We start from the raw sequence: 57671 nt of genomic DNA on the forward strand, positions 1-57671 counted from the left end.
CGATGTGGTTTTCCTTGATCAGGAAGGCGTCGTACAGGCCGATGCGGTGGTTGTGGCAGCCGCCGCAGGTGATCGCGTACTTCTGCGCCAGGCGCAGGCCGGGCAGGGTCTTGCGGGTGTCCAGCAGCTTGACGCCGGTGCCTTCCACCAGGTCCGCATAGTGGCGCGCGCGGGTGGCGGTGCCGGAGAGCAGCTGGAAGAAGTTCAAGGCGCTGCGCTCGCCGCTGAGCAGGGCGCGGGCCGGGCCCTGCAGGCTGAACAGCGTCTGGTCGGCGCTGACCCGCTCGCCGTCGCGCACCTGCCATTGCACCTGCACGCGCGGGTCGATCTGCCGGAAGACTTCGTCGACCCAGGCGCAGCCGGCCACGGTGGCGTCCTCGCGGGTGATGACGCAGGCCTGGGCCTCGCGTTCGGCGGGGATCAGCTGCGCGGTGATGTCGCCGCTGCCGATGTCTTCGGCCAGGGCGGCGCGGACGTTGGCCTGGATTTCCCCGGTGAGGTCGGCAAGGGTGAGGTTCGGCATGGCGGGCTCCTGATTCGCGGTGGCGGGATTATACGGGGCGCGGCGGCGGCCGTGTGCATCCGCGGTGGCCGCCGGGAGTCGGACGAACGGTGGCTGTTCTTGTGTGAATTTCATCAAGAATGCCCGTGAAGGCTCTTGGTTGTAATCGGGGGTTCTCTATAATGAATAAGATGATTCTTATTTTTGACGCCATCTGATTGACGTTACGGACAACGCTCCCCCGAACATTGCCGTCGAAGCCCTGGCAGGCCCGTCGGCAGGAGACTTGCGATGCAGAACGACGCGAACGTAGTGCCGCTGAACAAGGCGGCCCAGGGCCAGTCGCCGACTGCTATCCCCGGGCGCCTGCCCGCGGCGCTGGTCAACGTCCGTGACAAGGCTTCGGTCCAGCTGCGCCAGGCCCTGCAGGTGCTGTTCGACAATGCCGACGACACCCTCTTCGAGATGGCCGACCGTGCCACCAGCAACGCCGAGCAGAGCGCCTTCTTCGAGGCCATGCGCGACCTGCGCCTGAAGCGCAAGGGCATCGAGCGCGGCTTCGTGCAGAAGTTCTTCGAGGGCTTCGCCAACCTCAACCAGTACCAGATCGGCAAGGCGCCCCAGCTGGACGCCGTCTCCTTCGACAACCTGTCGCTGGTACAGAACGACGAACTGGAAGAGACCGTGGCGATGGACGCCATGGTCGGCAAGGTGCTCAGCCGCGACGGCCTGGCCCTGGGCCACCTGACCACGCGCCTGAACACCCTGGTCAGCAACAAGGTCGAGGACAAGACCAACCCGCTCGGCCCGCGCCCGCTGTGCGAGGCCTTCCTCGAGGCCTGCCAGGGCCTGGGCGTGGAGATCAAGGTCAAGCTGATCGTCCTCAAGCTGTTCGAGAAGTACGTCCTTTCCGAGCTCGAGCAATTGTATGCCGAGGCCAACGAGATCCTCGTCGCCCACGGTGTGCTGCCCGAGTTGAAGTCCGCCCCCGCGCGCCGCGCGCCCCGTCCCGCCGCCGAGGCCCCGGCCAGTGGCGGCTACGCCGGTGCAGCCGCACAGGGCGCCGCCTCCGCTGCCTATCCGGATGCCGAGAGCCAGGAGGCCTTCGGCGTCCTGCAGGAGCTGATGTCCCAGGTCCGCGGCAGCCTGGCCGCGCGCCGCCAGGTGCCCGCCGACGCGGTGCCGATTTCCAGCAACGACCTGATGCGCCTGCTCTCGCACCTGCAGGACCACCTGCCGGCCCAGGGCATGGACGAGGTGGACGTGCGCCACCACCTGGACCACCTGCTCAACCGCGTCAGCCACAAGAGCGGGCGCTCGCGGGTGGTGGGGCAGGTCGACGAGGACGTCATCAACCTGGTGTCCATGCTCTTCGAGTTCATCCTCGACGACCGCAACCTGCCGGATTCGCTCAAGGCCCTGATCGGCCGCATGCAGATCCCGATGCTCAAGGTCGCGGTGCTGGACAAGACCTTCTTCAGCCGGGGCAACCATCCCGCCCGGCGCCTGCTCAACGAGATCGCCTCGGCGGCGCTCGGCTGGGCGGAACAGACCGACCTGCAGCGCGACAGCCTGTACCAGAAGATCGAGCAGGTGGTGATGCGCCTGCTGAACGACTTCGTCGACGACACGGCGATCTTCGGCGTGCTGCTGGAAGACTTCATCGCCTACACCGGCGACGAGCGCCGCCGCAGCGAACTGCTCGAACAGCGCACCCGCGATGCCGAGGAAGGCCGCGCCCGTGCAGACGCGGCCCGGCGCGAGGTGGCGCTGGTGCTCAACCAGCGGCTGTTCGGCCGTACCCTGCCCGAGGTGGTGGTGCGCCTGCTGCGCGAGGCCTGGAGCAAGGTCCTGCTGCTGACCTGCCTGAAGCACGGCAGCGATTCGCAACCCTGGCGCGACGCCGTGGCGACCATGGACGACCTGATCTGGAGCGTCGAGCCCCACGAGGACCCGGAGTCCCGCACGCGCCTGCTGGAAATGGTCCCGCAACTGCTCAAATCATTGCGCGAGGGCCTGACCAGCGCGGCCTTCGATCCATTCTCCACCGGCGAGTTCTTCAGCCGCCTGGAGAGCCTGCACGTGCAAGCCTTCCAGCGCTTCAAGCAGGCGCAGGAAGCGGCGGCCGACGACGACCTGCTGGATGGCATCCCGCTGCTCGACGAACCCGTCGAGGCGCCCTTGGCGCAGGCCGGCAGCCAGCCGGAGATGGTCGCGGTGGTGGAAGAGATCGTCCTGGCAACGCCTGACGAGGAGCGTGCGCCGGAGCCGGAAGAGTTGCTGGCGGACGACGACGAGTCGCTGCGCAAGGTCGACGAGCTGCGCGTGGGCAGCTGGGTGGAAATCCACGAGGATGCCGAGCACAAGCTGCGCTGCAAGCTGGCCGCGGTGATCAAGCCGACCGGCCGCTACATCTTCGTCAACCGTACCGGCATGAAGGTGCTGGAGAAGACCCGCATGGGCCTGGCCGTGGAATTCCGCCGCAATGCGGTGCGCCTGCTGGACGACGCCCTGCTGTTCGACCGTGCGCTGGAGTCGGTGATCGGCAATCTGCGGCGGTTGAAGAACGCCTGAGCCTTCCTCCCCAGGGAGCACGCTCCGTGCTCCCGGTACCCTCATTTATCGCGGACAAGGCTCCTACGCAGCAGAAGCACCATGCCTCACAACAAACTGTAGGAGCGGGCCCTGCCCGCGATTCGCGCGCAGGGCGCGCTCCTACATGGATGCGGTGTCGGGGCAATCCGTAGGAGCGGATCTCATCCGCGAATCGCGCCGATACCTCCGGTTATCGCGGACAAAGTTGCTCCTACACAGCGGAAACGCCCTGCCTCACAACAAACTGTAGGAGCGGGCCCTGCCCGCGAATCGCGCGCAGGGCGCGCTCCTACATGGATGCGGTGTCGGGGCAACCCGTAGGAGCGGATCTCATCCGCGAATCGCGCCGATACCTCCGGTTATCGCGGACAAAGTCCGCTCCTGCACAGCGGAAACGCCCTGCCTCATAGCAAACTGTAGGAGCGGGCCCTGCCCGCGATTCGCGCGCAGGGCGCGCTCCTACATGGACGCGGTGTTGATGCAACCCCTAGGAGCGGATCTCATCCGCGAATCGCGCCGGCACCTTCGGCTATCGCGGACGGAGTCCGCTCCTACGGGAGTGCCATGCCTCGCGGTGGGCGGTAGAACCGCAAGGCCCCGACATCCCCCACAACAACCCCAATCGTTCTCTTCCGCCGCAAGCTGCTTTAGAGTGGGCCCAATCAAGGAGCCCCTATGCAGTTCGATCCCCGCAGCGGCTGGTGCCAGGGCGTCAGCCACTGTCCTTCGCCCAATTTCAACGCCCGCCCGGAGGGGGAGGTGGTCTCCCTGCTGGTGATCCACAACATCAGCCTGCCGCCGGGGCAGTTCGGTACCGGCAAGGTGCAGTGCTTCTTCCAGAACCGCCTGGATGCCGACGAGCACCCCTATTTCGCCGACATCGCGCAAATGACGGTGTCCGCGCACTTCCTCATCGAGCGCGATGGCAGCGTGTTCCAGTTCGTCTCCTGCAACGACCGCGCCTGGCATGCCGGCGTGTCGCGCTTCGATGGGCGGGAGAACTGCAACGACTTCTCCATCGGCATCGAGCTGGAAGGCACCGACGATGAGCCCTACAGCGATGCGCAATATGCCGCCCTGGCGGCGCTGGGCCGGCAGTTGCTGCGGGCCTACCCGGCCATCACCGCCGAACGCATCCGCGGCCACAGCGACATCGCCCCGGGGCGCAAGACCGACCCGGGCCCGGCTTTCGACTGGCAACGTTTCCTCGCCGCTCTTTCCAAGGAGTCGACATGAGTTTCCTGGTACTGCTGCTGGCCCTGCTGGTAGAGAAGTTCTCCGGCTGGCGCGCGCGCCTGCAGAAGGATGGCGCCTGGCTCGCCTGGCTGGGTATGGTGCAGGGGCTGCCGGCCGTGGCGGCGCGGCCCTGGCTGGCGCTGCTGGTGGCCCTGCTCGGGCCCCTGCTGGTGCTGGCGCTGGTCCTGACGCTGCTGCAGCCGCTGGCCTACGGCCTGCTGGCGCTGCCGGTGCACCTGCTGGTGCTGGTCTGGAGCCTGGGCCGCGGCGACGTGCACCAGGCCATGGGGCCGTTCCGCGACGCCTGGCGGCGCGAGGACCTGCAGGGCGCCTACCACGTCGCCGAGCGCGACCTGGGCGTGCAGGCCGATTCCGATGCCGAGCTGTTCGCCCAGGTCCAGGGCATGCTGGTGTGGCAGGCCTTCCAGGGCTTCTTCGCGGTGATCTTCTGGTATGCCCTGCTGGGCCCGGCGGCGGCCCTGGCCTACCGGCTGCTGTCGCTGACCGAGGTGCACCTGGGCCGTACGTCGGGGCTCGGCGAGCGGGCCGCACTGCTGCGCCATGCCTTCGACTGGCTGCCGGCGCGGGCCCTGGCGCTGAGTTTCGCCTTCGTCGGCAACTTCGCCGCCGTGGCCCGGGTGCTGCTGCACCACCTGCTGGCCTGGGACGTCCCGGCGGCCCGCCTGCTGGCCCAGGCCGCCTGCGTCGGCGAAGACCTGTGCGATGCCACGCCCGGCCCGGCCGGGGTCGCCAGCCTGGATGCGCTCTGGCAGTTGCTGGTGCGGGCGGCGGTCTTCTGGTACGCGGCTTTCGCCCTGTGTGCGCTGTTCCTCTGAGTACCGCACGTCGCCACTGATGGCGTTTTAACCTTAAGTTACAGAACGTCCCGCCGATATCGGGTACACAGGAGCCTGCGCCATGCGCGGGCCCGGCGCCCCGCACCGGCCATCCCACACAAGAACAACAACGGGAACAGGAGACGTCTTACGTGAAGACCGTGCTCTATCCAGCTATCGCACTGATGAACCGCCTGAGCTTCGGCATGAAGTTCAGCCTCATCAGCGTGCTTTTCTTCCTGCCGATGCTGGTGACCAACTTCTACCTGGTGCGCGATTCCTACCGCCAGTTCGTCAGCACCCGCGCCGAGCTGCAGAGCCTGCAGCTGATCGCCTCGGGCATGCAGGTCCGCCGCGACGTCGAGGCCTACAACGACCTCCTGCAGATCAACATCGGCATCGGCCAGAGCCGTGGCACCGGCGACCTGGACAGCCGCATCGCCCAGTTGCAGCAACGCCTGCGCACCGCGGTTGCGGCCCTGCAACCGGTGGCGCGGGACAGCGAGCAGGTGGCAGCCTTCACCGCCAAGCGCGACGAACTGGTCGCCGCCCTCAAGGCCGTGGAGGCCGAGGGCTCGATGCAGAGCAAGGCCGGCATGGCCACGCACCTGCTGAGCAACGTGCAGATCTTCAACAAGCTGCTGGCCGCGCAGTCCGGCCTGAGCCAGGACGACAGCGCCGAAGTGCGGCAGATGGCCGAGCTGATCAGCAGCGTCACCCCGGCGGTCACCGAGACCATCAGCCGCGGCCGCGTGCTGGGCACCGCGGCGCTGGGCCAGGGGTTCCTCAACTCCTCCACCAGCAGCAAGCTCGACGACCTGCTGCAGGACCTGGAGAAGCTCCACGCCGAATATGCCCTGAAGCTGCAGGAAGTGCTGGGCGCCAGCGGCGCGGCGCAGCAGGCGCTGGCCGGCGACGCCGCGGCCAGCCGCGAGACGCTCAAGAGCCTGGGCAAGCTGGTCGAGGACAAGGTGGTGATGGCCGACGCCCTCGACACGCCCTGGGCGCAGTTCTATGAGCAGTTCAGCCAGGGCATGGACAAGACCTACCAGCTCGACGACAAGGTGCTCGGCTACCTCGACGGCCAACTGCAGCAGCGCCTGACCGGCAAGCAGGCGCAGATGGTCCTGCTGGTGGTGGCGCTGCTGGTGGTGTTCCTCGCCATCGTCTACCTCTATGGCGGCTTCTACGTCTCCACCCGCTCCACGCTCAAGAGCCTGGGCGCGATGATGGAGCGCGTCGCCGCCGGCGACATGACGGTCAACTACCAGGCGCAGAGCCGCGACGAACTGGGCGAGCTGGGCCAGGCCTTCAACGAGACGGTGCGCCGGGTGCACGACCTGATCGAGCAGGTCGGCCGCACCGTGGCCGAAGTGGAACGGCAGACCGGCCGCGTGGAAGTGGTCTCGGCGCAGAGCAACCAGGCGGTGGCCGGCCAGCGCGACCAGATCGAGCAGGTGGCCACGGCGATGAACCAGATGGCCGCCACGGCCCAGGAAGTGGCGCGTAGCGCCGCCGCGGCCGTGGGCAGCGCGCAGAGCGTGAACCAGGAGACCGTCAGCGGCCGCGACCTGGTGGAGTCCCAGGTCGGCAGCATCCAGCGCCTGGCCGCGGAGATCGACCAGTCGGTGGAAGTGATCAACCAGCTGGCCGCCGATAGCGCCTCCATCAGCCGCGTGCTGGACGTGATCAAGGGCATCGCCGAGCAGACCAACCTGCTGGCGCTCAACGCCGCCATCGAGGCGGCGCGGGCCGGCGAGCAGGGCAGGGGCTTCGCGGTGGTGGCCGACGAGGTGCGCACTCTGGCCAAGCGCACCCAGCAGTCCACCGAGGAGATCGAGCAGATGATCGCGCGCCTGCAGAACGGCGTGGGCGCGGCGGTCAAGGCCATGGGCAGCAGCCACCAGACCGCCGACGGCACCGTGAGCCAGTCGGCGCAGGTGCAGCAGGCGCTGGACAACATCCTCGGCGCGGTCGGCATGATCGTCGACCAGAACCAGCAGATCGCCGCCGCCGCCGAGCAGCAGACCACGGTGGCCCACGACATCGACCAGAACATCGTGCAGATCAACCAGGCCGGCGAACGCACCGCCCTGGGCGCCAACGAGACCGAGCGCGCCAGCCGCGAGCTGTCCGGGCAGGTGGTGGAGCTGAAGCGGCTGATCGGCGCCTTCAGGGTCTAAGGGGTTTTCGCCAGCAGCCCGGCCCCCGCGCGAGCGCAAGGACGCTTCCCCATCTCGCGGGTGCCGGGTTGTCGGTGAAAAGGATGTTGCCGGGAGCGTAGGGCGCATAACGCCTACGGCGTTATCCGCCGTTTGGCCTCGCCCCTCGGCGGCTCCGGGGTTGACCTTGGCGCTGGCTGTGGCTCCGGTGTATCGGCGGATAACCGCGAACGGTTATGCGCCCTACGTTATGGGTGGGTCTGGTGTAGGGCGCATAACGCCTACGGCGTTATCCGCCGTCTGGCCTTGATTCCCGGCGGCTCCGGGGTTGACCTGGGCGTTGGCTAGGGCCTCGGTGTAACGGCGTACAACCGCGAACGGTTGTACGCCCTACGTCCAGCCAAACACCTCCCTGGCATTCCGCGTACTAGCCTCCGCCAGTTCCTCCGCGCTCACCCCCCGCAACTCCGCCAGCGCCTCGCAGATCGCCGGCAGGTGCGCCGGGCTGTTGCGCTGGCCCGGGAACATCGCCGGGGCCATGTCCGGGGCGTCGGTTTCCAGCACGATCGAATCCAGCGGCAGCTCCGCCACCGTCTTGCGCAGGCGGTTGGCCTGCGGCCAGGTGGGCGCGCCGCCCAGGCCCAGGCGGAAACCCAGCCTGATGTATTCGCGGGCTTCCTCGCGGCTGCCGGCGAAGGCGTGGACAATGCCGCGGCGCGGCGGGCGGAAGCGCTTGAGGGTGGCGATCATCGCGGCGTGGGCGCGGCGCACGTGGAGCAGCACCGGCAGTTCGCAGTCGATGGCGATGCGCAGCTGTTCTTCGAACAGCGCTTGCTGCGCCTCGCGGTCCAGGTCTTCGAGGTAGTAGTCCAGGCCGATCTCGCCCACCGCGCACAGCTTCGGGTGGCCGGCCAGGCGCTGCAGGTGCTCGCGCAGGTCGCGCAGGTGTTCGGGGCGGTGCTGCGCCAGGTAGATCGGGTGCAGGCCCAGGGCGGCGTAGAGCGCGTCGTTCCGCTCGGCCAGTTGCAGCACCCGCTCCCAGTTCTCGCGGAACACCCCCAGCAGCACCTGGCGCTCCACGCCCAGTTCGGCGCAGCGTTGCAGCAGCGCCGGGCGGTCGGCGTCGAAGTCCGGGAAGTCGATGTGGTTGTGGGTGTCGACCAGGCGCATGGCGGTCACCCGGCGCGCAGCTTGAGGGTGCGCGGGATGGGGTGCACGCCGGGCCGGTAGTGCTCCTGCTCCACGGCCTCCAGGGCCAGTTCCAGGGCGCGGGCGGCGATCAGCGCGTGCTGCTGGGAGATGGCGTTGACCTTCAGCGGCACGAAGTCGAGCAACTGGGTGTCGCCGAAGGTGCCCAGGCGCAGGTCGCGCGGCCAGCCGCCGGGCAGCGCCTGGAACACATCGAAGACGCCCTCCAGCAACACGTAGGAGGTGGTGATCAATGCGTCCGGCAGGTAGCCCAGGCGCTGCAGCAGGCCCTCCATCAACTGGCGGCCGCACTCGCGGCTGAAGCTGGCGCCCTGTTCGATGAAGCGCTCGCCGCGAAAGCCCCGCAGGGCCTGTTCGAAACCGGCGCTGCGCTCCTGGCTGATGATCAGCTCCGGCCGCGCCCCGATCAGGGCGACGTGCCGCGGGGCGGGCGCCAGCAGGGTGGCGGTGAGGTGCTGGGCGGCGTCGCGGTCGTCGCTGACCACCGAGCAGAAGCGCTGCGGGTCGAGCTGGCGGTCGATGGCGATCACCGGCACGCCCTTGTCCAGCAGCAGTTGGTGGCTGTCGTCGTCGGCCGGCAGGCAGCTGGCTACCACCAGGGCGTCGCAGCGCCGCGCGCGGAACAGGTTCAGGACCTGGCGTTCGCTCTCCGGCTCGTCGTCGGAGCAGGCGATCAGCAACTGGTAGCCGCGGGCGCGGGCGCCCTGTTCGAGCAGCTTGGCGATGCGGGCGTAGCTGGGGTTCTCCAGGTCCGGGAGGATGAAGCCGAGGGTGCGCGTCTGCCCGCGGCGCAGGCTGGCGGCCTGCTGGTCGGGGTGGTAGCCGTGGGCCTCGATCACCGCGCGCACGCGTTCCACGGTGGCCGCGCTGATGCGCCGCTGCACGGCCTTGCCGTTGATGACGTAGCTGGCCGTGGTCACCGAGACCCCGGCCAGACGGGCGATATCACTGAGTTTCAACGCATACCCCGGCACTGCTGACTGACAACTGGAGGCTTCCAAGGATCACGCATTATCGGGTAACGTGCCAGTCTCAATAGGTGAAACGATTCAGCAAAAACTGTCCCCCTGCCTGCGGCCACCTATGCTGGTCACCAGGGACAGCCTCGCTGTTCACCCCAACAAGCGGATAACCGCCCCGTTCCGGCAGCCCGGCCTTCCTCCCGGGCGGGCCGGTGAGGAGAACGATGTGCTCGAACTGACCGCGCAGCAGGTCCGCATGCAACAGCGGGCCGCGGGCAAGCCGGCCGCCCTTGAACTGCTCTGCCAGGCCCTGGAGGCCGACGGCCTGGTCGAACCGGGCTACCTCGCCGGGCTCGAGGATCGCGAGGCCCAGGGCTCCACCTACCTCGGCCAGGGCATCGCCATCCCCCATGGCACCCCGCAGACCCGCGACTTGGTGCGCCGCACCGGCGTGCGCCTGCTGCACTTCCCCGAAGGCGTGGACTGGGGCGGCGGGCAGATCGTCTACCTGGCCATCGGCATCGCCGCGCGCTCGGACGAGCACCTGAACCTGCTGCAACTGCTGACCCGCGCCCTGGGCGAGGGCGACACCGGCGCGGTGCTGCGCCAGGCGCAGGACGCCGAGCAGTTGCTGAAGGCGTTGCGTGGCGCGCCGCAGCCCCTGGCGCTGGACGCGCAACTGGTGGCCCTGGGGCAGGGCGCCGAGGACTTCGACGAACTGCTGCTGCTCGCCGCGCGCCGGCTGAAGGCCGCCGGCTGCGTGGAAAGCGGCTTCCTCGCCGCGCTGCAGCAGGGCGAGGCGCTGCCGCTGGGCGAAGGCCTGTGGTGGCTGGGCGGCGGGGAAAAGGTCAACCGCCCCGGCCTGGCCTTCGTCACCCCGCAGCGCGAGCTGCAGCATGCCGGCCTGCCCCTGCGCGGGCTGTTCTGCCTGGCCGAGCGCGGCGACGCCGCACGCGCTGCGCTGGAGCGCCTGTGCGACCTGCTGGTGGACGGCCGCGGCAGCGAGCTGGCGCGGGCCGCCTCGGTGCGCGCGGTGCTGGAGGCCCTGGGCGGCGAACTGTCGGTGGACTGGCCGAGCCTGCGCGTGCCCCTGGCCAACCCCCACGGCCTGCACGCGCGGCCCTCGCAGGTGCTGATGCAGATGGCCCGCGACTTCGATGGCGAGATCCGCGTGCGCATCGCCGACAGCGATGCCGCGCCCGTGTCCATCCGCAGCCTGAGCAAGCTGCTCAGCCTGGGCGCGCGGCGCGGCCAGGTGCTGGAGTTCTTCGCCGAACCCGCGATCGCCGAGGCGGCCCTGCCGGCCCTGCGCGAGGCAGTGGAGCAGGGTCTGGGCGAGGAGGTCCTGCCGCTGGCGGAGGCGCCCGTGGAGCCCGAGGCGCCCGCCGTGCCGGAAGCCCCGCAGCCCGAGCCGGCCCGGGGCGAATGGCTGGCCGCCATCGCCGCCGCGCCGGGCATCGCCAGCGGCCCGGCGCACCTGCAGGTGGAGCCGACCTTCCGCTACCCGGCCCGCGGCGAATCCCCCGAGATCGAGGCGCAGCGCCTGGCCGAGGCCAAGGCCGCCGTCGCCACGGAGATCGAGGCCCTGGTGGAGAGCAGCCGGAGCAAAGCGGTACGCGACATCTTCGTCACCCACCAGGCCCTGCTCGACGACCCCGAACTGGGCGCCGAGGTGGCCGTGCGACTGGCCGACGGCGCCAGCGCCGAAGCGGCCTGGCACGCGGTGATCGAACAGGCCGCCAGCCAGCAGGAGGCCCTGGGCGACGCCCTGCTCGCCGAGCGCGCGGCGGACCTGCGCGACCTCGGCCGCCGGGTGCTGGCGCGCCTGTGCGGGGTGAGCCTGCTCGCGGAGCCGGCGCAACCGTACATCCTGGTCATGGACGAGGTCGGCCCCTCCGACGTGGCACGGCTGGACCCCGAACGCGTGGCCGGCATCCTCACCGTACGCGGCGGCGCCACTTCCCACAGCGCCATCATCGCCCGCGCCCTGGGCATTCCCGCCCTGGTCGGCGCCGGCGAAGGGCTGCTGGCGCTGCCGCCGGGCACGCCGCTGCTGCTCGACGGCGAACGCGGCCGCTTCGTGGTGGCGCCCGCGGACGAAGTGCTCGAACAGGCCCTGCGCCAGCGCGAGGAGCGCCTGCGCCACCAGGCCCTGGCCGAGGCGCGCCGCCACGAGCCGGCACGCACCCGCGACGGCCATGGGGTGGAAGTCTGCGCCAACCTCGGCGACAGCGCCGGCGCCGCCCAGGCGGTGGAACTGGGCGCCGAAGGCGTGGGCCTGCTGCGCAGCGAATTCGTCTTCCTCGACAGCCCGCGCGCGCCGGACCTGGCGGCCCAGGAAGCCGAGTACCGCCGCGTGCTCGATGCCCTCGGCGGCCGCCCGCTGGTGGTCCGCACCCTCGACGTGGGCGGCGACAAGCCGCTGCCGTACTGGCCGATCGCGGCCGAGGCCAACCCCTACCTGGGCGTGCGCGGCATCCGCCTGACGCTGCAGCGCCCGCAGATCTTCGAGACGCAGCTGCGCGCCCTGCTGCAGGCCGCCGCCGGCCGGCCGCTGCGGATCATGTTCCCGATGGTCGGCCAGGTCGAGGAGTGGCGCCAGGCGCGCGACCTGGCGCTGGCCCTGCGCGAGGAGTACGACTGCGCCGACCTGCAGCTGGGCATCATGGTCGAGGTGCCCTCGGCGGCGCTGCTGGCGCCGGTGCTGGCGCGCGAGGTGGACTTCTTCAGCGTCGGCACCAACGACCTGACGCAGTATGCCCTGGCCATCGACCGCGGCCACCCGACGCTGTCCGCCCAGGCCGACGGCCTGCACCCGGCGGTGCTGCAACTTATCGACATGACCGTGCGCGCCGCCCATGCCCACGGCAAGTGGGTGGGCGTGTGCGGCGAGCTGGCCGCCGACGCCCAGGCGCTGCCGGTCCTGCTGGGGCTGGCGGTGGACGAGCTGAGCGTGTCCGCGCGCAGCATCCCGCTGGTGAAGCAGGGCGTGCGCGAGCTGGACATGGGCCGGGCCCGCGAACTGGCCAGCGCCGCCCTCGGCCTGGCCTCGGCGGCGGAGGTCCGCGCCCTGGTGGCGCGGGCGCTGGGGGAGGCACGCTGATGGCCCGTATCCTCAGCCTTACCCTGAACCCGGCGCTGGACCTCACCGTGCGCCTGCGCAGCCTGGAACTGGGCGCGGTGAACCGCAGCGAGGCGGTGCTGGCCCAGGCCGCCGGCAAGGGCCTGAACGTGGCACAGGTGCTCGCCGACCTCGGCCACGAACTGAGCGTGGGCGGCTTCCTCGGCGCCGACAATGCCGAAGCCTTCGAGGCGCTGTTCCGCCGCCGCGGCTTCCGCGACGCCTTCGTCCGCGTGCCGGGCGAGACGCGCAGCAACATCAAGCTGGCCGAGCGCGGCGGGCGCATCACCGACCTCAACGGCCCGGGCCTGGAAGTGGACGCTGCTGCCCGGCAGCGCCTGCTCGACGGCCTGGACGAACTGACCGTCGGCCAGGACCTGGTGGTGGTGGCCGGCAGCCTGCCGCGCGGCGTGGAGCCGCAGTGGCTGCGCGAGCTGCTGCTGCGCCTGAAGCACCTGGGCCTGCGGGTGGCCCTGGACAGCAGCGGCGAGGCCCTGCGCCAGGGGCTGGCGGCCGGGCCCTGGCTGGTCAAGCCGAACGCCGAGGAGCTGGCCGAGGCCTGTGGCCCGGCGGGCGAGGGCGGTCTCGATGCCCAGGCCCGCGCCCTGCGCGCCGGCGGCATCGAGCACCTGGTGCTTTCCGAGGGCGCCGAGGGCGTGCGCTGGTACGGCCCGGAGGGGCTGTGGCAGGCGACGCCGCCGAAGGTCGAGGTGGCCAGTACCGTGGGCGCCGGCGATTCGCTGCTGGCGGCGATGGTCGACGGTCTGCTCGCCGGCCGGCCCGCCGAACAGGTGCTGCGCCAGGCCACCGCGGTGGCCGCCCTGGCGGTGACCCAGTTCGACTTCGGCATCGCCGACCGCGAGCGCCTGGCCCGCCTGCAGGCGCAGGTGGCGGTGCGCGCGCTGGATTGATTCGCCCGCCCGGCTGCGTCGGGCGGCGCCATGACAAGAGGTACCACGATGAATCTTGCCCTGATCACTGCCTGCCCCAACGGCCAGGTCACCAGCCTGCTCAGCGCGCGCCTGCTGCGCGCCGCCGCCGAGCGCCTGGGCTGGTCGGTGTGCGTCGAGAGCAACCAACCGCAGCGCCCCGAGGCGCGCCTGAGCGCCGAGCAGATCGCCGCCGCCGACCTGGTGCTGGTGGTCAGCAGCCAGCCGCTGGAGCTTTCCCGCTTCGCCGGCAAGCGCCTGGTCCAGGCCCGCCCGGCCGAAGCCCTGGCGGAACCGGCGGCCTTCCTCCAGCGCGCCGCGGCCGAGGCCCTGCCCTGGCAAGGCACCGCCGAACCGCAAGCCGAGGCCAGGGCGGTGCGGGTGGTGGCGGTGACCGCCTGCCCCACCGGCGTGGCGCACACCTTCATGGCCGCCGAGGCGTTGCAGCAGGCCGCCGAACGCCTGGGCTGGCAGTTGCGGGTGGAAACCCAGGGCTCGGTGGGCGCGCGCAACCCGCTGTCGGCCGAGGACATAGCCGCCGCCGACGTGGTGCTGCTGGCCGCCGACATCGAGGTGAACGCCGAGCGCTTCGTCGGCAAGCGCATCTTCCGCTGCGGCACCGGCGTGGCCCTGAAGCAGCCCGAAGCGACCCTGAAGAAGGCCTTGCAGGAAGGCACTGCGGAAAGCACTGTCGCCGCCGCCGCGTCGAAGCCGGCCAAGGGCGAGGCGCGCGGGCTGTACAAGCACCTGCTGACTGGCGTGTCCTTCATGCTGCCGATGGTGGTGGCCGGCGGCCTGCTGATCGCGCTGTCCTTCGTGTTCGGCATCGAGGCGTTCAAGCAGCCGGGCACCCTGGCCGCGGCGCTGATGCAGATCGGCGGCGAGAGCGCCTTCAAGCTGATGGTGCCGATGCTCGCCGGCTACATCGCCTGGTCCATCGCCGACCGCCCGGGCCTGGCGCCGGGGATGATCGGCGGCCTGCTGGCCAGCAGCCTGGGCGCGGGCTTCCTCGGCGGCATAGTCGCCGGCCTGCTGGCCGGCTATTCGGCGCGGGCGGTCAGCCAGTGGCTGAAGCTGCCGCAGAGCCTGGAGGCGCTCAAGCCGATCCTGCTGATCCCGCTGCTGTGCAGCCTGTTCACCGGGCTGGTGATGATCTACGTGGTGGGCAAGCCGGTGGCCGGGCTGATGGGCGCGCTGACCGACTTCCTCGCCGGCATGGGCACGGCCAACGCCATCCTCCTCGGCCTGCTGCTCGGCGGCATGATGTGCGTGGACCTCGGCGGGCCGATCAACAAGGCCGCCTACGCCTTCTCCGTGGGCCTGCTGGCCTCGCAGAGCTACGCCCCGATGGCGGCGACCATGGCCGCCGGCATGGTCCCGCCGATCGGCATGGGCCTGGCCACCCTCCTGGCCCGGCGCAAGTTCGCCCGGAGCGAGCGCGAGGCCGGCAAGGCGGCGCTGGTGCTGGGCCTGTGCTTCATCTCCGAAGGCGCCATTCCCTTCGCCGCCAGGGACCCGCTGCGGGTGCTGCCGGCCAGCGTGGTGGGCGGCGCGCTGACCGGGGCGCTGTCGATGTACTTCGGCTGCAAGCTGCTGGCGCCCCATGGCGGGCTGTTCGTGTTGCTGATTCCCAATGCGATGAACCACGCGCTGATGTACCTGCTGGCGATCGTCGCGGGGAGCGTGGTGACGGGGGGGCTGTATGCGCTGCTCAAGCGGGATGAGGTGCAGGGGATGGTGGGGGTGCCGGAGCGGGCTGCTGAGTGATTCCGTTGGGCAATGCACCGGTGCCAGTTCCAAGAGCGCCCTCTCCCTAACCCTCTCCCTGAAGGGAGAGGGGACCGTTCGGAGTGCTCGGATATTTCAGAGTCAGCCGGCAGCTCTGCAGTTTCCGGCTAAAACCATGCTCATCTCGGCACGGACAAGCCCCCTCTCCCTTCAGGGAGAGGGCTGGGGAGAGGGGGCGGAGTCAACCTGCTACACCACAGCCCCCGGGAAACACGGTTCGCGAGCAAGCTCGCTCCTACGAAGAGCCGCTCTCAGGCACTGCGCCGCAACGGCTGCTCCTGCGCCGGCACCGGCAGGCGGTGCGAGTCGCCGCGGCCCATGGCGAAGTACTCGAAGCCATAGCGCGCCATCCGCTCCGGATCGTAGAGGTTGCGCCCGTCGAAGATCACCGGCGCCTTCAGTCGGCTGGCCAGCAGTTCGAAGTCCGGCGCCTTGAACTGCTGCCACTCGGTGCAGACCACCAGTGCATCGGCGCCGCCCAGGGCCGCCTCGGGGGTGCCCATCAGCGTCAGGCGCTCGTCGTGGCCGTACAGGCGCTGGGCCTCGGGCATGGCCTCGGGGTCGAAGGCGCGGACCTTGGCCCCGGCCGCCCACAGCGCTTCCATCAGCGCGCGGCTGGGGGCGTCGCGCATGTCGTCGGTGTTGGGTTTGAACGACAAACCCCAGAGGGCGAAGGTGCGGCCCTTGAGGTTGCCGCCGAAGTAGGCGTCGATGCGTTCGAACAGCTTGTGCTTCTGGCGCTGGTTGATGGCCTCCACCGCGCGCAGCAGGTCGCTGGAGCAGTGCGCGTCGTCCGCGCTGTGGATCAGGGCCTGGACGTCCTTGGGGAAGCAGGAGCCGCCGTAGCCGCAGCCGGGGTAGATGAAGTGGTAGCCGATGCGCGGGTCGGCGCCCATGCCTTGGCGCACCGCCTCGATGTCGGCGCCCAGGTGCTCGGCCAGCTCGGCGATCTGGTTGATGAAGCTGATCTTGGTGGCGAGCATGCAGTTGGCGGCGTACTTGGTCAGCTCCGCGCTGCGCAGGTTCATGCACAGGATGCGCTCGTGGTTGCGGTTGAAGGGCTCGTAGATCTCGCGCATCACGTCCAGCACCTCGGCTCGCTCGCAGCCGATGACGATGCGGTCCGGGCGGCGGCAGTCGGCCAGGGCCGAGCCTTCCTTGAGGAATTCCGGGTTGGACACGATATCGAAGTCCAGGCTGCGGCCATGCTGGCTCAACACCTTGTGGACGTGCGCCTTGACCAGGTCGCCGGTGCCCACCGGCACCGTGGATTTCTCGACGATCACCACCGGCGCCTTGCGGTGCAGGGCGATGCCCTCGGCCACCGCGAACACCGCGGCCAGGTCGGCCGAGCCGTCGGCGCGCGGCGGCGTGCCCACGGCGATGAACTGCACCAGGCCGTGGGCCGCAGCGACTTCCACTTCGCTGGTGAAGCGCAGGCGGCCGGCCTCCAGGTTCTCCTTCACCAGCTCGGCCAGGCCGGGTTCGTAGATGCTCACCTGGCCGCGCTGCAGCTTGGCGACCTTGGCCTGGTCGATGTCCATGCAGACCACGTCGTGGCCCACTTCGGCCATGACCGCGGCCTGCACCAGGCCGACGTAGCCGATCCCGAATACACTGATTTTCATGGTGGTGTCCCTAGTGGTTACAGGTGGTTCGAGGGCGCCGGCCCGGCGCTGGAGCCAGCATGCCGCTGCTTCGTTACGGTTCTCTTGCCGCGCGGCGCGTTGATGGCCAGCACGCCGGCGATCACCAGGGCCACGCCCAGGGCGCCGCGGGCGCTCGGTGGCTCGCCGAAGCCGGGCAGCGCGGCCGCGCCCAGGTAGACCAGGGCGTAGCTGATGCTCAGCAGCGAATAGGCGCGGCCCAGGGGCAGGTGGCGCAGGGCGCCCAGCCAGCACAGCAGCGACAGGGCGTAGGCCAGCACGGCGGCGGCGAGCACGCCCAGCAGCGGCAGGGGGTGGCTGCCCGGCGCTTCCAGCCATTGCGCGGGGGCGGGCAGCCGCGCCATGGCCCAGCGCATGCCCAGCTGGGCAGCGCTGACCAGGGCCACGCTGCCCAGGGCCAGGGCGAAGCCGCGGACCCGGCTCATGCCTGCAGCCCCAGCAGCGCCACGCCGCCGACGATCAGGGCGGTGCCCAGCCAGTGGCGCGCATCGACGTGCTCGCCGAACAGCAGGCGCGCGGCCAGGGTGACCAGCACGAAGTTCAGGCTCAGCATCGGGTAGGCCAGGCCCACCGGCAGGCGCTGCAGCACCAGCAGCCAGAGCAGCAGGGCCGCGCCCAGGCAGGCCATGGCCAGCAGCAGCCAGGGCGACAGCAGCTTGCCCGTAAGGCTGAGGCTGCGTTCGCGCCAGCCCTCCACGGCGAGCTTCTGGGCGACCTGGCCGAGGCAGGTGAGCAGGCACACGGCGGCGAGCAGCGCGGCGGTCATGGCGCGGCCTGCGGGATCAGCAGGAAGACCAGATGGTTCTCCCGGTAGCTGGTGGCGTCCCGCGGCATCAGCGCCAGCTCGGCCTCGTCGCCGGGGCTGTTGACGCGCAGGATCACCCCCACCGGGCCCTGGCGGCGCGCCGCGGCGAGCCAGGCGGGGAACTGTTCGAGGCCGATGCGCCGGCCACTGGCGTCGGGGTAGCCGAGGCCGTATTTCAGCTCGCCCTCGGTGTTGAGCAGGAACACCTCGCTGCGCCCGGTGCGCCAGGCCAGCGCCGAGGCGGCGCCCAGGTCGTTGCTCAGCAGGGTGGTGGCCGTGCCCAGCTCGTCCAGGTACTGGGCGATGAACTGGTCGGGCATCTTGCTGTTGACCATGCGCTCGGGCAGCGCCGCCGGCGCCGCGGCCACCAGCAGCCAGGCAGCCAGCGCCGGGGCAGCCCACAGCTGCTGCGGGCGCAGCCACTGCAGGGCGCCGCACAGGGCCCAGAGGGCGCAGACCAGGCCGACCAGCAGCAGGCTCGGCAGTTGCTGGTGGTACAGCGCTTTCTTCGCCTGCAGGAACACCAGCGCGGCCAGGCCGAGCAGGCCCAGCAGCAGGTTCAGCGCGCCGTTCAGGCGCAGCGCCCCTAGGCGTCCGCGCTCCAGGGCGCTGGCCAGGGCATCGGCCATCAGCAGGGCCAGCGGCGCGAAGCAGGGCATGATGTAGGTCGGCAGCTTGCCCTTGGCCAGGCTGAAGAACAGGAAGGGCATCAGGAACCACAGCAGCAGGAATGCCGCATGGGGCTCGCGGCGCGCCTGCCAGCCGCGCTGGAAGGCGGCGGGGACGAGCAGCGTCCAGGGCGCCGCGCAGGCGAACAGCAGCGGCACGAAGAACCAGAACGGCCGCGCATGCTGGGCGTCGCTGCCGGCGAAGCGCTGGATGTGCTCGTGCCAGAAGAAGAAATGCCAGAAGTCCGCTTCGCGCAGGTGCACCGCCAGCACCCAGGGCAGGCTGGCCAGCAGCGCCACCAGCACCGCCAGCGGGCCGAGCAGGAACAGCTCGCGCAGGCGCCGGCGCCACAGCGCATAGGGCAGGGCCACCAGCACCGGCAGCAGGCCGGCGAGGAAGCCCTTGGTCATGAAGCCCATGGCGCAGGCCGCGCCCAGCAGCGCCCAGGCGCCCAGGCGGGCGCGGGGGGCGGCGGCCTCGAAGGCGAACCACAGGGCGAACAGGCTCAGGTTCACCCACAGGGTGAACTGCGGGTCGAGGTTGGCGTAGCCGGCCTGGCCGGCGATCAGCGCGAAGCTGGCGTAGAGCAGCGCGGCGGTCCACGCCCGGCCCGGCTGCGGCCACAGCCGCCGGGCCAGCAGCCAGACCAGCAGGGTGCTGCAGGCGCTGACCAGCACCGAGGCGACGCGCACGCCGAACAGGTTCTCGCCGAACAGCGCCTGGCCCAGGGCCACCAGCCAGTAGCCGGCGATGGGCTTCTCGAAGTAGCGCAGGCCGAGGAAGTGCGGCGCCACCCAGTCGCCGCGCTGCAGCATTTCCTGGGCGGCCTGGGCGTAGCGCGCCTCGTCGGGTATCCACAGGCCGTGCAGGCCCAGCGGCACCAGGAAGAACAACAGCAGGACGGCCGCGGCCAGCAGCCCGTAGCGCCGGCTCATCGCTGCACGCCCAGCCAGCCTTCGCGGCCCGCCAGGCTGCCGCGGCGCAGTTCGCCCAGCGGCAATGTCGCCGGGTCGGCCGGCAGCAACTGGCCGAGGGGGTGGAAGTGGATGCCGCCCTCGCGAGCATGGCCCAGCAACTGGCGGAAGGCATCGGCCATGACGATGCCTTCCACCTCGGCGTGCACGGTGTAGACGTTCAGCGCCTGCGGGCGGAACCGGGTCATGATGAAGTCGTTGAAGGCGCCGGCGAGGACCGCCGTGCCCACCACCTCGTCGAAGGTCGGCAGGTCCACCGGCACCTGCGGGGTGCCCGGGCGGCCGTCGGCCAGGCGCGGGCGGAACGGCGCGCTGCCGCGGCAGTCGCTGTTGTAGCGGAAGCCGAAGGCCTCCTTGGCCTGCACGGTGCGCTCGTCGGCGCGCCAGCCGGCCACCGCCGAGCAGTCCACGCGGCGGCCGAGGATGTCGCTCAGGCTGTCCACGCCCAGGGCGATCTGCCGGTGCAACTGCTCGGCGCTCCAGCGCCCGGCGTTGGCCTGCCAGCCGTGGTGGTCCCAGGCGTGCAGGCCAACCTCGTGGCCGGCCGCCTGGGTGCGCCGCATCAGCGGGCCGAGGTCGCGGCCGATGGGCCGGCCGGGCCAGGCGGTGCCGGCCAGGAGGATGTCCCAGCCATACAGGCTGGCGGCCTTCGAGCGCAGCATCTTGCCCAGGAAGCGCGGCCGCGCCAGGCGCCACAGGTGGCGGCCCATGTTGTCCGGGCCGACGCTGAAGAAGAAGGTCGCCCTGATCCCGGCCTCGTCGAGCATGTCGAGCAGCCGCGGCACGCCGTCGCGGGTGCCGCGGTAGGTGTCGACGTCGATGCGCAGACCGGCCTGCATCAGCTGGCGAGCCTCGGCTTGCCGGCCTGCCGCTGTTCGGCGATGGCCTCGCACAGGAAGAAGTCGAGGGTCTTGGCGATGGTCTCGCGCAGGGGCACGCTCGGCTCCCAGTCCAGCAGGCGGCGGGCGTTGTCGATGCTCGGCTTGCGGTGCGCCACGTCCTGGTAGCCGTCGCCGTAGAAGCTGCGGCTTTCCACCTCGCGGAAGCCGGCGAAGGGCGGGAAGTGCGCGCGCAGCGGGTGGGCCTCGAACTGGCGCAGCAGTTCCTCGCCCAGCTCGCGGATGCTCGCCTCGTTGTCCGGGTTGCCGATGTTGACGATCTGCCCGTCGCAGCGTCCGCCTGCGTTGTCGACGATGCGCGCCAGGGCCTCGATGCCGTCGTCCACGTCGGTGAAGCAGCGCTTCTGCGCGCCGCCGTCGACCAGGCGGATCGGCGTGCCTTCCACCAGGTGCAGGATCAGCTGGGTGATGGCCCGCGAGCTGCCGATGCGCGCCGAGTCCAGGCGGTCCAGGCGCGGGCCCATCCAGTTGAACGGGCGGAACAGGGTGAAGCGCAGGCCCTTCTGGCCGTAGGCCCAGATCACCCGGTCGAGCAGTTGCTTGGACACCGAGTAGATCCAGCGCTGCTTGTTGATCGGGCCCACCACCAGGTTCGAGCTGTCCTCGTCGAAGCTGGCGTCGCTGCACATGCCGTACACCTCGGAGGTGGACGGGAAGATCACCCGCTTGCCGTACTTCACGCAGTAGCGGACCAGCTTGAGGTTCTCCTCGAAGTCCAGCTCGAACACCCGCAGCGGGTTGCGGGTGTATTCGATGGGGGTGGCGATGGCCACCAGCGGCAGCACCACATCGCACTTCTTGATGTGGTACTCGATCCACTCGCTGTGGATGCCGATGTCGCCCTCGACGAAGTGGAAGTCCGGGTTGCTCTTCAGCCGCTCGATGGCGTCGGAGCCGATGTCCAGGCCGTAGACCTCGTAGCCGCCGTCGCGCAGCAGGCGCTCGGAGAGGTGGTTGCCGATGAAGCCGTTGACGCCGAGTATCAGCACCCGCGTCTTGCGCCTGGGCTTGGCCAATGCATGCAGCCGCGAACCCGCCACCAGGCCCATCTCGCGGGCCAGTTGCGGGCCGGCGAGGTAGAGGCCGGCGTCGCCCTGCTGGCCGGCGACTATCTCCAGGCTGTCTTCGCCGCAGGCGATGCGCAGCGGCTCCACGCCCAGCACGGCGCCGGCCGGGCGGCCCTGGTTGCCGGGCACCACCTTCGACTGCCAGACGATCAGCTTGCGCTCGCCCACCGGGGCGAAGGCGCCGGGGTAGGGCTGGGTCACCGCGCGCACCAGGTTGTGCAGCTCGCGGGCCGGGCGGCGCCAGTCGAGCAGGCCGTCGGCAGGTGTGCGGCGGCCGAAGTAGCTGGCCTGGTTCTCGTCCTGCTCGCGTTCGACGAAGTCGCCTTCGCGCAGCGCCGGCAACACCCGGCCGAGCAGCTCGGCGGCGCACTCGCGCAATTTTCCGTGCAGGCTCAGGGCGGTGTCGTCCTCGTCGATGGCGACGCGCTGCTGGGCGACGATGGCGCCAGCGTCGGCGCGCTTGACCATGCGGTGCAGGGTCACGCCGGTCTCGCTCTCGCCATTGACCAGCACCCAGTTGGCCGGGGCGCGGCCACGGTAGCGCGGCAGCAGCGAGCCGTGCAGGTTGAAGGCGCCACGGCTGGCGCAGGCCAGCAGTTCGTCGCCGAGCAGGTGGCGGTAGTAGAACGAGAAGATGTATTGCGGTTGCAGCTCGCGGATGCGCGCGACCCATAGCGGGTGGTTGACGTCCTCCGGGGCGTGCACCGGGATGCCGCGCTGTGCGCACAGCTGCGCCACCGAGCCGAAGAAGCGGTTCTCCCGCGGGTCGTCGGCATGGGTGAAGACCGCGTCGATCTGGTAGCCGGCGGCCAGCAGGGCTTCGATGCCGGCGCAGCCGATGTCGTGGTAGGCGAATACGAGGGTCTTGGCGCTCATTGGGCGAGGGACTCGACGACAGGGGAAGGGGAGATCGACGCGGTGCCGGCGGTGGGCAGGGCGGCACCGCGCGCCACGCGCTCGATGAAGAAGCGCGGGCGGGCGCGCACGTCGTTGTACATGCGGCCCAGGTACTCGCCGAGCAGGCCCATGCCCACCAGTTGCGCGCCGGTGAAGATGAACAGGATGGCGAACAGCACGAACAGGCCGTCGCCGGCCCAGGCCGCGCCGAACAGCAGGCGCAGCACCAGCAGCAGGACGCCGAAGGCCACGCCGGCCACGGCCATGCCGCCGCCGACCAGGCTGAGCAGGCGCAGCGGGCTGGTGGTCATGCAGGTGACCAGGTCGAACATCAGGTTGATCAGGCGCAGGAAGTCGTACTTCGACTCGCCGTGCTCGCGCTCGGCGTGGCCGACGACGATCTCGCTGGTGTGGCGGGCGAAGCCGTTGGCCAGGATCGGGATGAAGGTGCTGCGCTCGCGGCAGGCCAGCATGGCCTTGACGATGCCGCGGCGGTAGGCGCGCAGCATGCAGCCGTAGTCGCTCATGGCCACGCCGGTGGAGCGCTGCACGGCCAGGTTGATCAGCCGCGACGGCCAGCGGCGCAGGGCCGAGTCCCGGCGGTTGCCGCGCACCGTGCCGACCACGTCGTAGCCCAGCGCGGCCTGCTCGACCAGGCGCGGGATTTCCTCCGGCGGGTTCTGCAGGTCGGCGTCGAGGGTGATCACCAGGTCGCCGCGGCACTGCTCGAAGCCGGCCATGATCGCCGCGTGCTGGCCGTAGTTGCGGTTGAGGATGACCGCCAGCACGTGGCTGCCGGGGGCCTCGGCGGCTTCCAGGATGAGCTCGGCGGAACGGTCGCGGCTGCCGTCGTCGACCAGCACCAGCTCGTAGGCGCGGCCGAGCTGGCGGCAGGCCGCCTCGCTGCGGCGCAACAGCTCGGGCAGGCTGGCTTCTTCGTTGTAGACCGGGATGACCACGGAGACGCAGTCGATGGCGTAGGGTTTCACGGGGTTCACCGCAGGAGGGTTTCGCAGGCCCCGACCACGCGCGCCAGGTCGGCCTCGGTCATGTCGGGGAACAGCGGGATGGAACACAGGCGCGCCGAGTTCCATTCGGTGGCGGGCAGGCTGAGGCCGGGGAAGCGCTGGCGGTACCAGCTGTGCAGGTGGGTGCCGATGAAGTGGATGCCGCTGCCGATGCCGCGCTGCTGCAGGGCCTGCATGAAGGCGTCGCGATCGATGCCGCAGGCCTGCTCGTCGATGCGCAGGATGAACAGGTGCCAGGCGTGCCGCTGCGGGTAGCCGGGCACGGCCAGCGGCTGCACCGGCAGGTGCGCCAGGCGCTCCCGGTACTGCTCGGCCAGTTCGGCGCGGCGCGCGTTGAGGGCGTCCAGGCGCTGCAACTGCACCAGCGCGATGGCGGCGTTGATGTCGGTGAGGTTGTACTTGAAGCCCGGCTCGGTCACCTGCGCCTGGGGCTTGCGGCCGTGGCTCAGGCGGTCGTAGGCGTCCACGCCCAGGCCGTGGAACTTCAGGGTGCGCACGCGGTTGGCCAGGGCCTCGTCGTCGCTGACGAACATCCCGCCTTCGGCGCAGGTCATGTTCTTGATCGCGTGGAAGGAGAAGATCGCCGTGCCGCGCGCGCCGACGTGGCGGCCGCGGTAGCGGGTGCCGGCGGCGTGGGCGGCGTCCTCGATCACCGCGATGCCGTGTTTTTCGGCCAGCGCGTAGAGCGGGTCCAGGTCGAAGGCGGCGCCGGCATAGTGCACCGGGACTATCGCTTTCGTGCGCGGGGTGATGGCCGCCTCGATGCGCGCGGCGTCGGTCATCAGGGTGTCGCGGTCGACGTCGACGAACACCGGGGTGGCGCCCAGCAGGCAGATCATGTTGGCGGTGGACACCCAGGTCTGCGACGGGGTGATCACCTCGTCGCCCGGGCCGATGCCCAGGGCCAGCAGGGCGATGTGCATGGCGCCGGTGGCCGAGGCCACGGCCACGGCGTGCCGGCAGCCGACGTAGTCGGCGAAGCGCTGCTCCAGCAGCTGGTTTTTCGGGCCGGTGGTGATCCAGCCGGAGCCGAGCACTTCATTGACGGCCTGGATTTCCTCGGCGCCGATGCTGGGCCGGGAGAAGGGGAGGAAGGGGTTGTCCATGCACTTCACGGGGTGGTGGCGATTGTCTGGGGTCATGCTCGCCGAGCAATCGTTAAGAACCCGTTATGGGCATGTTCGAAAAATGTCGCGGCGCCACCCGCACCCTCGCGGGGCAGGGTGAACGGGACCGCGCGGGCCGCTTCGGGCGCGCCTCCAGGCTCGTCGGTGCCTGCCGCGCCAGGCGCCGGAACGGGGCCTGCAGGGCGCGGCCGCTCTATTCCGGGGCAAATTGAACGATCGCTCGAAATGGCCGGAAAACACTGTTGAACACTCGTTCATTCGTGGTTATGGTGATGCCACGCCCCGCGGCCCGGCAGCATTCCAGCCGCGGGTTCTCCGTCATTCGGGTGAGGTCCGTGCATGCGTTATTCGTCGCTTGTGGACAGGATGGTCGGGCCGGGCGCAGCCGCCTGGGATATCCACTACGCCGCCGTGGCGGCGCAACGCGCCGGGGAGGATGCGATCGTCCTCAGCGTCGGCGATCCGGACTTCGCCACGCCGGCCTTCATCACCGACGCCGCGGTGGCCGCGCTGCAGGCCGGCGATACCCACTACAGCGACGTGGCCGGGCGCCCGGAACTGCGCCAGGCCATCGCAGACCTGTACCGGCGACGCTTCGACCTGCCGCTGGGCGCGGACAACGTCATCGTCCTCGCCGGCGCACAGAACGCCCTGTTCGCCGCCGCCCTGTGCCTGCTGGAGGCCGGTGACGAAGTCATCGTCTTCGACCCGGTCTACGTCACCTACGAAGCCACCCTCAAGGCCACCGGCGCGAAGCTGGTGGCGGTGCCGACCCCCGCCGGCAACGGCTTCCGCCTCGACGCCGCGGCCCTGGAGGCGGCCATCACCCCGCGCACCCGGGCGATCTTCTTCGCCAACCCGAACAACCCCACCGGCGTGGTCATGCGCCCCGACGAGCTGCGCGCCATCGCCGCCGTCGCCGAGCGCCACGACCTCTGGGTGGTGGTGGACGAGGTGTACGAGGCGCTGACCTTCGAGCAGCCGCACCAGAGCTTCGCCGCGCTGCCGGGCATGGCCGCGCGCACCCTGAGCCTGGGCAGCCTGTCCAAGTCCCACGCCATGACCGGCTGGCGCGCCGGCTGGATAGTCGCCGAGCCGACGCTGGTGACGCACATCGAGAACCTGGCGCTGAACATGCTCTACGGTCTGCCCGGCTTCGTGCAGGAGGCCGCGCTGGCAGCGGTGCGGCAGCACGACCAGGTGGCCGCCGGCATGCGCGAGGTCTACCGCCGCCGCCGCGACCTGGTCGTGCAGCGCCTGGCGCGCAGCCCGCGGTTGCAGGTGCTGAGCCCCGAGGCCGGGATGTTCGTGATGGTCGACGTGCGCGGCACCGGCCTGAGCTCCCTGGACTTCGCCTGGCAGCTGTTCCGCGCCCGCGGCGTGTCGGTGCTCGACGCCGCCGCCTTCGGCCCCCAGGCCGACGGATTCGTGCGGCTGTCCTTCACCCAGGCCGACGAGACCCTGGCCGAGGCCTGCGAACGGATTCTCGGCTTCGTCGAGGGCTTGCCTGAACCTGTAGGAGCGGGCCCTGCCCGCGAATCGCGCGCAGGGCGCGCTCCTACACAGAGCGTACCGGCACAGCCCGCCGGCAAGCCGGTGATCGAAGTCCGCGACCTGCACAAGCGCTTCGGCCAGTTCGAGGTGCTCAAGGGCGTGTCGCTGTCGGCCCGCGAGGGCGGCGTGGTGTCGCTGATCGGCGCCAGCGGCTCGGGCAAGAGCACCCTGCTGCGCTGCATCAACATGCTGGAGGTGCCCAACGCCGGCAGCGTCAGCGTCGATGGCGAGACCATCCGCCTCGACCAGGACCGCCACTGCGAGCCGCGGGTGGCCGACCAGAAGCAGCTGACGCGGATCCGCTCGCGGCTGGGCATGGTGTTCCAGAACTTCAACCTGTGGCCGCACCGCACGGTGCTGGAAAACCTGATGGAGGCGCCGACCTTCGTCCTCCACGAGAACAAGGCCGAGGCCCGCGAACGCGCCGAGGCGCTGCTGGCGCGGGTGGGCCTGGCGGAGAAGCGCAACGAATACCCGGCCTTCCTCTCCGGCGGCCAGCAGCAGCGCGTGGCCATCGCCCGCGCCCTGGCGGTGCGGCCGAAGGTGATGCTGTTCGACGAGCCGACCTCGGCGCTGGACCCGGAGCTGGTCGGCGAGGTGCTGCGGGTGATCCGCTCGCTGGCCGAGGAGGGCCGCACCATGATCCTGGTGACCCACGAGATGGCCTTCGCCCGTGACGTCTCCAGCCACGTGGCCTTCCTCCACCAGGGCCTGATCGAGGAGGAGGGCTCCCCCGAGGAGGTCTTCGCGCGGCCGCGCAGCGAGCGCTGCCGGCAGTTCGTCAACGCGCACCAGAATCGCTGAACCGGCCGCGGCGCGGCCACCTGACAAGCTTCTAGCACGACAAACCACAAGAAAGCGGAAGGGGCATCATGAACAGACAGGGTCTTTGCGGTTGGTTGGCGGGTGCGGCATTGCTGGCGGCGGGCATGGCCAGCGCGCAGGCGGAGACATTGCGCTTCGCCCTGGCGGCGGAGCCCTACCCGCCGTTCTCGGTGAAGCAGCCGGACGGCAGCTGGAGCGGCTTCGAGCCGGACCTGATCCACAAGGTCTGCGCGCAGATGCAGGCGCAGTGCGAGATCGACGAAGTGGCCTGGGACGGCATCATCCCGGCGCTGCTGGCGAAGAAGGTCGACGTGATCTTCAACTCCCTGTCCATCACCGAAGAGCGCGAGAAGCAGATCGCCTTCAGCGTGCCCTACTACGACACCCCGGTGGCGGTGGCCGCGCCGGCCGCCAGCGACATAGTCGTCAGCCCCGAGGGGCTGAAGGGCAAGGTGATCGGCGTGCAGATCTCCACCGTCAGCTCCAACTACCTGAAGAAGTACTACGAGAAGATCGCCGACGTGCGCTACTACGACACCCAGGACTCGGTGAACGCCGACCTGGTGGCCGGGCGCATCGACCTGATGATGGCCGACGGCATCGCCGTGAACACCTTCCTCAAGTCGCCCGATGCCCAGGCGGCGGGCATCGTCAGCAAGGGCGAGGTGCCCCACGACCCACTGTTCGGCCGCGGCGTGGGCGCCGGCCTGCGCAAGGACGACACGGCGCTGAAGGCGAAGCTGGACGAGGCCATCGGCAAGCTGCTGGCCAGCGACGACTACAAGGCGCTGTCGGACAAGTACTTCGGCCTGAGCGTCGCGCCCAAGCAGCCGTGATGAACCGGCGCCGCCCGCCAGGCGGCGCCGCGCTTCGAGGACATCGCCATGCAATCCTATCTCGACCTCGTCGGCTTCGGCGCCCAGGGCTGGGGGCCGGCGCTGCTGCGCGGGCTGCTGGTCACCCTGCAGATTTCCTTCGGCGCCTTCCTGGTCGGCATGCTCATCGGCCTGGGTGCCGCCAGCGCCAAGCTCAGCGGCCCGCGCCCGCTGGCCGCCACCGCCCGCGGCTACACCACCCTGTGCCGGGCGGTGCCGGAGCTGCTGCTGATCCTGCTGCTGTACTACGTCGGCTCCATGGGCCTGAACCAGCTGTTCGCCTGGCTCGGCTACGGTGACGTCAAGCTCAATGGCACCGTGGTCGCCATCGCCGTGCTCGGCCTGGTGCAGGGGGCCTACGCCTCGGAAATCTTCCGCGGCGCCATCCAGGCCATCCCCTACGGCCAGATCGAGGCGGCGCGGGCCTACGGCATGCACGGCTTCGGCCTGTTCCGCCGGGTCACCCTGCCGATCATGGCGCCCAACGCCCTGGCCGGCATGGCCAACCTGTGGGTCAATCTGATCAAGGACAGCGCGCTGATCAGCGTGGTGGGCACCAACGAGCTGCTCTACACCGCCAAGCAGGCGGCCGGCTCGACGCGCAGCTACCTGACCTTCTACCTCACCGCGGCGGCGCTGTACTACCTGCTCACGGTGCTCTCCAACCTGTTCTCCGGCTGGCTCGAGCGGCGCTTCCGCCGCTGGATACCGGCGGTGTGAGGGGCGCGCGATGAGCGATCACTGGATATTCACCTATGGCAGCCTGCTGCTGCGCGGCCTGGGCACCACCCTGTCGCTGCTGCTGGTCAGCGCCGTGCTCGGCTTCGCCCTGGCGCTGCTGGTGGCGCTGGCGCGGATGTCGCGCAACCTGTTCGTGGCCAAGGCCAGCCTGGCCTTCACCAGCGTCATCCGCGGCACGCCGCTGCTGGTGCAGATCTACACCTGCTACTACGGCCTGGGCAGCCTGTTCGCCACCTACCCGCCGATCCGCAGCAGCTTCCTCTGGCCCTACCTGCGCGACGGCTACTGGTACATCGTGCTGGCGCTGGTGCTGTCGGTGGGGGCCTACGTCGGCGAGGTGGTGCGCGGTGGCCTCAGGGCCGTGCCGCGCGGCGAGCTGGAAGCCGCCGCGGCCTTCGGCATGCACCGCCGCCTGGTGCTCTACCGCGTGTGGCTGCCGCGGGCCATCCGCCTGCTGCTGCCGACCCTGGCCGGGGAGACGGTGCTGCTGCTGAAGTCCACCGCGCTGGCCTCGACCATCGCCGTGGTCGACCTGCTCGGCGCGGCCAACGTGGTGCGCGCGCAGACCTTCCAGGTGTACCAGCCGCTGCTGCTGGTGGCGGCCATCTACGTGTGCCTGACGTTCATCATCGAGGGCCTGTTCAACCTGCTGGAGGGGGCCACCCCGGTGCGCCGCGAGTCCACCGCGCCGCGCTCGCGCGCCGGCTTCCTGTTCTGGCGGCGCAAGGCGAAGGCCTAGGCGTAGGCGCCGCGGCGCAGGCCCTCGACCCAGTGGCGGCTGAGCTGCAGGCCGTCCTCGGCGCTGAAGGTGGTGGGGTTCAGGCACCACTCCAGCCACAGGCCGTCGAGCATGGCCGACAGGCCGATGGAGGCCAGGCGCGGGTTGGCGATGGCGAAGCCCTCGCTGCGCGCCAGGTCCGTGATGAGGGTCTCCAGCAGTTGCAGGTAGGCGCGGTAGCCGCGCTCGTGGGCGTCGTTGACCGGCGTGGAGTGGCGGATGAGGCTCCAGAACACCACCCAGGGGCTGAGCAGGTCGGGGTCGAGCACGCCGGGCGAGAAGGAGCCGACCAGGAAGGCGTCCAGGCGCGCGGCGGGGTCGATGCCGGCAGCGGCGACGCTCTCGCGCAGCGACTGGGTGACCTCGGCGGCGAGGGTCTCGTAGGCCTGGGCCACCAGCGCCTCGATGCTGCCGAAGTGGTGGTTGACCAGGCCGACGGCCACCCCCGCCTCCCTGGCGATGCGCCGCACCGAGATGCCGGCGTGGCCATCGGCGACCAGGCACTTGAGGCAGGCGCGCACCAGGTCGTCGCGGCGTTCCTCGGGCGTGGCGCGGCGGGCTTTCTGGCGGGGGCTGTCCACGCGGGGGAGTTCCTTGTGCGGGGCGCCGGGGCGCGGTGGGTGGAATCGATACTAGGGGGCGCCGGGCAAGTTTGCCACGCCCCGCGACGAGGGAGGAGGCAAGCATGATCGAAGACGTATCGCTGCGGGTGACGGGGGATTCCGGCGCGCCGCTGCCGGTACCGGCCTGGCGCATCGACGGCGGCCGGCCGGGGCCGCGGGTGCACCTGCAGGCCGGGGTGCACGCCGACGAGATCGCCGGCATGCTGGTGCTGCACCAGCTGCTGCCGCGGCTGCGCCAGGCGGTGGAGCAGGGCCGGCTCAACGGCAGCGTGACCCTGGTGCCCCAGGCCAACCCCTTCGGCAGCGGCCAGTTCCGCCAGGGGCGCATCCTCGGCCGCCATCACGAAGCGACGGCGCGCAACTTCAACCGCGGCTTCCCGGCCTCGGCGAAGGCCACGGGCACTGTGGACAACCTCACCGACTGGCAACGCCAGCTGGCCGCCCTGGCGGCGCCGGCGGACATGGTGCTGGACCTGCACACCGACGACGAGGCGCTGCAGTACCTCTACGTCCACGAGCGCCTGTGGCCGGCGGCACGGGACCTGGCCGCGGCGCTGCGCGCCGAGCTGGCGATCATCTGGGAAGGCGACAGCGACGGCGCCTTCGAGGAAGTGGTGATCGAACCCTGGCTGGCCGAGGGCCGCCTCGACGGGCGCCTGGTGGCCACGGTGGAACTGCGCGGCCAGGGCGACGTCAGCGATGCGCTGGCGCAGCAGGATGCCGATGGGCTGTGGGCCTTCCTCTGTGGGCGCGGGGTGATCGACGACGCGGTGGCGTTGCCGGCCTGGAAGGGCGTTGCAGTGCCCATGGGCTTCATGGAAACGGTGTTCGCCCCGGTGGCCGGGGTGCTGGTGTTCGAGCGCGAGCTGGGCGAGGTGGTGCAGGCGGGCGAACGCTTCGCCCGCATCATCGCAAGGCCGGGGGACGCGGAGAGCGAAGTGGTGCTGCGGGCGCCGCAGACTGGGTTGTTCGTCACCCGCTATCGCGACCGGCTGATCCCGCGCGGGGCGATAGCGGCGAAGTTTACCGGGTCGGCGCCGTCGAGCACCTGGAGCTCCGGGGCGCTCGACCCCTGACGCGCCACCGCTTTTCGTAGGAGCGAGCTTGCTCGCGAACCAGCCCCGCTGCGGAATCTGTTCGCGAGCAAGCTCGCTCCTACGAAGAGCACCGGCGGCATCACAGCCAGACGGCATTCCAGAAGGGGTAGTCGGCGACGCGTTTCACCAGGCCGGCCCGTAGTGGATTGGCGATGATGTAGCGGGTGACGGCCTTGAGGTCTTCTTCGCGCCGCAGTGCCCGGTCGTGGTAGCCGGATTGCCAGGCTTTTCCTGTTCGTCGCGAGGCTGCATTGATGGCGATAGCCGTTCGTGATTTGAAGCGTCGCATCGCGCGTTCCAGGCTCTCTTCCTGAAGCTGGAGCAGCCAATGGAGGTGATCCGGCATTAGAACCCAGGCCAGAGTCCTTAACTCCTCGGCATGGTGGATTTGCCGACAGACCTGGCAGGCGGTCGCCCAGTCCTCGAAGAGACGCTCGCGATGGGGAGTGACCGTTGTGACCAGGTAAATCTGACCGGGTATGGAATGACGGCCCTTGCGCAGGTCCTTTCCGTGGAAGCCCATGGGGTGCTCCATGCTTGGGTGACGCTGGGAGCATGGCAGGGAGAGGTATCGGATTTATCCGGGAAGGGCGGTGTGTGGGGCGGTTCGCGAGCAAGCTCGCTCCTACAGGTCGGGCGTGGCACCTGCTTTTCGTAGGAGCGAGCTTGCTCGCGAACCCGCCTCAAACAAAAACGCCCGCACGAGGGCGGGCGTTTTCGCAAGGCACCGAACTCAGTGGTGTTCGCGGGTGGCGCGGAAGGTAATGTCCGGCCAGCGCTCTTCCATCAGGCTCAGGTTGACGCGGGTGGGGGCCAGGTAGGTGAGGTGGCCGCCGCCGTCCACGGAGAGGTTCTCGAAGGCCTTGTCCTTGAACTCCTTGAGCTTCTTCTCGTCCTTGCACTCGATCCAGCGGGCCGACCAGACGTTGATGTTCTCGTAGGCGCACTCGACCTTGTATTCCTCCTTCAGGCGGCTGGCGACCACGTCGAACTGCAGCACGCCCACGGCGCCGAGGATGATGTCGTTGTTGCGCTCGGGGAAGAACACCTGGGTGGCGCCTTCCTCGGCCAGTTCCTGCAGGCCCTGGCGTAGCTGCTTGGATTTCAGCGGGTCCTTCAGGCGCACGCGGCGGAACAGTTCCGGGGCGAAGTGCGGGATGCCGGTGAAGCCCAGGTTCTCACCCTCGGTGAAGGTGTCGCCGATCTGGATGGTGCCGTGGTTGTGCAGGCCGATGATGTCGCCGGCGAAGGCTTCCTCCAGCTGCTCGCGCTCGCTGGAGAAGAAGGTCAGGGCGTCGGCGATCTTCACGTCCTTGCCCAGGCGCACGTGGCGCATCTTCATGCCCTTCTCGTACTTGCCCGAGCAGATGCGCATGAAGGCGATGCGGTCGCGGTGTTTCGGGTCCATGTTCGCCTGGATCTTGAACACGAAGCCGGAGAACTTCTCCTCGGTGGGCTGCACCTCGCGCTCGTGGGTGGCGCGCGCCAGCGGCTGCGGGGCCCAGTCGACGATGCAGTCGAGCACCTGGTCGACGCCGAAGTTGCCCAGCGCGGTACCGAAGAACACCGGGGTCATCTCGCCCTTGAGGAAGGCTTCCTTGTCGAACTCGTGGCAGGCGCCCTGCACCAGTTCCAGTTCTTCGAGGAAGCGCTCGTAGAGATCGCCCAGGTGCGCGCGGGCCTCGTCGGAGTCCAGCTTGTCGATGACCTGGGTTTCGATGCGCTCGTGGCCGTGGCCGGGGACGTAGACGATGATCTTGTCCTGGGCCAGGTGGTAGACGCCCTTGAAGTCCTTGTAGCAGCCGATCGGCCAGGTGATGGGCGCGGCCTTGATCTTCAGCACCGCCTCGATCTCGTCGAGCAGCTCGATGGGGTCGCGGATGTCGCGGTCGAGTTTGTTGATGAAGCTGACGATGGGCGTGTCGCGCAGGCGGCAGACTTCCATCAGGGCGATGGTCCGCGGCTCCACGCCCTTGCCGCCGTCCAGCACCATCAGCGCCGAGTCCACCGCGGTCAGGGTGCGGTAGGTGTCTTCGGAGAAGTCTTCGTGGCCGGGGGTGTCGAGCAGGTTGATCATGTGCTCGCGGTAGGGGAACTGCATCACCGAGGTGGTGATGGAGATGCCGCGCTGCTTCTCCATTTCCATCCAGTCGGAGGTCGCGTGGCGGTCGGACTTGCGCGACTTCACGGTACCGGCGACGGCGATGGCCTTGCCCATCAGCAGCAGCTTCTCGGTGATGGTGGTCTTGCCTGCGTCGGGGTGGGAGATGATCGCGAAGGTGCGGCGCTTGGCGACTTCGGCGGCCTGGATGGTCATGGGTGCGTGCCTGCTGGATTCGGTGACGGCGGGCACGGACGGCCCGGAAAAGCGCGGGATTATAACCCAAAGCCTTGCGTCGCCAGCACCCGCGGCGACGCAAGGCCGGACTTCAATGCTCGTCCGCCGCCGGGCGTGCCTCGCCACGGTAGATGGCGCGCACCAGCGGGCCGATGGACAGGCCCTGGAGCAGGATGGACACCAGCACCACCACGTAGGTCAGGCTGAGGATCAGGTCGCGCTGCTCGCCCAGCGGCAGCGACAGCGCCAGGGCCACCGAGACGCCGCCGCGCAGGCCGCCCCAGACCAGGATGCGGATGGTCCCGCGCGGCACCTGGCGGCCGCCGGCCTCGGTCTGGCGCAGCACCAGGATGGCCGGGGCCACGGTGAGCAGGCGCGAGACCAGCACCGCGCCGCCGAGGACGAAGGCGGCCACCACGTGCAGCCAGTTGAACGGCAGCAGGAGCAGCTCCAGGCCGATCAGGGCGAACAGCAGGGCGTTGAGGATTTCGTCGATCAGCTCCCAGAACTTGTCGACGTAGCGCCGCGTCTCGTCGGACATGGCGTACTGGCGGACGTGGTTGCCGATGATCAGCCCGGCCACCACCATGGCGATCGGCGCCGACACGTGCAGGCGCGCGGCCAGGGCGGCGCCGCCGATGACCAGGGCGAGGGTCAGCATCACTTCCACCTGGTACTGGTCGATGCCGCGCATCATCAGGAACACCCCGTAGCCCAGGGCCGCGCCGAACAGCACGCCGCCCACGGCCTCCTGCAGGAACAGCCAGGCGGTGGCCGAGACGGTGGGTGCCTCGCCGGCCTGGAGGATGCCGAAGAGGATGGTGAACACCACCACCGCGGTGCCGTCGTTGAACAGCGACTCGCCGACGATGGTGGTGGCCAGCGGCTTGGGCGCGCCGGCCGAGCGCAGGATGCCGAGCACGGCGATGGGGTCGGTGGGCGAGATGAGCGCGCCGAACAGCAGGCAGTAGATGAAGTCCACGTGCCAGCCGAACAGGGCGAAGGTGTAGTAGGCCAGGTAGCCGATCACCGTGGTGGCGATCAGCACGCCGAAGGTGGCCAGCAGGCCGATGGGCCACTTGTAGTTGCGCAGGTCGCCCAGGTTCACGTGCAGGGCGCCAGCGAACAGCAGCGCGGGCAGGAACCAGGTCATCAGCACTTCGGAGAAGTCGATGCGGCGGATGATCTGCTGCATCTCCACCTCCAGCACCGGGTAGCCGGCCATCGACAGGCCCTGGGCGATGAGCGAGAACACCAGCGCCGTGGCCATTACGCCGATGGTCGGCGGCAGCCGCACGAAGCGGTAGTTCACGTAGGTGAGCAGGGTGGTGAGCGTGATGAACGCCGCGGCGAGGTCGAGCATGATGCAGGTACTCCTTGGCAAGGCAAGTGGGCCGGCCCCAGTGACCTATCCCTGGGTCGGGGGCACGCGGAAAAGGAACCGGATGATAACCGGATACGGCGGGCGTGTTGGCGAACGCCGGGGTTTTGTCCGACAGGGGCGGGGAGTATGGGTTCCTCCCATGGTCGGGGTTTCCGAGGCTGGTGCGCGAACTATCTCCAACGCAAGGTGCGTGGCGACGCTTCGGCTGAACCCCCGCCGTTGTCCCCGGTCTGTCAAAAAGAAGGGGGATGATCGGATCGATCCGAAAGTGCGTCCGATACCCCTGGAAACCCCGTGCTGTGCGGTATTCCGTGCATTTTGTCGAGTATCTAGAACAGTCAACCGGCCAGGCGACAAAGGGATTCGGGAAAGCGGCAATTTCTGGTTGAACTCGCGGACTTCAGGTCCTAAAGTTCGCGCCCGAACGTCCATGCTGGAAACGATCCATCCGGCTCAAGTACTGACGACGAGAGATCGCAGGTCGCGGACCGCGGTCGCGATACTCGGCGACATGCCTTGGGAAGTAGGCGAACCAAAGTGGGGAAACGGATTAGACGTTCAGCTTCACCCCTACGTATCCATGTGTTTTGCCATTGGGAGTCCCAACCATGTCCATCAAGGTCGAGGATTACTTCGCCCCTGAAACCTTCCAGCGCATGAAGGCATTCGCCGACAAGCAGGAAACCCCCTTCGTCGTCATCGACAAGCAGACCATCGCCAACGCCTACGACCAGCTGACCCATTGCTTCCCGTTCGCCAAGGTGTACTACGCGGTCAAGGCCAACCCGGCCACCGAGATCACCGAGTTGCTGCGCGACAAGGGCTCGAACTTCGACATCGCCTCGATCTACGAGCTGGACAAGGTGATGAAGACCGGCGTGGGCCCGGAGCGCATCAGCTACGGCAACACCATCAAGAAAGCCAAGGACATCCGCTACTTCTACGAGAAGGGCGTGCGCCTGTTCGCCACCGACTCCGAGGCCGACCTGCGCAACATCGCCAAGGCCGCGCCGGGCTCCAGGGTCTACGTGCGCATCCTCACCGAGGGTTCGACCACCGCCGACTGGCCGCTGTCGCGCAAGTTCGGCTGCCAGACCGACATGGCCATGGACCTGCTGATCCTCGCCCGCCAGCTGGGCCTGGTGCCCTACGGCATCTCCTTCCACGTCGGCTCGCAGCAGCGCGACATCTCGGTGTGGGACGCGGCCATCGCCAAGGTCAAGGTGATCTTCGAGCGCCTGAAGGAAGAAGACGGCATCGAGCTGAAGATGATCAACATGGGCGGCGGCTTCCCGGCCAACTACATCGCCAAGACCAACGACCTGGAAACCTACGCCGAGGAAATCATCCGCTTCCTCAAGGAAGATTTCGGCGATGACCTGCCGGAGATCATCCTCGAGCCGGGCCGCTCGCTGATCGCCAACGCCGGCATCCTGGTCAGCGAAGTGGTGCTGGTGGCGCGCAAGTCGCGCACCGCGGTGGAGCGCTGGGTGTACGCCGACGTGGGCAAGTTCTCCGGCCTGATCGAAACCATGGACGAGTCGATCAAGTTCCCCATCTGGACCGAGAAGAAGGGCGAGATGGAGGAAGTGGTGATCGCCGGCCCGACCTGCGACAGCGCCGACATCATGTACGAGCACTACAAGTACGGCCTGCCGCTGAACCTGGCCGCCGGCGACCGCCTCTACTGGCTGTCCACCGGTGCCTACACCACCAGCTACAGCGCGGTGGAATTCAACGGCTTCCCGCCGCTGAAGGCCTTCTACATCTAAGCCGTAGCTGGACCGAAGAAACCCCGCCGATGCGGGGTTTTTTCTTTTGTCCCGGCCAATGCCTTCCCGACTGCGCCGAGGGGCTTTTCGTAGGATGGGTTGAGCTTGCGAAACCCATGCGGTGGTGATGATGGGTATCGCTTCGCTCAACCCATCCTACGGGCGTAGTGTTCGCCGGAGGTGTAGGCGCGGCTTTTCGTAGGAGCGAGCTTGCTCGCGAACCGGGCTGGCACGGTGCCGGAGGGTTGGTTCGCGAGCAAGCTCGCTCCTACGAAGAGCACCTCGGCGCAGCCTACAGTTCCAGGAAGGCACGGGCGTAGGACCCTGTCCGCGATAGCCGGACGTATCGGCGTGATTCGCGGATTGCCCCAACACCGTGCCCATGTAGGAGCGCGCCCTGCGCGCGATTCGCGGGCAGGGCCCGCGCGGCCTCAACCCTCGTTGGCCTGGCGCACCTGGGCGGTGGCCGGTGCCTTGCCGGCCTTGGCCAACTGCTGGTCGCCCGTGGCGTTCTCCAGCGGCAGCTTGTCGAACTCGTGCAGGCCGTTCTTCGCGTAGGGGTCGCCGATCCAGCGCGGCGCCGCGACGAACTCGGGACTGACCAGGCTCTTGCCCGGCTCGTAGCCGTCGTAGTTCAGGCCGGCCAGGTCGGACAGGGTGTGGATCAGGTGCGAGCTGCTGTAGGGCCGCCCGCTCATCGCCTGCAGGTCGCGCGGGTGGGCCTGCTGCCAGCTCGGCGAGGTCCAGAGCAGGAAGGGGATGGTATACATCGGCCGCGTCGGGTCGCCCTCGTTGCGCCCCAGGCGGTCGTGCTTGCCGGAGCTGAAGACCTCCTCGCCATGGTCGGAGAGGTACACCAGGAAGCCGTTCGCTTCGCTGGCGGCGTAGCGCTTGATCAGGTTGGCGACCACGAAGTCGTTGTGCAGCACCGCGTTGTCGTAGGCGTTGTAGGTGTCCGCCTGGTCGTCGGAGAGCCCGGCCGGCACGCCCTGGCGGTCCTTGAAGCGGGCCGAGGCCTCGGGATAGCGGTAGCGGTAGTCCATGTGCGTGCCCAGCAGGTGTACCACGATGAGCTTCTTCGGCGCCGGGTCCCTGAGCACCTGCTCGAAGGGCGCGAAGATCACGTCGTCGTACTGGCGGGCGTTCTGGTTGCGCTGGTTGTTCAGGTAGAACTGCTCGTCCGTCTGCTGCGAGAAGGTGGTGAGCATGGTGTTGCGCTTGGTCATGGTCTGCTGGTTGGTGATCCAGAACGTCTTGTAGCCGGCCTGTTTCATCAGGTTGATCAGCGACGGGTCGGTGAGGAAGCGGTCCGGGTGCTGCTCGTCGCCGAAGGTGAGGATCTGCTGCATCACCTCGATGGTGTAGGGGCGCGGCGAGACCACGTCCCTGAACACCGTGAGGTTGCGGTCGGCGGCGGCCAGGGCGTCGAGGTTCGGCGTGGTCGGCCGGTCGTAGCCGTACAGGTGCATGTGTTCGCGGGTGGTGGATTCGCCCAGCACCAGCACCAGGGTGCGCGGCGCCTCGCCGCTGCCGTCCCGCAGGTTCTTCAGCGGCGGCAGGGCGGCGTTGCGGTCGAGCAGCTTCTGCATGTTGTCCAGCTGCTGGCGGTACTGCGCATAGCCCACGGCCAATTGCCAGGGCACCGCCGGCTCCATGCGCTGCTGCACCTTCTCCAGGGCCTCGGCGAAGCTGCGGTCCTGGGTGACCATCTGCTTGTAGAAGGGGTACGCCAGGTTCGCCGCCACCAGCAGCATGGCCAGGGCCACCCGGGCCGGCGCCGGCATGCGCAGCGGGCGCACGCGTCGCCACAGCAGCACCGCCACCGCCGTGTAGAGCAGCAGGGCCAGGCACAGCCAGGTGCTGAAGTACTGGCTGAAGTACTCGCTGGCCTCGGCCGTGTTCGATTCGAACATGACGAAGATGACGCTCTGCGAGAACTCCTGGTGGTAGATGCCGAAGTAGCTCAGGCCGACCAGCGAGGCCGCCCACAGCACCAGGCCGATCAGCGCCGCCAGGCCACGGGTGAAGCGCGGCAGCAGCAGGGCCGGGGCCAGCCACAGGCTGCTGAGGAAGAAGGCGTCGCGGAAGCCGGCGAAACCGGTGGTGCCGCTGAACAGGATCAGCGCCTGGGTGACGCCGGAGAAGTACCAGAAGAACAGCAGCAGCCAGCCCAGGCCGGCCCAGTCCACCTTGCGGGGGGAGGGGTTGGTTGCAGTCGACACGCTTGCCTCGTCTTGCAGAAGCCGCCCGTCCGGGGCGGTCAGTTGGGCAGCGAGCCTAGCGGGATGCGTGTGAAGAGCAGGGCAAGGGTGTGTGAAGAAAACGTCAAGATAGCGCTCACAGGCGCTTGAGGGCCGCAGCGAAGAGGTCGGCGTCGGCCGTCTCGCCGATTTCCGCGGCGCGTCGGTAGTAGGCCAGGGCCAGGCTGCGCAGCTCCGGCTGCGGCGCCCGCTCCAGCTGCTCGCGGGCCACCCGCAGGAAGTTCAGGTTGCCGCCTTCCAGGGCGCGCAGCAGCCAGTAGCGCGCGTCTTCCACCTCGCCTTGCTCGGCCAGCGCCGCGGCGTGGCTGAACTGGCCGCGGAAGTCGCCGGCGACGGCCGAGCGGCGGTACCACTCGCGGGCCAGCTCGGGGTTGCGCGGCACGCACAGGCCTTCCTCGTGATGGCGGCCGACCAGGTTCATCGACTTGGCGTGGCCGAGGTCGGCGGCGCGCCGGTACAGCGCCAGGGCATGGGCCGCATCGCGCGGCACGCCGCGGCCGGTGGCCAGCAGGTTGGCCAGGTTGTACAGGCCCCAGTCGAGGTCCACGGCCGCCGCGCGGGCATAGTGTTCGGCCGCTTCGGCGGGGTCGGCGGGCACGCCCCAGCCGTGCTCCAGGCAGCGCCCGAGCATGTTGCGGGCCATGGCGTGGCCGCGTTCGGCGGCGATGCGGAACCAGGTCACCGCCAGCGCCGGGTCGCGCTCGATGCCCTGGCCGTCGAGGAGGATCTGCCCGAGCAGCGCCTGGGCCTCGACATCGTCCTGGCGCGCGGCTTCGAGGATGGCCGCCGCGGCCTGGCGCGGGTCGCTGGCCAGGCGGGCGCGCAGCTGCTCCACCGAGAGCTCTTCGCGCCGGCGCAGGAGGAACGCCATGTCAGACCTCGACCCAGCGCCGCAGCAGGTTGTGGTAGGTGCCGGTCAGCTCGACCAGGGCCGGGTGCTCCGGCACGTCGCGGGTGAGCTTCTGGATCGCCTGGTCCATCTGGAACAGCAGGGCGCGCTGGCTGTCCTCGCGCACCAGGCTCTGGGTCCAGAAGAACGAGGCCAGGCGCGCGCCGCGGGTCACCGGCTCGACCTTGTGCAGGCTGGTGCCGGGGTACAGCACCAGGTCGCCGGCCGGCAGCTTCACGCGCTGCTCGCCGTAGGTGTCCTGGATCACCAGCTCGCCGCCGTCGTAGTCCTCGGGGTCGCTGAAGAACAGCGTGGAGGAGACGTCGGTGCGCACCCGCTCGCGGCCGTTGTGCACGTCGCGCACGGCGTTGTCGATGTGGAAGTCGAAGCTGCCGCCGCCGGTGTAGCAGTTGAACAGCGGCGGGAACACCTTGTGCGGCAGGGCGGCGGACATGAACAGCGGGTTCTGCCACAGGCGCTGGAGCATGGCCTCGGCGATCTCGCGGGCCAGCGGGTGGTCCTGGGCCAGCTGCAGGTTGTGCTTGGCCCTGGCCGACTGGTAGCCGGCGGTGACCTTGCCGTCGCCCCACTCGGCCTGTTCCAGGGCGGTACGGATGCGTGTCACCTCGTCGCGGGTGAACAGGCCGGGAATGTGCAGCAGCATGGCGGGGCTCGGTCAAATGAAAATCCGACGCCGATGATAGACATTTGCATTTGCAGCGTATAGCGGAGGTGGCGAACGGTCGCACGGGGCAAATGTAAATGTTGTAAATAAAGTGCGTCTGATAATATTTACTAATTGATACATATTCTCGTTTTGCACTAGATTTCGCGGCCTTCAGCAAGTCCCTGGGGAGGGAACTTTCGATGTCGCGTCAAACTGTCGAAGCCACCAGCGCTCCGCGCCTGCTGGTCTCCGCCGTCGGTGTGGCCATCACCGCCATGTCCGGCAGCCACTTCGCCCAGGCGGCGGAATCCACCGAGAAGAAGCCCGCGCAGGATGTGCTGTCGCTGGATGCCGACACCGTCGTCGGCCAGCCGGGCGAGGAAACCTACAACGTCCAGCAATCGGCCTCGCAGAAGTACACCGCGCCGCTGCTCGAGACGCCCAAGACCGTCACCGTGATCCCGCAGCAGGTGATCAAGGACACCGGCGCCCTGACCCTGGTGGATGCCCTGCGCACCACCCCCGGCATCACCTTCGGCGCCGGCGAGGGCGGCAACCCGGCGGGCGACCGTCCGTTCATCCGTGGCTTCAACGCCGAGAGCGACACCTTCCTGGACGGCATGCGCGACGTCGCCTCGCAGACCCGCGAGGTGTTCAACATCGAGCAGATCGAGGTCAGCAAGGGCCCGGGCTCGGCCTACACCGGCGCCGGCTCCACCGGCGGCAGCCTGAACCTGGTCAGCAAGACCGCCAAGCTGCAGGACTTCAACGACGCCAGCTTCACCTACGGTTCCGACCAGACCCACCGCACCACCCTGGACGTCAACCACACCCTGGGCGACAACGCGGCCTTCCGCCTGAACCTGATGAAGCACGAGGCCAACGTCGCCGGCCGCGACGACGTCAGCGTCAGCCGCTGGGGCGTGGCGCCGACCGTCACCTTCGGCTTCAACACCCCGACCCGCGCGACCCTCTCGTACTACCACCTGGATACCGACGACATCCCGGACTACGGCCTGCCGCTGACCAACGTCGACCGCAGCAAGCACAACCCGAGCAAGCCGGCATCGGTCGACCGCGACAACTTCTACGGCCTGACCCACCGCGACTACCGCCAGAGCACCACCGACAGCGGCACCTTCCGCATCGAGCACGACCTCAACGACGACCTGACGCTGTCCAACAGCTTCCGCATGGTCCGCACCACCCTCGACTACGTGGTCAGCAACCCCGACGACAGCCGCGGCAACGTCGCCAACGGCTACGTCTATCGCTCGTCGAAGAACCGCAACTCCACCTCCAAGGGCTGGGTCAACCAGACCGACCTGAAGGCCAGCTTCGACACCGGCTTCATCAAGCACAGCCTGGTGACCGGCCTGGAGTTCAGCTACGAGGACGTGCACAACCGCCCCTACGTGGTGAACCCGGGGGCGCCGGGCAACACCTGCAACGCCGCCCTGCTGGCCAGCGGCGACTGCACCAGCCTGGCCAACCCGACGCCCAAGGACCCCTGGACCGGCAGCATCGTCGACAGCCAGGCCTATACCGACACCGATACCAAGACCTCGGCCGCCTACGTGTTCGACACCCTCAAGCTCAACGAGCAGTGGGACCTGAACCTGGGCCTGCGCTACGACGACTTCGACACCGAGTCCAGCGGCTACAGCACCGGCGGCCGTGGCGCGGCGCCGGGCAACTTCAAGCGCGAGAGCAACACCCACTTCTGGAACTACCAGACCGGCCTGGTCTACAAGCCGCTGCCCAACGGCAGCATCTACCTGGCCTGGTCCACCTCCAGCAACCCCAGCGGCGAGACCGCAGGCGAAGGCGGCCAGGAAGTCAGCGCGGCCAACACCAGCCTGGACCCGGAACGCAACCGCAACCTGGAACTGGGCACCAAGTGGGACTTCTTCGACGAGGCGCTGTCGCTGAACGCCGCGGTGTTCCGCACCGACAAGACCAACGCCCGCGTCGCCGACCCGGACAACAGCTCCTTCCAGGTGCTCGACGGTGAACAGCGCGTGCAGGGCGTGGAGCTGGGCTTCAGCGGCCAACTGATGCCCAAGTGGAAGGTCTTCGGCGGCTACACCTACCTGGACAGCGAGATCCGCAAGTCGAGCACCAAGTCCGACGAAGGCAACCGCATGCCGCAGGTGGCTCCGAACAACTTCACCCTGTGGACCACCTACGAGCTGCTCCAGGACCTGACCATCGGCGGCGGCACCACCTACGTGGACAAGCAGTTCGGCAACACTGCCAACTCGACCTACATCCCGTCCTACTGGCGCTACGACGCCATGGCCAGCTACAAGCTGAGCAAGAACGTCGACCTGCAGCTGAACGTGCAGAACCTGACCGACAAGCGTTACTTCGACCAGGTCTACAGCACCCACATGGCCCACGTGGCCCCGGGCCGCACCGCGCTGCTGGGGGTGAACCTGCACTTCTGATCGCACGGCCTTCCGTGCACCCCGCCCGTTGCTCCTTCGGGCGGGGTTTTCTATGTTTGGCGCCCCGCGCCTGAGGTGAGAGCAAGGTGTTGAAGAAAGTCTGGTTCCAGCTGCATTGGTTCTTCGGCATAAGCGCCGGCCTGGTGTTGGCCCTGATGGGCGTGACCGGGGCGACCCTGTCGTTCCAGGACGAACTGCTGCGCGCCTTCAACCCTGCCAGCCTGACCGTGCAGAAGCAGCCCGGCGGCACCCTGGCGCTGGACGAGCTGGTGCAGCGGGTGGAAGCCGCCGAACCGGGCAAGAAGGTCTCCTTCGTCTGGGTCACGGTGGACGGCGACGAGGCCGGCCGTATCTTCTACACCCCGCCGCCGGGCCAGCGCCGCGGCGAGTCGCGCTACGTCGACCCCTACACCGCAGCCTTCCTGCCGGCGCCGTCCGGGGAAGGCTTCTTCATGTTCGTCATGCAGCTGCACCGCTTCCTGGCCCTGGGCGAGTTCGGCAAGCAGGTGACCGCGGCCTGCACCCTGATCCTCATCTATTTCTGCCTCTCCGGCCTGTACCTGCGCTGGCCGCGCAAGCTGCTCAGCTGGCGCGCCTGGCTGGCCCTGGACTGGCGCAAGAAGGGCCGCGCCTTCAACTGGGACCTGCACGCGGTGGCCGGCACCTGGTGCCTGGCCTTCTACCTGCTGGCCTCGCTGACCGGCCTGTACTGGTCCTACGACTGGTACCGCGGCGCGCTGTTCAAGCTGCTCGACGACGCCCCGGCCGGCCAGCAGCGCCAGGGCGGCCGCGGTGGCCGTGGCGGCGAAGCGCCCAAGGGGCCGCCGCTGGAAGTGGACTACAGCGCCCTCTGGAACACCCTGCGCAGCACCGCCGGCCCCGGCCTTGCGGCCTACAACCTGCGCCTGCCGCCGGTGGGCGGGCAGCCGGCCATGGTGTTCTACCGCCTGGACGACGCCGCCCACGAACGCGCCTTCAACGAAATGCGCATCGAGCCGAAGAGCGGCCGCCTGCTGGGCGACAGCCGCTATGCCGACAGCAGCTTCGGCAAGCAGCTGCTGACCAGCGTCTATGCCCTGCACGTGGGCAGCTACTTCGGCATGCCCGGGCGCATCCTGATGATGCTGGCGAGCCTGGCCATGCCGCTGTTCTTCGTCACCGGCTGGCTGCTCTACCTCGACCGCCGGCGCAAGAAGAAGGCCGCCCAGGCCGCCCGCGCCGGGCTGGGTGACGCCAGTGGCGGCGACGCCTGGCTGGTGGGCTACGCCAGCCAGAGCGGCTTCGCCGAACAACTGGCCTGGCAGAGCGCCGGGCAGCTGCAGGCCGCGGGCCTGGCGGTGCGCGTGGAACCCCTGGCGCGCCTGGACCGCCAGCAACTGGAACAGACGCGCAATGCGCTCTTCGTGGTCAGCACCTTCGGCGACGGCGAGGCCCCGGACAGCGCCCGCGGCTTCGAGCGCAAGCTGCTCGGCGAAGCCGCCGGCCTCGGCCAGCTGCGCTTCGCCATGCTCGCCCTGGGCGACCGCCAGTACCAGGCCTTCTGCGGCTTCGCCCGGCGCTTGCAGGGCTGGCTGCAAGGGCAGGGCGCGCAGCCGCTGTTCGACGGCGTGGAAGTGGACAACGGCGACGCCGCGGCCCTGCGCGACTGGCAACAGCGCCTGGCGCAACTGACCGGCACGGCCGCGCCGGCGCCCTTCGCCGCTGCGCAGTTCGAGCTGTGGAGCCTGGCCGCCCGCGAGCACCTGAACCCCGGCAGCCAGGGCCAGTCCACCTGGCTGCTGCGCCTGCAACCGCCGGCCGGCAGCGCCGCCGACTGGCGCGCCGGCGACCTGGTGGAAATCCTCCCGCAGCATCCCCGCGAGCGCGTGCTGGCTTGGCTGGCGCGCCTGGGCCTGGACGGCCAGGCCCGCGTCGAGGTCGAGGGCGGCAGCGTGGCCCTGGCCGATGCCCTGGCCGGGCGCGAACTGCCGGTTTCCCACGGCCATCTGGTCGGCCTGCACCCGCAAGCCGTGCTGGATGCCTTGGTGCCGCTGGCAGCGCGGGAATACTCCATCGCCTCGCTGCCCAGCGACGGCGCCCTGGAGCTGATCGTGCGCCAGGAACGCCACCCCGACGGCAGCCTGGGCGTGGGCTCCGGCTGGCTCACCGAATACCTGCAGCCGGGCGCCGGCCTGGCCCTGCGCCTGCGCCGCAACGCCGGCTTCCACCTGCCGGAGGACGACCGCCCGCTGCTGCTGATAGGCAACGGCACTGGCCTGGCCGGCCTGCGTTCGCTACTGCGCGCCAGCATCGGCGCCGGCCGCCGGCGCAACTGGCTGCTGTTCGGCGAACGCAACCGCGAGCACGACTTCTACTGCCGCGAAGAGCTGGAGGACTACCTGCTCAGCGGCGAACTGCAGCGCCTGGACGTGGCCTTCTCCCGCGACCAGGCGGAAAAGGTCTACGTGCAGGACGTGCTGCGCGAACGCACCGTGGAATTGACGCAGTGGCTGGAAGAGGGCGCCGCCATCTACGTATGCGGCAGCCTGGAAGGCATGGCCGGCGGCGTGGACGCGGTGCTGCGCGAAGCGCTGGGCGACCTGGCGGTGGAGGCGTTGCTGGAGGAGGGGCGCTATCGGCGGGATGTTTATTAGGGCGGCAGGCTGCAGGCTACAGGCGGCAGGCAAGAGCGAAGGGGCGGGCCCGGAATCATCCCCCGAAAACCGTGGCCGCCCGCACCGTAGGGCGCATAACGCCTACGGCGTTATCCGCCGAGGCCGTCGGGCACCGGCGTTCCGGCCAACGGCGGATAACCGCGAACGGTTATTCGCCCTACGGTCGAGCACGGACGTAGGACTTTGTCCGCGATAACCGGAGGTTCCGGCGCGATTCGCGGATGAGATCCTACATCACCGGCTGGCAGCGATTTTCGTAGGAGCGAGCATCTCGGCACGGCCTGCAAGACAGTTGCTCCTACGCCATCCCACCCGCGCGATTCGCGGATTGGTACCCAGGTGCCGCTGCGCTCTTGCCTGTCGCCTGTAGCCTACCGCCTGCAGCCGCCCTTCAGATCCAGAGAATGAACGCCAGGATCGCCCCGAAGAACGTCCACTTCTGCAGGTAGTACAGCTTGCGGTTGCGCTTCTTCAGTGCCTTGCCCTGCAGGCGGATCTTGTACAGCGTGCCGAAGGCGCGGTTGATGCCGCCGGTCTTGTCGCCGTCGTCGTTGGGCGAGGCCGCGGCGGCCATCACGTTGCGGCTGAACCAGCGGTTGAAGGCCTGCGCCCAGCGGTATTTCAACGGCCGCTCGACGTCGCAGAAGAGGATCACCCGGTCGTGCCCGGTGGTGTTCTCGGCGTAGTGGATGTAGGTCTCGTCGAACACCACGGCCTCGCCGTCCTTCCACGAATAGCGCTGGCCATCGACCTCGATGAAGCAACCCTCGTCGTTCGGGGTGAACAGCCCCAGGTGGTAGCGCAGCGAGCCGGCGTAGGGGTCGCGGTGGCGCACCAGGCGCGAGCCCGGCGGCAGCTCGGCGAACATCGCCGCCTTCACCGAGGGGATCTCCCGCAGCAGCGCGGTGGTCTGCGGGCAGACCACGTCGGCCGAGGGGTGGGCGTCGTCGTACCACTTCAGGTAGAAGCGCTTCCAGCCGGTCTTGAAGAAGGAGTTGAAGCCGACGTCGTTGTACTGCTCGGAGCGCTTGATGCTGCCGGCCTCGCGCAGGCGCAGGGCCTCGGCGCGGATGACTTCCCAGTTGTCGGTGAGCTTCTGCATCTCCGGGAAGGCGTTGGGCGTCAGGTAGGGGGTGTTGGGCACCTTGGAGAACAGGTACATGAAGCAGTTCAGCGGGGCGAGGAAGCTGGAGTGGTCGCTCAGCTGCCGGGACAGCTTGTGACGGACCTTGCCACGCACGTGCACATAGGCGATGCAGGCCGCGTAGGCCGCCAGGATCAGGGCTTTCATCTTCGATTCGATGGCTTTCGGCGGGAGGAAGCGGAGGATATTACTCCCCTGAATCGTTACTGAATATTCCTAAGACTAAATGATGGCCCTCTGGTTTACCCTAGGGATGTTTCCGGAACTCGCCGGCGAAGTCGAGGCAGTATCATGACCGATCAGTCAACCCGCATCCTGCTCAACTGCGACATGGGGGAAAGCTACGGCGCCTGGCGCATGGGCGACGACGTCCACGCCATGCCGCTGATCGACCAGGCCAACCTGGCCTGCGGCTTCCATGCCGGCGACCCGCTGACCCTCCAGCGCACCGTGCGCCTGGCGGTGGAACAGGGCGTGAGCATAGGCGCGCACCCGTCCTACCCCGACCTGGCCGGCTTCGGCCGCCGCCACATGAGCTGCTCGCCGGAAGAGGTGCAGGCCCTGGTGCTGTACCAGGTGGGCGCGCTGGACGCCTTCTGCCGCGCCGCCGGCACCCGCGTCGACTACGTGAAGCCCCACGGCGCGCTGTACAACGACCTGGTCCGCGACGACGCCCTGCTGGCCGCGGTGCTCGACGCCTGCGCGGCCTACCGCAAGGGCCTGCCGCTGATGGTCCTGGCCCTGGCCGACAACCGCCGCGAACTGGCCCTGGCCGATGCCGCCGACGTGCCGCTGATGTTCGAGGCCTTCGCCGACCGCGCCTACCTGCCCGACGGCCAGCTGGCCCCGCGGCGCCTGGCCGGCGCGGTGCACCACGAGCCGCAGCGCATCCTCGACCAGGCCCTGGCCATCGCCCGCGGCGAGCCCTTCCCGGACATCGACGGCAACCCCCTGCGGCTGCGCGCCGACAGCCTCTGCGTGCATGGCGACAACCCCGAATCCCTGGCGGTGCTGCGGCGCCTGCGTGGCCTGCTGGACGCCGCATGATCCGCGTCGAGCCCTTCGGCGCCGAAGCCCTGCTGCTGACCCTGGCCGAACGCCCGGACGCGCACCTGCCGCTGCGCATCGCCGCCCTGGCCGGACGCCTGCGCGCGGCCCTGGGCGAGCTGCTGACCGACCTGGTGCCGGGCTGGACCACCCTGCTGCTGCACTACGACCTGCGTCGCACCGACGCCCTCGACCTGCAGCGCCGCCTGGCGCCCCTGCTGGCGGGCTGGCCCGGCCCCGAGCCGGACGACGCCGCCGGCCGCCTGCACGAAATCCCGGTGTGGTACGCCGGCGAGGACCTGGCGGAAGTGGCGCGGGCCTGCGGCCTGGGCACCGGGCAGGTGATCGAGCTGCACTGCGCCCGCGAGTACCGCGTGGGCGCCATCGGTTTCGCCCCGGGCTTCGCCTACCTGGGCGAGCTGGACGAGCGCCTGGCACTGCCGCGCCGGGCCCGGCCGCGCACCCGCGTGCCGGCCGGCAGCCTGGCCATCGCCGAGCGGCAGACCGCGGTCTATCCACAGGCCTCGCCGGGCGGCTGGCACCTGCTGGGGCTCACCGCGCAACGCCTGTTCGATCCACGACGCGAGCCACCCTGCCCGCTGGCAGTCGGCGACCGGGTGCGCTTCCTGCCCATCGACGAAGCCGCCTTCCGCCGCGCCGGAGGCCGCCCATGAGCGGCCTGCGGGTGCTCAAGGCCGGGCCGCTGAGCCTGTTGCAGGACGCCGGCCGTCACGGCTGGCAGCACCTCGGGGTATCGCCGGGCGGGGCTGTGGATATCCATGCCGCGGCCTGGGCCAACCAACTGCTGGGCAATGCCTGGGGCACGCCGTTGCTGGAAGTGGCCCTGGGCGGCCTGCACCTGCGGGCGGAAGTCGATTGCTGGTTGGCGCTGTGCGGTGCGCAGGTGCCGGTTCGGCTGGATGGCGAAGCGCGTCCCGGCTGGTCGCGCTTCGTCGTGCATGCCGGGCAGGAACTGGAACTGGGCTTCGCCGCCAGCGGCCAGCGCGCCTACCTGGCGGTGGCAGGCGGCTTCCGCGTCGAACCGGTGCTGGGCAGCGTCGCCACCCAGCGCCGCGAGGGCCTGGGCGGCCTGCACGGCGACGGTCGGGCGCTGGCGGAAGGCGACCTGCTGCCCTGCGTGGCCAGCGGCGAAGCCTTCGCGCGCGGCGCCAGCGTGCCCTGGCCCTACGTGCCGGACTACCGCGAGACGCCCGTGCTGCGCGTGCTGCACGGTGGCGATGCGGACGCCTTCGAGCCCGGGCAGCGCGCGGCTTTCTTCCGCCGCGCCTGGCAGCTCAGCCCGCAGTCCGACCGCATGGGCGCGCGCCTGCACGGCGAGCCGCTGTGCGCGCCGCGCCGGCAGTGGTCGCTGGGCATGGTCCGCGGCGCCATCCAGGTGCCGCCGGACGGCCAGCCCATCGTCCTGCTGGCCGACCACCAGAGCATGGGCGGCTACCCGCTGCTCGGCTTCGTCCACCCCCTGGACCTGGGCCGTCTGGCGCAGTGCCCGGCCCACGCCGAGGTGCGCTTCGCCGAGACGACCCTGGAAGCGGCCCAGGACGAACTGCGGCGGTTCTACCGTTTCTTCCGCGGCTAGCGCGGCAGGTGCTGCAGGGGCAGCGGCGCCGATTCCTTGAGGGTGCTGATGGCGAAGTTGCTGCGGATGTCGCTCACCCCCGGCAGCTTCAGCAGGGTGCCGGTGAGGAAGCGCTCGTAGGCGCGCAGGTCCGGCACCACCACCTGCAGCAGGAAGTCCGACTCGCCGGAGACCAGGTGCACCGAGATCACCTCGGGCAGGTCGATCACTGCCTGGCGGAAGGCTTCGGCCTGTTCCTCGTGGTGGCGCTCCACCTTGATCCCGACGAACACCGTCAGGCCCAGGCCGAGCTGGTCGCGGTCCAGGTCGGCGCCGTAGCGGCGGATCACCCCGGCCTCCTCCAGCAGGCGCACGCGGCGCAGGCAGGGGGAGGGCGACAGGCCGATGGCCTCGGCCAGCTGCACGTTGCTCAGGCGGCCGTCGCGCTGCAGCGCGGCGAGGATGCGGTGGTCGTAGGCGTCCAGTTTGTGGTTTGGCATATCTGGCCAGCTTTCAGGATTTGGATTGGCAGATCATGCCAAAGCCACCTGAGCTGGCAAGCCGAATACGCAAGCACCTGCCCTGGCCTTCGGGCATAGAATCCTTGACCGGAATCCCTTCCTGCGGAGTGCGAACCATGGATTTCGGCGTCTTCCTGCTGGCCCTGGCGATGGTCTACCTGTTGCCCGGGCCGGACATGTTCCTGCTGTTGCACACCGGCGCCAGCCGCGGCGGCCGCACGGCCCTGGTCACCGCCCTGGGCCTGGCCACGGCGCGGGCCTGCCACGTGGCGCTGGCCGGCGCCGGGCTGGCCCTGCTGTTCCGCAGCGTGCCCTGGACCTTCGATGCGGTGCGCCTGGCCGGCGCGGCCTACCTGGCGTGGCTGGGGCTGCGCATGTTGCTGGCGCGGCCGCCGTTGGCGGGCATCGAACCTGTGGCCGAGGTCCAGGCGCGGAGTTGGCGGCGGGCCTTTGGCAATGGGTTGTTGACCAATCTGCTCAATCCCAAGGCGTTGCTCTTCTGTTCGGTGTTGTTGCCGCAGTTCGTGCGGCCGGATGCGGGGCCGTTGGCGTTGCAGTTTGGCGTGCTGGGGGCGGTGCTGGTGTTGGTGGGCTTGGCTTTCGACGGTTTCTACGCGCTGAGCGGGGCGCGGTTGGGGCGTTGGCTGGAGCGGCATGCCTTGGCGCAGCGGGTGCAGCAGTGGGCCTTTGCTTCCCTGCTGATCGGGTTCGGGGCTCGGTTGGCGTTGTTGAGGGAGGTGTAGGAGTGAGCTGGCTCGCGAAGGGATTTCGCCGGGGGTTGTGGGGTTGGGCGGGTTCGCGAGCAAGCTCGCTCCTACAAGAGGAGGTGGGTGTGTGGGGGTGTTGTGGATTACAGGGAGGCTCCGTTCCCCTCACCCCAGCCCTCTCCCGGAGGGAGAGGGGGCCGTTCGGAGTGCGCTGATAATTCGGCGTTAGCCGGACGCTGTGCTATCCGGCTGAAACCTTACCTCCAGCCGGCACGGACAAGCTCCCTCTCCCTTCAGGGAGAGGGAACGGGACCCAGCACGAGCACCACCGTCCCCGGCTACCCCAGAAACTGCTCCGCATGGTGACAAGCCACTTGCCGCTCATCCAGCGGCCGCAGCGCCGGCACCTCCACCTTGCAGCGCTCCGTCGCATAGGGGCAGCGCTTGTGGAAGGCGCAGCCGCTGGGCGGGTTGAGCGGGTTGGGCAGCTCGCCCTGGATCTTGATCTTCGGCTTGCCCGGGTCCGGGTGGATGGCCGGGGTGGCCGAGAGCAGGGCGCGGGTGTAGGGATGCAGCGGGCGTTCGTAGAGCTTGTCCGCCGGGCCCATTTCCGCCGGGCGGCCGAGGTACATCACCAGCACGTCGTCGGCCACGTGGCGCACCACCGCCAGGTTGTGGGAGATGAACACGTAGGCGGTGCCGAACTCTTCCTGCAGGTCCATGAACAGGTTGAGCACCTGGGCCTGGATCGACACGTCCAGCGCCGAGGTCGGCTCGTCGGCCACCAGCACCTTGGGCTGCAGCATCATGGCGCGGGCCAGGGCGATGCGCTGGCGCTGGCCGCCGGAGAACATGTGCGGGTAGCGCTGGTAGTGCTCCGGGCGCAGGCCCACCTGCTGCATCATCGCCTGCACCCGCTCGCGGCGCTCGCTGCGCGACAGGCTGGTGTTGATCAGCAGCGGCTCGCCGAGCTGGTCGCCGATCTTCTGCCGCGGGTTGAGCGAGGCGTAGGGGTTCTGGAACACCATCTGCACGTCGCGGCGCAGTTGCCTGCGCTGCTCGTGGCTGGCGCCCTTCACCTCCTGCCCGGCGATGCGCAGGGAGCCGGAGGTGGGTTCCTCGATCAGCGTCAGGGCGCGGGCCAGGGTGGACTTGCCGCAGCCGGATTCGCCGACCACCGCCAGGGTCTTGCCGGCCTGCAGTTCGAAGGACACGCCGTTGAGGGCGCGGACCTGGGCGTGGGGCTTGAACAGGCCCTGGGCGATGTCGTAGTGGCGGGTCAGGTCGCGGGCGGTCAGTACGGCTTCCATCAGACCACCTCCTTGAGGTTCAGCGGGTAGTAGCAGCGCACCGCGCCGCGGACGTGGGGTTCCAGGGCCGGGCGGGTGGCGCGGCAGTCGTCGTGCACGTAGGGGCAGCGCGGCGACAGCAGGCAGCCCTGCGGGCGGTCGTAGCGGCCGGGGACGATGCCGGGCAGGGTGGCCAGGCGCTCCAGGCCTGCGCTGTGCTCGGGAATCGCCTTGAGCAGCGCCTCGGTGTAGGGGTGGGTGGGCAGGTCGAACAGCGTCGGCACCTGGCCGATCTCCACTGCCTGGCCCGCATACATCACGCAGACGCGCTGGGCGGTCTCGGCGACCACGGCGAGGTCGTGGGTGATCAGGATCAGCGCCATGCCCTCGTCGCGCTGCAGGTTCAGCAGCAGTTCCATGATCTGCGCCTGGATGGTCACGTCCAGCGCCGTGGTGGGTTCGTCGGCGATCAGCAGCTTGGGCTCGCCGGCGATGGCCATGGCGATGGCCACGCGCTGGCTCATGCCGCCGGAGAGCTGGTGCGGGTAGGCGTCCAGGCGCTGGGCGGCGCCGGGGATCTCGACCTTCTCCAGCAGCTCCAGGGCGCGCTGGCGCGCCGCCTTGCCGCGCAGGCCGAGGTGCAGCCTGAGCACTTCCTCGATCTGGAAGCCCACGGTGTAGCTGGGGTTGAGGGCGGTCATCGGGTCCTGGAAGACCATGGCGATGTCCTTGCCGACGATGCGCCGGCGCTCGCGGCCCTTGAGCCTGAGCATGTCGCTGCCGTCGAAGCGCAGGGTGTCGGCGGTGATGCGCCCGGGGGCGTCGATCAGGCCCATCAGCGCCATCATGGTCACCGACTTGCCCGAGCCGGACTCGCCGACGATGGCCAGCACCTCGCCCTTGTCGACGTTCAGGTCGAGGCCGTCGACCACGGGCACGGCGTCGGCGCCGCCGAAGCGCACCGAGAGGTTGCGGATTTCCAGGAGGCTCATACGGCGGTCTCCAGCGTGTTGCTCTTGTAGGAGCGAGCTTGCTCGCGAACGGCGGCAGGGAGGAAAGGCAGGTTCGCGAGCAAGCTCGCTCCTACGAAAAGCGCAGTCTTCATCGGGGTCATCCTCACGCCGCGCTCTTGAGTTTCGGGTCCAGCGCGTCGCGCAGGCCGTCGCCCACCAGGTTGATCGCCAGCACGCTGAGCAGGATGGCCAGGCCCGGCAGGCTCACCACCCACCAGGCGCGCTCGATGTAGTCGCGCGCCGAGGCCAGCATGGTGCCCCACTCCGGGGTCGGCGGCTGCACGCCGAGGCCGAGGAAGCCCAGGGCGGCGGCGTCGAGGATGGCCGAGGAGAAGCTCAGGGTGGCCTGGACGATCAGCGGCGCCATGCAGTTGGGCAGCACGGTGACGAACATCAGCCGCCAGATGCCGGCGCCGGCCAGGCGCGAGGCGGTGACGTAGTCGCGGTTGACCTCGCCGAGCACCGCCGCGCGGGTCAGGCGCACGTAGGAGGGCAGCGAGACCACGGCGATGGCGATCACGGTGTTGAACAGCCCTGGGCCGAGCACCGCGACTATGGCCACCGCCAGCAGCAGCGAGGGCAACGCCAGCATGATGTCCATCAGGCGCATGATCACCGGGCCCAGGCGGGTCGGCGAGAAGCCGGCGACCAGGCCCAGCACCAGCCCCGGCAGCAGCGAGATGACCACCGAGCTCAGGGCGATCAGCAGCGACAGGCGGGCGCCGAAGATCAGCCGCGAGAGCATGTCGCGGCCCACTTCGTCGGTGCCCAGCAGGAACTGCCCGCTGCCGCCCTCCAGCCACACCGGCGGGGTGAGCAGGAAGTCGCGGAACTGCTCGCTGGGGTCGTGGGGCGCCACCCAGGGCGCGAACAGCGCGCAGAAGACGATCAGCACCATGAACGCCAGGCCGCCGACCGCACCCTTGTTGTGCGCGAAGGCTTGCCAGAACTCTTTCAGGGGCGAGGGGTAGACCAGGCTCGGGTCGCCGGCGGGAGCGTTTTGCATGGAATTCATCGCGGGCTCCTCAGCGTTGGTGGCGAATGCGCGGGTTGACCAGGCCGTAGAGGATGTCCACGGTGAAGTTGACCAGGATCACCAGGGTGGCGACCAGCAGGATGCCGTTCTGCACCACCGGGTAGTCGCGGCGGCTGATGGCGTCGATCAGCCACTTGCCGATGCCCGGCCAGGAGAAGATGGTCTCGGTCAGCACGGCGCCGGCCAGCAGCGCGCCGACCTGCAGGCCGAACACGGTGAGCACCGGGATCATGGCGTTGCGCAGGGCGTGCACGAACACCACCCGGGCCGGCGACAGGCCCTTGGCGCGGGCGGTGCGCACGTAGTCCTCGCGCAGCACCTCGAGCATGGCCGAGCGGGTCATGCGGGCGATCACCGCCAGCGGGATGGTGCCCAGCACGATGGCCGGCAGCACCAGGTGGTGCAGGGCGTCGAGGAAGGCGCCCTGCTCGTCGGAGAGCAGGGTGTCGATGAGCATGAAGCCGGTCACCGGCGGAATGTCGTAGAGCAGGTCCAGGCGCCCGGACACCGGCGTCCAGCCGAGGGTCACGGAGAACAGCATGATGAGGATCAGGCCCCACCAGAAGATCGGCATCGAGTAGCCGGCCAGGGAGATGGTCATCACCCCGTGGTCGAAGATCGAGCCGCGCTTGAGCGCCGCGATCACCCCGGCCAGCAGGCCGAAGGTGCCGGCGAACAGCATGGCCGCGATGGCCAGCTCCAGGGTCGCCGGGAACAGCGTGAGGAACTCGTGCCAGACGCTGTCGCGGGTGACCAGGGATTCGCCGAGGTTGCCCTGGGCGAGGTTGCCGATGTAGTCCAGGTACTGCTGGTACAGCGGCTTGTCCAGGCCCAGGCGGTGCATGGCCTCGGCGTGCATCTGCGGGTCGACGCGGCGCTCGCCCATCATCACCTCGACCGGGTCGCCGGGGATCATGCGGATCAGCGCGAAGGTCAGCAACGTGACGCCGAAGAAAGTGGGGATGAGCAGGCCGAAGCGGCGTGCGATGAAACTCAGCATGGTGGTGGAGCACTCCTCATCGCGCGGCTGCCCGCAGGGGTAGGGCGGGCGCCGCTTTTTCTTGTCACTTCACCCGGGTTTCGGCGAAGTTGTTATTGCTCAGCGGGCTGATGGTGTAGCCCTCGATGTTGCTGCGGCGCACATTGAACAGCTTAGGATGCGCCAGGGGAATCCAGGGGGCCTGTTCGTGGAATATCTTTGTCGCCTTTTCATAAAGTTCCTGCCGTTTCGACCGCTCGTCGGTGCGCCGGGCCTGCTGGATCAGTGATTCGAAGGCCGGGTCGCACCAGCGCGCCTGGTTTTCCCCGGACTTCGCCGCCGCGCAGCTGAGGTTCGGGCTGAGGAAGTTGTCCGGGTCGCCGTTGTCGCCGGCCCAGCCGAGCAGCGAGAGGTCGTGCTCGCCGGCCTTGGAGCGCTTGAGCAGCTCGCCCCATTCCAGCGAACGGATCTGCAAGGCGATGCCGACCTTGGCCAGGTCCGCCTGCATCATCTGTGCCGCCAGCGCCGGGTTGGGGATGGTCGGCGAGCTGCCGTTGCGGATGAACAGCGTCAGCTTCAGGCCGTCCACCCCGGCTTCCTCGAGCAGGGCCCGGGCGCGCTCGGGGTCGTGCGGCCAGTCCTGCAGGGCCTCGTTGTAGCCCAGCAGGGTGGACGGATAGGGGTTGATGGCCGGGGTCGCGGCGCCGGGGCCGAACACCGCGGCGAGCAGGGCCGGCTTGTCGATGGCCAGGTTGATGGCCTGGCGCACGCGCACGTCGTCCAGCGGCTTGTGCTGGGTGTTGAGGGCCACGTAGGTGGTCAGCAGGGCGTCGGTGCTGTCCACCTCCAGGCCCGCCTCCTTCTGCAACTGCGGCACGTCGGCGGGCTTGGGGTAGAGCGCCACCTGGCACTCGCCGCGGCGCAGCTTCTGCATGCGCACGTTGGGGTCCAGGGTGATGGCGAACACCAGGTTGTCGATCGCTGGCTTGCCGCCGAAGTAGTCCGGGTTGGCCTTGTAGCGCACCTGGGCGTCGCGGGCGTAGCGGCTGAAGACGAAGGGTCCGGTGCCGATGGGCTGGGTGTTGAGCTGCTCCGGCTTGCCGGCCTTGAGCAGCTGGTCGCCGTATTCGGCCGAGTAGATGGAGGCGAAGCCCATGGCCATGTCGGCGAGGAAGGGCGCCTCCGGGTGGTTGAGGGTGAAGCGCACGGTCAGGTCGTCGAGCTTGTCCACCGACTTGATCAGCTCGCCCATGCCCATGGCTTCGAAGTAGGGGTAGCCGCGCGGCGCCGAGGCATGCCAGGGATGTTGCGGGTCCAGGGCGCGGCGGAAGCTCCAGAGCACGTCGTCGGCGTTCAGGGTGCGGCTGGGCTTGAAGTACTCGGTGCTGTGGAACTTCACCCCCGGGCGCAGGTGGAAGCTGTAGGTCAGCCCGTCGGGGCTGACCTCCCAGCTTTGCGCCAGTGCCGGCACTACCTCGGTGGTGCCCGGGCGGAACGCCACCAGGCGGCTGAACACCGTCTCGGCGGCAGCGTCGGCGGTGACCGCGCCGGTGTACTGGACGATGTCGAAGCCTTCCGGGCTGGCCTCGGTGCAGACCACCAGGTTCTGCGCCAGCGCGGGGCCGGCGCCAAGGGCCAGGAGCAGGGGCAGGTAGCGCGGGACGGGCATTCCGTTTCTCCTACAGCAGGTCGAAGGGGAAGGTGCTGACCAGGCGGACTTCGTCGACGCTGCCGTCGACCTGGTTCTGGCTGGCCAGGTGCTTCATGTACATCAGGCGGAACCTGCTGCGCTTGAGCGGGCCGTCCTGGATCACGTAGGTGCCCATCAGGCCCAGCTCGTGGTGCTTCTCGCCGTCCTGGCCACGGACTTCAGCGTAGTTGCCGTAGGCGCCGTTGCGGTCCCCGTCGTAGTGGGTGCCGTCGATGTCCCAGCCCTTGGCGTACCACACCGCGGTGCTCAGGCCGGGCACGCCGTAGGGCGCGAAGTCGGTGCCGTAGCGCAGTTGCACGGATTTCTCGTTGGGCCCGTTGTAGTCCGACAGCAGCGAGTTGGCCAGGTAGATGGCCGAGGTTTCGTGCACGTAGTCGAAGTACTCGTTGCCGTCGACCTGCTGCCAGCCGAGCATCAGCGAGTGGGCACCACGGCTGAGGGTGAAGGCCAGGCTCCAGGTGTCGTTGTCGATGTAGCCGGCCTCGCGGTTGCCGGTGTCGAGGGTGCTGTAGAGGTTGAAACTGGTGTTCAGGGCCAGGCTCTGCGCATCGCCCAGGTCGTGGGAGAAGCCGAGGTAGTACTGGTTCCAGACGTCCTCGAAGTGCCCGCCGTAGGCCGTCACCGAGAGGTTGTCGGCGACCTTGTAGGTGCCGCCGAGGTAGCTGTAGCGGTCGCCCTTGACCTGGCGCGTGCCGTACTCGGTGGTGAGGTCCTCGTCGCCCGCCCCGGTGCGCGGGCTGGCGCGGGTGAAGCTGCCGCCCTGCAGCGAGAGGCCGGCCAGTTCCTCGCTGAGCAGGCCGACGCCGTTGAAGCTCGACGGCAGGGCGCGGTTGTCGATGCCGTTGAACACCGGCGTCTCGACCTGGAAGCGCCCGGCCTTGAGTTCGGTGTTGGAGACCCGCAGGCGCAGGTTGGCGATGCCCATCTTCGACCACTCGTCCACCGCCTCGCCGTCGCTGTGGGCCAGGGTGCGGTTGCCGCCGCCGCCGATCACGCCCTTGCCGCGCTCCAGGTTGATGGCGTTGAAGCCGGCCAGGTCCAGGCCGAAGCCGACGGTGCCCTGGGTGTAGCCGGAGCTGTACTGGAGGATGGTGCCTTGCACCCAGGCGCGGCGGCTGTGGGTGAACTCCGAACCGCCCTCCTTGGGGATGCGGAAGCCGAAGCTGTCGTGCATCTGCTCGCGGGAGAAGAAGTTGCGCGTGCTCAGGGTCAGCTTCTGGCCTTCGACGAAGCCGCTGGCGCCGGCCTGGCCCTTGTCCGAATCGTC

At 69.3% G+C, this 57671-nt stretch carries 45 protein-coding genes (2 of these 45 only partly in view); 19 read left to right on the top strand and 26 right to left on the bottom strand.

Annotation, left to right across the window (positions count from 1 at the left end; genetic code table 11):
- Positions 1-523, bottom strand: partial view of a carboxylating nicotinate-nucleotide diphosphorylase gene (gene nadC, locus VV867_RS03650; RefSeq protein WP_328565642.1) — the 5' portion only. It extends 326 nt beyond the left edge of the window; 523 of the gene's 849 nt are visible here — the first part of the coding sequence; it begins with the start codon at positions 521-523; its stop codon lies beyond the left edge, outside the window.
- Positions 524-793: 270 nt separating this feature from the next.
- Here nadC and VV867_RS03655 point away from each other — a divergent pair, with 270 nt between their 5' ends.
- From VV867_RS03655 to VV867_RS31125, 4 genes are all read left to right on the top strand, one after another.
- Positions 794-3076 (top strand): DUF1631 domain-containing protein, encoded by a 2283-nt coding sequence (locus VV867_RS03655; RefSeq protein WP_328565643.1) that lies wholly within the window; start codon positions 794-796, stop codon positions 3074-3076.
- 696 nt (positions 3077-3772) lie between these two features.
- Positions 3773-4333: a 1,6-anhydro-N-acetylmuramyl-L-alanine amidase AmpD gene (gene ampD / locus VV867_RS03660; protein WP_109934225.1), complete on the top strand. Its 561-nt coding sequence runs from the start codon at positions 3773-3775 to the stop codon at positions 4331-4333.
- Entirely contained in the window at positions 4330-5169 is an 840-nt protein-coding gene (gene ampE / locus VV867_RS03665; RefSeq protein ID WP_275627626.1) for a regulatory signaling modulator protein AmpE, read from the top strand. The genes ampD and ampE overlap by 4 nt, the downstream gene beginning before the upstream one ends.
- Before the next feature lie 1478 nt (positions 5170-6647).
- Entirely contained in the window at positions 6648-7352 is a 705-nt protein-coding gene (locus tag VV867_RS31125) for a methyl-accepting chemotaxis protein (RefSeq protein ID WP_425262419.1), read from the top strand.
- Between the two features lie 369 nt (positions 7353-7721).
- Here the strand turns inward: VV867_RS31125 and VV867_RS03675 are convergent, their stop codons facing one another.
- Together VV867_RS03675 and cra are read right to left on the bottom strand one after the other, a co-directional pair.
- The gene (locus VV867_RS03675; protein WP_328565644.1) at positions 7722-8501 is read right to left on the bottom strand and encodes a TatD family hydrolase; all 780 of its coding nucleotides are present in this window, start codon (positions 8499-8501) and stop codon (positions 7722-7724) included.
- Positions 8502-8506: 5 nt separating this feature from the next.
- The gene (gene cra / locus VV867_RS03680) at positions 8507-9499 is read right to left on the bottom strand and encodes a catabolite repressor/activator (protein WP_328565645.1); all 993 of its coding nucleotides are present in this window, start codon (positions 9497-9499) and stop codon (positions 8507-8509) included.
- Positions 9500-9728: 229 nt separating this feature from the next.
- On the opposite strand from cra, the gene ptsP reads away from it, so the two are divergent.
- The 3 genes from ptsP to VV867_RS03695 are packed head-to-tail and all read left to right on the top strand — an operon-like array spanning position 9729 to position 15319.
- Positions 9729-12605, top strand: coding sequence for a phosphoenolpyruvate--protein phosphotransferase (gene ptsP, locus VV867_RS03685; RefSeq protein WP_328565646.1), 2877 nt, complete (start codon positions 9729-9731; stop codon positions 12603-12605).
- Entirely contained in the window at positions 12605-13534 is a 930-nt protein-coding gene (gene pfkB / locus VV867_RS03690; protein WP_328565647.1) for a 1-phosphofructokinase, read from the top strand. Before ptsP ends, pfkB begins: the two co-directional genes overlap by 1 nt.
- 48 nt (positions 13535-13582) lie before the next feature.
- The gene (locus VV867_RS03695) at positions 13583-15319 is read left to right on the top strand and encodes a PTS fructose-like transporter subunit IIB (protein WP_328565648.1); all 1737 of its coding nucleotides are present in this window, start codon (positions 13583-13585) and stop codon (positions 15317-15319) included.
- A 272-nt stretch (positions 15320-15591) separates the two neighbouring features.
- Here the strand turns inward: VV867_RS03695 and VV867_RS03700 are convergent, their stop codons facing one another.
- The 8 genes from VV867_RS03700 to arnB are packed head-to-tail and all read right to left on the bottom strand — an operon-like array spanning position 15592 to position 24452.
- Positions 15592-16968 (bottom strand): UDP-glucose dehydrogenase family protein, encoded by a 1377-nt coding sequence (locus VV867_RS03700; RefSeq protein ID WP_109934218.1) that lies wholly within the window; start codon positions 16966-16968, stop codon positions 15592-15594.
- A 17-nt stretch (positions 16969-16985) separates the two neighbouring features.
- Complete coding sequence (arnF, locus tag VV867_RS03705; RefSeq protein WP_328565649.1) at positions 16986-17432, bottom strand: 4-amino-4-deoxy-L-arabinose-phosphoundecaprenol flippase subunit ArnF; 447 nt, start codon at positions 17430-17432, stop codon at positions 16986-16988.
- Positions 17429-17773, bottom strand: coding sequence for a 4-amino-4-deoxy-L-arabinose-phosphoundecaprenol flippase subunit ArnE (gene arnE, locus VV867_RS03710; protein WP_328565650.1), 345 nt, complete (start codon positions 17771-17773; stop codon positions 17429-17431). Before arnE ends, arnF begins: the two co-directional genes overlap by 4 nt.
- Positions 17770-19416 (bottom strand): lipid IV(A) 4-amino-4-deoxy-L-arabinosyltransferase, encoded by a 1647-nt coding sequence (gene arnT, locus VV867_RS03715; RefSeq protein ID WP_328565651.1) that lies wholly within the window; start codon positions 19414-19416, stop codon positions 17770-17772. Before arnT ends, arnE begins: the two co-directional genes overlap by 4 nt.
- Positions 19413-20294, bottom strand: a complete 882-nt coding sequence (gene arnD / locus VV867_RS03720) for a 4-deoxy-4-formamido-L-arabinose-phosphoundecaprenol deformylase (RefSeq protein ID WP_109934214.1) — start codon at positions 20292-20294, stop codon at positions 19413-19415. The genes arnT and arnD overlap by 4 nt, the downstream gene beginning before the upstream one ends.
- Positions 20294-22297 carry a bifunctional UDP-4-amino-4-deoxy-L-arabinose formyltransferase/UDP-glucuronic acid oxidase ArnA gene (arnA, locus tag VV867_RS03725; protein WP_328565652.1) on the bottom strand — a complete coding sequence of 668 codons (2004 nt, stop codon included), beginning with the start codon at positions 22295-22297 and terminating at the stop codon, positions 20294-20296. The genes arnD and arnA overlap by 1 nt, the downstream gene beginning before the upstream one ends.
- The gene (arnC, locus tag VV867_RS03730; protein ID WP_328565653.1) at positions 22294-23307 is read right to left on the bottom strand and encodes an undecaprenyl-phosphate 4-deoxy-4-formamido-L-arabinose transferase; all 1014 of its coding nucleotides are present in this window, start codon (positions 23305-23307) and stop codon (positions 22294-22296) included. Before arnC ends, arnA begins: the two co-directional genes overlap by 4 nt.
- Before the next feature lie 5 nt (positions 23308-23312).
- Entirely contained in the window at positions 23313-24452 is a 1140-nt protein-coding gene (gene arnB / locus VV867_RS03735; protein WP_089390547.1) for a UDP-4-amino-4-deoxy-L-arabinose aminotransferase, read from the bottom strand.
- Positions 24453-24812: 360 nt separating this feature from the next.
- On the opposite strand from arnB, the gene VV867_RS03740 reads away from it, so the two are divergent.
- The 4 genes from VV867_RS03740 to VV867_RS03755 all read left to right on the top strand — a co-directional run bounded on the left by VV867_RS03740 (position 24813) and on the right by VV867_RS03755 (position 29207).
- The gene (locus VV867_RS03740; protein ID WP_328565654.1) at positions 24813-26831 is read left to right on the top strand and encodes an aminotransferase class I/II-fold pyridoxal phosphate-dependent enzyme; all 2019 of its coding nucleotides are present in this window, start codon (positions 24813-24815) and stop codon (positions 26829-26831) included.
- Positions 26832-26899: 68 nt separating this feature from the next.
- Positions 26900-27688, top strand: coding sequence for a transporter substrate-binding domain-containing protein (locus tag VV867_RS03745; RefSeq protein ID WP_328565655.1), 789 nt, complete (start codon positions 26900-26902; stop codon positions 27686-27688).
- Positions 27689-27736: 48 nt separating this feature from the next.
- A complete protein-coding gene (locus tag VV867_RS03750) occupies positions 27737-28447 on the top strand; it encodes an ABC transporter permease (protein WP_109934209.1) in 711 nt (236 codons plus the stop codon).
- Positions 28448-28457: 10 nt separating this feature from the next.
- Positions 28458-29207 carry an ABC transporter permease subunit gene (locus VV867_RS03755; RefSeq protein WP_109934208.1) on the top strand — a complete coding sequence of 250 codons (750 nt, stop codon included), beginning with the start codon at positions 28458-28460 and terminating at the stop codon, positions 29205-29207.
- Here VV867_RS03755 and VV867_RS03760 read toward each other — a convergent pair.
- A complete protein-coding gene (locus VV867_RS03760) occupies positions 29204-29827 on the bottom strand; it encodes a TetR/AcrR family transcriptional regulator (RefSeq protein ID WP_328565656.1) in 624 nt (207 codons plus the stop codon). The two genes, VV867_RS03755 and VV867_RS03760, sit on opposite strands and share 4 nt — an antisense overlap.
- Positions 29828-29931: 104 nt before the next feature.
- Between VV867_RS03760 and VV867_RS03765 the strand changes: the two genes are divergently transcribed.
- A complete protein-coding gene (locus VV867_RS03765) occupies positions 29932-30945 on the top strand; it encodes a succinylglutamate desuccinylase/aspartoacylase domain-containing protein (protein WP_328565657.1) in 1014 nt (337 codons plus the stop codon).
- A gap of 100 nt (positions 30946-31045) precedes the next feature.
- On the opposite strand, the gene VV867_RS03770 is transcribed toward VV867_RS03765, so the two are convergent.
- From VV867_RS03770 to VV867_RS03780, 3 genes are all read right to left on the bottom strand, one after another.
- Positions 31046-31489, bottom strand: coding sequence for an REP-associated tyrosine transposase (locus tag VV867_RS03770; RefSeq protein ID WP_275627617.1), 444 nt, complete (start codon positions 31487-31489; stop codon positions 31046-31048).
- 210 nt (positions 31490-31699) lie between these two features.
- Positions 31700-33283, bottom strand: coding sequence for a peptide chain release factor 3 (locus VV867_RS03775; RefSeq protein WP_328565658.1), 1584 nt, complete (start codon positions 33281-33283; stop codon positions 31700-31702).
- Positions 33284-33395: 112 nt separating this feature from the next.
- Positions 33396-34667, bottom strand: a complete 1272-nt coding sequence (locus VV867_RS03780) for a cation:proton antiporter (protein WP_328565659.1) — start codon at positions 34665-34667, stop codon at positions 33396-33398.
- Positions 34668-35296: 629 nt separating this feature from the next.
- Here VV867_RS03780 and VV867_RS03785 point away from each other — a divergent pair.
- Positions 35297-36460: a type III PLP-dependent enzyme gene (locus VV867_RS03785; protein WP_109932828.1), complete on the top strand. Its 1164-nt coding sequence runs from the start codon at positions 35297-35299 to the stop codon at positions 36458-36460.
- Between the two features lie 431 nt (positions 36461-36891).
- On the opposite strand, the gene VV867_RS03790 is transcribed toward VV867_RS03785, so the two are convergent.
- From VV867_RS03790 to VV867_RS03800, 3 genes are all read right to left on the bottom strand, one after another.
- Entirely contained in the window at positions 36892-38682 is a 1791-nt protein-coding gene (locus tag VV867_RS03790; RefSeq protein WP_328565660.1) for a phosphoethanolamine transferase CptA, read from the bottom strand.
- A gap of 115 nt (positions 38683-38797) precedes the next feature.
- Positions 38798-39592, bottom strand: coding sequence for a tetratricopeptide repeat protein (locus VV867_RS03795; RefSeq protein ID WP_328565661.1), 795 nt, complete (start codon positions 39590-39592; stop codon positions 38798-38800).
- Position 39593: 1 nt separating this feature from the next.
- Entirely contained in the window at positions 39594-40274 is a 681-nt protein-coding gene (locus tag VV867_RS03800) for a Fe2+-dependent dioxygenase (protein ID WP_275627614.1), read from the bottom strand.
- A 203-nt stretch (positions 40275-40477) separates the two neighbouring features.
- Between VV867_RS03800 and VV867_RS03805 the strand changes: the two genes are divergently transcribed.
- A complete protein-coding gene (locus VV867_RS03805) occupies positions 40478-42727 on the top strand; it encodes a TonB-dependent receptor (RefSeq protein ID WP_109932836.1) in 2250 nt (749 codons plus the stop codon).
- Positions 42728-42816: 89 nt separating this feature from the next.
- Entirely contained in the window at positions 42817-45360 is a 2544-nt protein-coding gene (locus tag VV867_RS03810; protein WP_256595813.1) for a PepSY domain-containing protein, read from the top strand.
- Between the two features lie 412 nt (positions 45361-45772).
- Here the strand turns inward: VV867_RS03810 and lpxO are convergent, their stop codons facing one another.
- On the bottom strand, positions 45773-46672 hold the full coding sequence (gene lpxO, locus VV867_RS03815; protein ID WP_109932840.1) for a lipid A hydroxylase LpxO: 900 nt from the start codon (positions 46670-46672) through the stop codon (positions 45773-45775).
- 144 nt (positions 46673-46816) lie between these two features.
- Here lpxO and VV867_RS03820 point away from each other — a divergent pair, with 144 nt between their 5' ends.
- From VV867_RS03820 to VV867_RS03830, 3 genes are read left to right on the top strand one after another with little or no spacing between them, the layout of a single operon-like run.
- Complete coding sequence (locus VV867_RS03820) at positions 46817-47572, top strand: 5-oxoprolinase subunit PxpA (RefSeq protein WP_058071449.1); 756 nt, start codon at positions 46817-46819, stop codon at positions 47570-47572.
- Positions 47569-48246, top strand: a complete 678-nt coding sequence (gene pxpB, locus VV867_RS03825; RefSeq protein ID WP_328565662.1) for a 5-oxoprolinase subunit PxpB — start codon at positions 47569-47571, stop codon at positions 48244-48246. The genes VV867_RS03820 and pxpB overlap by 4 nt, the downstream gene beginning before the upstream one ends.
- Positions 48243-49169, top strand: coding sequence for a biotin-dependent carboxyltransferase family protein (locus VV867_RS03830; RefSeq protein ID WP_328565663.1), 927 nt, complete (start codon positions 48243-48245; stop codon positions 49167-49169). Before pxpB ends, VV867_RS03830 begins: the two co-directional genes overlap by 4 nt.
- Here VV867_RS03830 and VV867_RS03835 read toward each other — a convergent pair.
- Positions 49166-49648 (bottom strand): Lrp/AsnC family transcriptional regulator, encoded by a 483-nt coding sequence (locus tag VV867_RS03835; RefSeq protein WP_328565664.1) that lies wholly within the window; start codon positions 49646-49648, stop codon positions 49166-49168. The genes VV867_RS03830 and VV867_RS03835 overlap by 4 nt on opposite strands.
- A gap of 137 nt (positions 49649-49785) precedes the next feature.
- Here VV867_RS03835 and VV867_RS03840 point away from each other — a divergent pair, with 137 nt between their 5' ends.
- Entirely contained in the window at positions 49786-50412 is a 627-nt protein-coding gene (locus tag VV867_RS03840; RefSeq protein WP_328565665.1) for a LysE family translocator, read from the top strand.
- A 302-nt stretch (positions 50413-50714) separates the two neighbouring features.
- On the opposite strand, the gene VV867_RS03845 is transcribed toward VV867_RS03840, so the two are convergent.
- The 6 genes from VV867_RS03845 to VV867_RS03870 all read right to left on the bottom strand — a co-directional run.
- Positions 50715-51686 (bottom strand): peptide ABC transporter ATP-binding protein, encoded by a 972-nt coding sequence (locus VV867_RS03845; protein WP_328565666.1) that lies wholly within the window; start codon positions 51684-51686, stop codon positions 50715-50717.
- Complete coding sequence (locus tag VV867_RS03850) at positions 51686-52657, bottom strand: ABC transporter ATP-binding protein (RefSeq protein WP_328565667.1); 972 nt, start codon at positions 52655-52657, stop codon at positions 51686-51688. Before VV867_RS03850 ends, VV867_RS03845 begins: the two co-directional genes overlap by 1 nt.
- Before the next feature lie 124 nt (positions 52658-52781).
- On the bottom strand, positions 52782-53693 hold the full coding sequence (locus VV867_RS03855; protein ID WP_089390571.1) for an ABC transporter permease subunit: 912 nt from the start codon (positions 53691-53693) through the stop codon (positions 52782-52784).
- Between the two features lie 10 nt (positions 53694-53703).
- A complete protein-coding gene (locus tag VV867_RS03860; protein ID WP_109932854.1) occupies positions 53704-54714 on the bottom strand; it encodes an ABC transporter permease subunit in 1011 nt (336 codons plus the stop codon).
- Between the two features lie 64 nt (positions 54715-54778).
- Positions 54779-56362 carry an ABC transporter substrate-binding protein gene (locus VV867_RS03865; RefSeq protein WP_328565668.1) on the bottom strand — a complete coding sequence of 528 codons (1584 nt, stop codon included), beginning with the start codon at positions 56360-56362 and terminating at the stop codon, positions 54779-54781.
- A 10-nt stretch (positions 56363-56372) separates the two neighbouring features.
- A protein-coding gene (locus VV867_RS03870; RefSeq protein WP_328565669.1) for an OprD family porin crosses the window boundary here: on the bottom strand, positions 56373-57671 show its 3' portion. Its footprint extends 81 nt past the window's final position; only the last 1299 of its 1380 coding nucleotides appear in the window; its start codon lies beyond the right edge, outside the window; the stop codon is at positions 56373-56375.

It is taken from the genome of Pseudomonas sp. JH-2 (assembly GCF_036231725.1).
Classification (GTDB): domain Bacteria; phylum Pseudomonadota; class Gammaproteobacteria; order Pseudomonadales; family Pseudomonadaceae; genus Pseudomonas; species Pseudomonas delhiensis.

Coding starts and splice junctions, on each gene's coding strand:
- arnT (WP_328565651.1), bottom strand. CDS start 19,416: ATGAGCCGGCGCTACGGGCTGCTGGCCGCGGCCGTCCTGCTGTTGTTC.
- pxpB (WP_328565662.1), top strand. CDS start 47,569: ATGATCCGCGTCGAGCCCTTCGGCGCCGAAGCCCTGCTGCTGACCCTG.
- VV867_RS03675 (WP_328565644.1), bottom strand. CDS start 8,501: ATGCGCCTGGTCGACACCCACAACCACATCGACTTCCCGGACTTCGAC.
- VV867_RS03855 (WP_089390571.1), bottom strand. CDS start 53,693: ATGAATTCCATGCAAAACGCTCCCGCCGGCGACCCGAGCCTGGTCTAC.
- arnD (WP_109934214.1), bottom strand. CDS start 20,294: ATGCAGGCCGGTCTGCGCATCGACGTCGACACCTACCGCGGCACCCGC.
- VV867_RS03830 (WP_328565663.1), top strand. CDS start 48,243: ATGAGCGGCCTGCGGGTGCTCAAGGCCGGGCCGCTGAGCCTGTTGCAG.
- VV867_RS03700 (WP_109934218.1), bottom strand. CDS start 16,968: ATGAAAATCAGTGTATTCGGGATCGGCTACGTCGGCCTGGTGCAGGCC.
- VV867_RS03740 (WP_328565654.1), top strand. CDS start 24,813: ATGCGTTATTCGTCGCTTGTGGACAGGATGGTCGGGCCGGGCGCAGCC.
- arnB (WP_089390547.1), bottom strand. CDS start 24,452: ATGGACAACCCCTTCCTCCCCTTCTCCCGGCCCAGCATCGGCGCCGAG.
- VV867_RS03840 (WP_328565665.1), top strand. CDS start 49,786: ATGGATTTCGGCGTCTTCCTGCTGGCCCTGGCGATGGTCTACCTGTTG.
- ampE (WP_275627626.1), top strand. CDS start 4,330: ATGAGTTTCCTGGTACTGCTGCTGGCCCTGCTGGTAGAGAAGTTCTCC.
- VV867_RS03780 (WP_328565659.1), bottom strand. CDS start 34,667: ATGCTCGACCTCGCCGCGGCGTTCATCACGCTCACCACCCTGCTCACC.
- VV867_RS03865 (WP_328565668.1), bottom strand. CDS start 56,362: ATGCCCGTCCCGCGCTACCTGCCCCTGCTCCTGGCCCTTGGCGCCGGC.
- arnA (WP_328565652.1), bottom strand. CDS start 22,297: ATGAGCGCCAAGACCCTCGTATTCGCCTACCACGACATCGGCTGCGCC.
- VV867_RS03795 (WP_328565661.1), bottom strand. CDS start 39,592: ATGGCGTTCCTCCTGCGCCGGCGCGAAGAGCTCTCGGTGGAGCAGCTG.
- VV867_RS03775 (WP_328565658.1), bottom strand. CDS start 33,283: ATGACCATCCAGGCCGCCGAAGTCGCCAAGCGCCGCACCTTCGCGATC.
- VV867_RS03800 (WP_275627614.1), bottom strand. CDS start 40,274: ATGCTGCTGCACATTCCCGGCCTGTTCACCCGCGACGAGGTGACACGC.
- VV867_RS31125 (WP_425262419.1), top strand. CDS start 6,648: ATGGCCGCCACGGCCCAGGAAGTGGCGCGTAGCGCCGCCGCGGCCGTG.
- VV867_RS03850 (WP_328565667.1), bottom strand. CDS start 52,657: ATGAGCCTCCTGGAAATCCGCAACCTCTCGGTGCGCTTCGGCGGCGCC.
- lpxO (WP_109932840.1), bottom strand. CDS start 46,672: ATGAAAGCCCTGATCCTGGCGGCCTACGCGGCCTGCATCGCCTATGTG.
- arnF (WP_328565649.1), bottom strand. CDS start 17,432: ATGAGCCGGGTCCGCGGCTTCGCCCTGGCCCTGGGCAGCGTGGCCCTG.
- VV867_RS03745 (WP_328565655.1), top strand. CDS start 26,900: ATGAACAGACAGGGTCTTTGCGGTTGGTTGGCGGGTGCGGCATTGCTG.
- VV867_RS03695 (WP_328565648.1), top strand. CDS start 13,583: ATGAATCTTGCCCTGATCACTGCCTGCCCCAACGGCCAGGTCACCAGC.
- VV867_RS03860 (WP_109932854.1), bottom strand. CDS start 54,714: ATGCTGAGTTTCATCGCACGCCGCTTCGGCCTGCTCATCCCCACTTTC.
- VV867_RS03750 (WP_109934209.1), top strand. CDS start 27,737: ATGCAATCCTATCTCGACCTCGTCGGCTTCGGCGCCCAGGGCTGGGGG.
- VV867_RS03845 (WP_328565666.1), bottom strand. CDS start 51,686: ATGGAAGCCGTACTGACCGCCCGCGACCTGACCCGCCACTACGACATC.
- pfkB (WP_328565647.1), top strand. CDS start 12,605: ATGGCCCGTATCCTCAGCCTTACCCTGAACCCGGCGCTGGACCTCACC.
- arnE (WP_328565650.1), bottom strand. CDS start 17,773: ATGACCGCCGCGCTGCTCGCCGCCGTGTGCCTGCTCACCTGCCTCGGC.
- VV867_RS03765 (WP_328565657.1), top strand. CDS start 29,932: ATGATCGAAGACGTATCGCTGCGGGTGACGGGGGATTCCGGCGCGCCG.
- VV867_RS03805 (WP_109932836.1), top strand. CDS start 40,478: ATGTCGCGTCAAACTGTCGAAGCCACCAGCGCTCCGCGCCTGCTGGTC.
- VV867_RS03755 (WP_109934208.1), top strand. CDS start 28,458: ATGAGCGATCACTGGATATTCACCTATGGCAGCCTGCTGCTGCGCGGC.
- VV867_RS03785 (WP_109932828.1), top strand. CDS start 35,297: ATGTCCATCAAGGTCGAGGATTACTTCGCCCCTGAAACCTTCCAGCGC.
- ampD (WP_109934225.1), top strand. CDS start 3,773: ATGCAGTTCGATCCCCGCAGCGGCTGGTGCCAGGGCGTCAGCCACTGT.
- VV867_RS03835 (WP_328565664.1), bottom strand. CDS start 49,648: ATGCCAAACCACAAACTGGACGCCTACGACCACCGCATCCTCGCCGCG.
- VV867_RS03655 (WP_328565643.1), top strand. CDS start 794: ATGCAGAACGACGCGAACGTAGTGCCGCTGAACAAGGCGGCCCAGGGC.
- VV867_RS03770 (WP_275627617.1), bottom strand. CDS start 31,489: ATGGGCTTCCACGGAAAGGACCTGCGCAAGGGCCGTCATTCCATACCC.
- VV867_RS03820 (WP_058071449.1), top strand. CDS start 46,817: ATGACCGATCAGTCAACCCGCATCCTGCTCAACTGCGACATGGGGGAA.